The organism is Priestia sp. YIM B13486 (assembly GCF_042787865.1).
GTDB lineage: Bacteria > Bacillota > Bacilli > Bacillales > Bacillaceae_H > Priestia > Priestia megaterium.
The window spans coordinates 110041-166003 of record NZ_JBHZOZ010000009.1 but is presented as its reverse complement, the minus strand read 5'-3'; the positions used below and the strand labels follow the sequence as shown (position 1 = coordinate 166003).

53 protein-coding genes, 1 tRNA gene, 1 pseudogene and 1 riboswitch (1 of these 56 cut by a window edge) are annotated in these 55963 nt (G+C 39.3%); of the genes and pseudogenes, 35 read left to right on the top strand and 20 right to left on the bottom strand.

The features are described 5' to 3' along the window. Positions 1-98 precede the first annotated feature (98 nt). Positions 99-680 carry a YitT family protein gene (locus tag ACFX4G_RS21355; RefSeq protein WP_043978354.1) on the bottom strand — a complete coding sequence of 194 codons (582 nt, stop codon included), beginning with the start codon at positions 678-680 and terminating at the stop codon, positions 99-101. A gap of 200 nt (positions 681-880) precedes the next feature. Between ACFX4G_RS21355 and ACFX4G_RS21350 the strand changes: the two genes are divergently transcribed. Continuing rightward, positions 881-1378: a GNAT family N-acetyltransferase gene (locus tag ACFX4G_RS21350; RefSeq protein WP_043978356.1), complete on the top strand. Its 498-nt coding sequence runs from the start codon at positions 881-883 to the stop codon at positions 1376-1378. A 26-nt stretch (positions 1379-1404) separates the two neighbouring features. On the opposite strand, the gene ACFX4G_RS21345 is transcribed toward ACFX4G_RS21350, so the two are convergent. Together ACFX4G_RS21345 and ACFX4G_RS21340 are read right to left on the bottom strand one after the other, a co-directional pair. Further along, a complete protein-coding gene (locus ACFX4G_RS21345; protein WP_013058628.1) occupies positions 1405-2118 on the bottom strand; it encodes a YoaK family protein in 714 nt (237 codons plus the stop codon). Between the two features lie 123 nt (positions 2119-2241). Next, the gene (locus tag ACFX4G_RS21340) at positions 2242-4284 is read right to left on the bottom strand and encodes a catalase (protein WP_377576701.1); all 2043 of its coding nucleotides are present in this window, start codon (positions 4282-4284) and stop codon (positions 2242-2244) included. Positions 4285-4456: 172 nt separating this feature from the next. Between ACFX4G_RS21340 and ACFX4G_RS21335 the strand changes: the two genes are divergently transcribed. Beyond that, positions 4457-5428: an NAD(P)H-dependent flavin oxidoreductase gene (locus ACFX4G_RS21335; RefSeq protein ID WP_230184483.1), complete on the top strand. Its 972-nt coding sequence runs from the start codon at positions 4457-4459 to the stop codon at positions 5426-5428. A 70-nt stretch (positions 5429-5498) separates the two neighbouring features. Beyond that, on the top strand, positions 5499-5894 hold the full coding sequence (locus tag ACFX4G_RS21330; RefSeq protein ID WP_377576697.1) for a hypothetical protein: 396 nt from the start codon (positions 5499-5501) through the stop codon (positions 5892-5894). Between the two features lie 26 nt (positions 5895-5920). Here the strand turns inward: ACFX4G_RS21330 and ACFX4G_RS21325 are convergent, their stop codons facing one another. After that, positions 5921-7273: a cation:dicarboxylate symporter family transporter gene (locus ACFX4G_RS21325; RefSeq protein WP_377576694.1), complete on the bottom strand. Its 1353-nt coding sequence runs from the start codon at positions 7271-7273 to the stop codon at positions 5921-5923. Between the two features lie 233 nt (positions 7274-7506). Next, positions 7507-8271, bottom strand: coding sequence for a sulfite exporter TauE/SafE family protein (locus ACFX4G_RS21320; RefSeq protein WP_025750122.1), 765 nt, complete (start codon positions 8269-8271; stop codon positions 7507-7509). 271 nt (positions 8272-8542) lie between these two features. Between ACFX4G_RS21320 and ACFX4G_RS21315 the strand changes: the two genes are divergently transcribed. From ACFX4G_RS21315 to ACFX4G_RS21285, 7 genes are all read left to right on the top strand, one after another. Then, on the top strand, positions 8543-9817 hold the full coding sequence (locus tag ACFX4G_RS21315) for an ATP-binding protein (RefSeq protein ID WP_377576691.1): 1275 nt from the start codon (positions 8543-8545) through the stop codon (positions 9815-9817). 147 nt (positions 9818-9964) lie between these two features. Next, positions 9965-10981: a LacI family DNA-binding transcriptional regulator gene (locus ACFX4G_RS21310; RefSeq protein WP_377576688.1), complete on the top strand. Its 1017-nt coding sequence runs from the start codon at positions 9965-9967 to the stop codon at positions 10979-10981. Positions 10982-11066: 85 nt separating this feature from the next. Next, complete coding sequence (locus ACFX4G_RS21305) at positions 11067-13187, top strand: amylo-alpha-1,6-glucosidase (protein WP_377576685.1); 2121 nt, start codon at positions 11067-11069, stop codon at positions 13185-13187. A gap of 72 nt (positions 13188-13259) precedes the next feature. Beyond that, on the top strand, positions 13260-14501 hold the full coding sequence (locus tag ACFX4G_RS21300) for an ABC transporter substrate-binding protein (RefSeq protein ID WP_318330967.1): 1242 nt from the start codon (positions 13260-13262) through the stop codon (positions 14499-14501). 23 nt (positions 14502-14524) lie between these two features. Continuing rightward, on the top strand, positions 14525-15427 hold the full coding sequence (locus ACFX4G_RS21295) for a carbohydrate ABC transporter permease (RefSeq protein ID WP_097824402.1): 903 nt from the start codon (positions 14525-14527) through the stop codon (positions 15425-15427). Between the two features lie 15 nt (positions 15428-15442). Beyond that, on the top strand, positions 15443-16264 hold the full coding sequence (locus tag ACFX4G_RS21290; protein ID WP_013058617.1) for a carbohydrate ABC transporter permease: 822 nt from the start codon (positions 15443-15445) through the stop codon (positions 16262-16264). Between the two features lie 130 nt (positions 16265-16394). After that, a complete protein-coding gene (locus ACFX4G_RS21285; protein ID WP_255255781.1) occupies positions 16395-16526 on the top strand; it encodes a hypothetical protein in 132 nt (43 codons plus the stop codon). A 78-nt stretch (positions 16527-16604) separates the two neighbouring features. Here the strand turns inward: ACFX4G_RS21285 and ACFX4G_RS21280 are convergent, their stop codons facing one another. Then, the gene (locus ACFX4G_RS21280) at positions 16605-17507 is read right to left on the bottom strand and encodes a TetR/AcrR family transcriptional regulator (protein WP_377576681.1); all 903 of its coding nucleotides are present in this window, start codon (positions 17505-17507) and stop codon (positions 16605-16607) included. Between the two features lie 265 nt (positions 17508-17772). Here ACFX4G_RS21280 and ACFX4G_RS21275 point away from each other — a divergent pair, with 265 nt between their 5' ends. Beyond that, positions 17773-19296 carry a DHA2 family efflux MFS transporter permease subunit gene (locus tag ACFX4G_RS21275; protein WP_097824401.1) on the top strand — a complete coding sequence of 508 codons (1524 nt, stop codon included), beginning with the start codon at positions 17773-17775 and terminating at the stop codon, positions 19294-19296. A gap of 34 nt (positions 19297-19330) precedes the next feature. Here the strand turns inward: ACFX4G_RS21275 and ACFX4G_RS21270 are convergent, their stop codons facing one another. Next, positions 19331-20383, bottom strand: coding sequence for a Rieske 2Fe-2S domain-containing protein (locus ACFX4G_RS21270; RefSeq protein WP_377576677.1), 1053 nt, complete (start codon positions 20381-20383; stop codon positions 19331-19333). Between the two features lie 209 nt (positions 20384-20592). Between ACFX4G_RS21270 and ACFX4G_RS21265 the strand changes: the two genes are divergently transcribed. The 5 genes from ACFX4G_RS21265 (at position 20593) to ACFX4G_RS21245 (ending at position 25141) form a co-directional block, all read left to right on the top strand. Then, a tRNA-Thr gene (locus ACFX4G_RS21265) sits at positions 20593-20665 on the top strand. Between the two features lie 265 nt (positions 20666-20930). Then, positions 20931-21881: an ABC transporter ATP-binding protein gene (locus tag ACFX4G_RS21260; RefSeq protein WP_377576674.1), complete on the top strand. Its 951-nt coding sequence runs from the start codon at positions 20931-20933 to the stop codon at positions 21879-21881. Beyond that, positions 21881-23404, top strand: coding sequence for an ABC transporter permease/substrate-binding protein (locus ACFX4G_RS21255; protein WP_043978380.1), 1524 nt, complete (start codon positions 21881-21883; stop codon positions 23402-23404). The genes ACFX4G_RS21260 and ACFX4G_RS21255 overlap by 1 nt, the downstream gene beginning before the upstream one ends. Positions 23405-23735: 331 nt before the next feature. Beyond that, positions 23736-24482 (top strand): YwaF family protein, encoded by a 747-nt coding sequence (locus tag ACFX4G_RS21250; protein WP_377576671.1) that lies wholly within the window; start codon positions 23736-23738, stop codon positions 24480-24482. Between the two features lie 140 nt (positions 24483-24622). Beyond that, entirely contained in the window at positions 24623-25141 is a 519-nt protein-coding gene (locus ACFX4G_RS21245; protein ID WP_097824398.1) for an NAD(P)H-dependent oxidoreductase, read from the top strand. Between the two features lie 27 nt (positions 25142-25168). On the opposite strand, the gene ACFX4G_RS21240 is transcribed toward ACFX4G_RS21245, so the two are convergent. Together ACFX4G_RS21240 and ACFX4G_RS21235 are read right to left on the bottom strand one after the other, a co-directional pair. Further along, positions 25169-25534, bottom strand: coding sequence for a hypothetical protein (locus ACFX4G_RS21240; RefSeq protein ID WP_014458652.1), 366 nt, complete (start codon positions 25532-25534; stop codon positions 25169-25171). A gap of 213 nt (positions 25535-25747) precedes the next feature. After that, positions 25748-26479 carry an LCP family protein gene (locus ACFX4G_RS21235; protein ID WP_371400142.1) on the bottom strand — a complete coding sequence of 244 codons (732 nt, stop codon included), beginning with the start codon at positions 26477-26479 and terminating at the stop codon, positions 25748-25750. Between the two features lie 537 nt (positions 26480-27016). On the opposite strand from ACFX4G_RS21235, the gene ACFX4G_RS21230 reads away from it, so the two are divergent. The 3 genes from ACFX4G_RS21230 (at position 27017) to ACFX4G_RS21220 (ending at position 29669) form a co-directional block, all read left to right on the top strand. Next, positions 27017-27691: a hypothetical protein gene (locus ACFX4G_RS21230; RefSeq protein ID WP_097824397.1), complete on the top strand. Its 675-nt coding sequence runs from the start codon at positions 27017-27019 to the stop codon at positions 27689-27691. A 75-nt stretch (positions 27692-27766) separates the two neighbouring features. Then, positions 27767-28867 carry a M24 family metallopeptidase gene (locus tag ACFX4G_RS21225; protein WP_043978389.1) on the top strand — a complete coding sequence of 367 codons (1101 nt, stop codon included), beginning with the start codon at positions 27767-27769 and terminating at the stop codon, positions 28865-28867. Between the two features lie 223 nt (positions 28868-29090). Continuing rightward, on the top strand, positions 29091-29669 hold the full coding sequence (locus tag ACFX4G_RS21220; RefSeq protein ID WP_013084584.1) for a suppressor of fused domain protein: 579 nt from the start codon (positions 29091-29093) through the stop codon (positions 29667-29669). A 41-nt stretch (positions 29670-29710) separates the two neighbouring features. Here the strand turns inward: ACFX4G_RS21220 and ACFX4G_RS21215 are convergent, their stop codons facing one another. The 3 genes from ACFX4G_RS21215 to ACFX4G_RS21205 form a co-directional block, all read right to left on the bottom strand. Next, complete coding sequence (locus ACFX4G_RS21215) at positions 29711-30652, bottom strand: DMT family transporter (RefSeq protein ID WP_377576667.1); 942 nt, start codon at positions 30650-30652, stop codon at positions 29711-29713. Next, a complete protein-coding gene (locus ACFX4G_RS21210) occupies positions 30649-31329 on the bottom strand; it encodes a GntR family transcriptional regulator (protein ID WP_097824395.1) in 681 nt (226 codons plus the stop codon). The genes ACFX4G_RS21215 and ACFX4G_RS21210 overlap by 4 nt, the downstream gene beginning before the upstream one ends. Before the next feature lie 75 nt (positions 31330-31404). After that, positions 31405-31923 carry an acyl-CoA thioesterase gene (locus ACFX4G_RS21205; RefSeq protein WP_034649541.1) on the bottom strand — a complete coding sequence of 173 codons (519 nt, stop codon included), beginning with the start codon at positions 31921-31923 and terminating at the stop codon, positions 31405-31407. A 150-nt stretch (positions 31924-32073) separates the two neighbouring features. On the opposite strand from ACFX4G_RS21205, the gene cuyA reads away from it, so the two are divergent. Beyond that, a complete protein-coding gene (gene cuyA / locus ACFX4G_RS21200; protein WP_097824394.1) occupies positions 32074-33066 on the top strand; it encodes a D-cysteate sulfo-lyase in 993 nt (330 codons plus the stop codon). Positions 33067-33101: 35 nt separating this feature from the next. Here cuyA and ACFX4G_RS21195 read toward each other — a convergent pair whose 3' ends face one another. Together ACFX4G_RS21195 and ACFX4G_RS21190 are read right to left on the bottom strand one after the other, a co-directional pair. Further along, complete coding sequence (locus tag ACFX4G_RS21195) at positions 33102-34451, bottom strand: sensor histidine kinase (protein WP_097824393.1); 1350 nt, start codon at positions 34449-34451, stop codon at positions 33102-33104. Further along, positions 34448-35119, bottom strand: coding sequence for a response regulator transcription factor (locus tag ACFX4G_RS21190; protein ID WP_097824392.1), 672 nt, complete (start codon positions 35117-35119; stop codon positions 34448-34450). Before ACFX4G_RS21190 ends, ACFX4G_RS21195 begins: the two co-directional genes overlap by 4 nt. A gap of 222 nt (positions 35120-35341) precedes the next feature. Here ACFX4G_RS21190 and ACFX4G_RS21185 point away from each other — a divergent pair, with 222 nt between their 5' ends. Together ACFX4G_RS21185 and ACFX4G_RS21180 are read left to right on the top strand one after the other, a co-directional pair. Continuing rightward, complete coding sequence (locus ACFX4G_RS21185) at positions 35342-36616, top strand: S1C family serine protease (protein ID WP_013084577.1); 1275 nt, start codon at positions 35342-35344, stop codon at positions 36614-36616. Continuing rightward, the gene (locus ACFX4G_RS21180) at positions 36613-37515 is read left to right on the top strand and encodes a peptidyl-prolyl cis-trans isomerase (RefSeq protein WP_377576662.1); all 903 of its coding nucleotides are present in this window, start codon (positions 36613-36615) and stop codon (positions 37513-37515) included. The genes ACFX4G_RS21185 and ACFX4G_RS21180 overlap by 4 nt, the downstream gene beginning before the upstream one ends. A gap of 274 nt (positions 37516-37789) precedes the next feature. Here the strand turns inward: ACFX4G_RS21180 and ACFX4G_RS21175 are convergent, their stop codons facing one another. Continuing rightward, positions 37790-38245 (bottom strand): Lrp/AsnC family transcriptional regulator, encoded by a 456-nt coding sequence (locus ACFX4G_RS21175; protein ID WP_097824390.1) that lies wholly within the window; start codon positions 38243-38245, stop codon positions 37790-37792. A 120-nt stretch (positions 38246-38365) separates the two neighbouring features. Here ACFX4G_RS21175 and ACFX4G_RS21170 point away from each other — a divergent pair, with 120 nt between their 5' ends. The 4 genes from ACFX4G_RS21170 to ACFX4G_RS21155 all read left to right on the top strand — a co-directional run bounded on the left by ACFX4G_RS21170 (position 38366) and on the right by ACFX4G_RS21155 (position 41598). Continuing rightward, positions 38366-38824: a carboxymuconolactone decarboxylase family protein gene (locus tag ACFX4G_RS21170; RefSeq protein WP_097824389.1), complete on the top strand. Its 459-nt coding sequence runs from the start codon at positions 38366-38368 to the stop codon at positions 38822-38824. A gap of 115 nt (positions 38825-38939) precedes the next feature. Beyond that, positions 38940-39084: riboswitch (cyclic di-AMP (ydaO/yuaA leader) on the top strand. A gap of 124 nt (positions 39085-39208) precedes the next feature. Further along, positions 39209-39868, top strand: coding sequence for a potassium channel family protein (locus ACFX4G_RS21165; RefSeq protein ID WP_013058591.1), 660 nt, complete (start codon positions 39209-39211; stop codon positions 39866-39868). 3 nt (positions 39869-39871) lie between these two features. After that, the gene (locus ACFX4G_RS21160; RefSeq protein WP_043978418.1) at positions 39872-41191 is read left to right on the top strand and encodes a TrkH family potassium uptake protein; all 1320 of its coding nucleotides are present in this window, start codon (positions 39872-39874) and stop codon (positions 41189-41191) included. Positions 41192-41517: 326 nt separating this feature from the next. Then, entirely contained in the window at positions 41518-41598 is an 81-nt protein-coding gene (locus ACFX4G_RS21155; protein ID WP_016765202.1) for a YjcZ family sporulation protein, read from the top strand. A 187-nt stretch (positions 41599-41785) separates the two neighbouring features. Here the strand turns inward: ACFX4G_RS21155 and ACFX4G_RS21150 are convergent, their stop codons facing one another. Then, positions 41786-41872, bottom strand: coding sequence for a YjcZ family sporulation protein (locus ACFX4G_RS21150; RefSeq protein WP_016765201.1), 87 nt, complete (start codon positions 41870-41872; stop codon positions 41786-41788). Positions 41873-42046: 174 nt separating this feature from the next. Between ACFX4G_RS21150 and ACFX4G_RS21145 the strand changes: the two genes are divergently transcribed. The 4 genes from ACFX4G_RS21145 to ACFX4G_RS21130 all read left to right on the top strand — a co-directional run bounded on the left by ACFX4G_RS21145 (position 42047) and on the right by ACFX4G_RS21130 (position 48033). Continuing rightward, a complete protein-coding gene (locus ACFX4G_RS21145) occupies positions 42047-42544 on the top strand; it encodes a tetratricopeptide repeat protein (RefSeq protein ID WP_377576659.1) in 498 nt (165 codons plus the stop codon). 408 nt (positions 42545-42952) lie between these two features. Beyond that, a complete protein-coding gene (gene ggt / locus ACFX4G_RS21140; protein ID WP_377576656.1) occupies positions 42953-45031 on the top strand; it encodes a gamma-glutamyltransferase in 2079 nt (692 codons plus the stop codon). Positions 45032-45467: 436 nt separating this feature from the next. Continuing rightward, complete coding sequence (gene rocF, locus ACFX4G_RS21135; protein ID WP_097824387.1) at positions 45468-46367, top strand: arginase; 900 nt, start codon at positions 45468-45470, stop codon at positions 46365-46367. Positions 46368-46599: 232 nt separating this feature from the next. Continuing rightward, a complete protein-coding gene (locus tag ACFX4G_RS21130) occupies positions 46600-48033 on the top strand; it encodes an amino acid permease (protein ID WP_043978423.1) in 1434 nt (477 codons plus the stop codon). A gap of 51 nt (positions 48034-48084) precedes the next feature. On the opposite strand, the gene ACFX4G_RS21125 is transcribed toward ACFX4G_RS21130, so the two are convergent. Continuing rightward, positions 48085-49257, bottom strand: coding sequence for a hypothetical protein (locus ACFX4G_RS21125; RefSeq protein ID WP_377576653.1), 1173 nt, complete (start codon positions 49255-49257; stop codon positions 48085-48087). A 167-nt stretch (positions 49258-49424) separates the two neighbouring features. Then, entirely contained in the window at positions 49425-49658 is a 234-nt protein-coding gene (locus ACFX4G_RS21120) for a YczF family membrane protein (protein WP_028411001.1), read from the bottom strand. A gap of 313 nt (positions 49659-49971) precedes the next feature. Here ACFX4G_RS21120 and ACFX4G_RS21115 point away from each other — a divergent pair. Beyond that, a pseudogene (locus ACFX4G_RS21115) lies at positions 49972-50298 on the top strand (GerAB/ArcD/ProY family transporter); the annotation flags it as partial. Between the two features lie 28 nt (positions 50299-50326). Here the strand turns inward: ACFX4G_RS21115 and ACFX4G_RS21110 are convergent. After that, the gene (locus ACFX4G_RS21110) at positions 50327-51736 is read right to left on the bottom strand and encodes a polysaccharide deacetylase family protein (protein WP_377576650.1); all 1410 of its coding nucleotides are present in this window, start codon (positions 51734-51736) and stop codon (positions 50327-50329) included. A 158-nt stretch (positions 51737-51894) separates the two neighbouring features. Between ACFX4G_RS21110 and ACFX4G_RS21105 the strand changes: the two genes are divergently transcribed. The 3 genes from ACFX4G_RS21105 (at position 51895) to ACFX4G_RS21095 (ending at position 53985) form a co-directional block, all read left to right on the top strand. Next, complete coding sequence (locus tag ACFX4G_RS21105; protein ID WP_377576707.1) at positions 51895-52395, top strand: RNA polymerase sigma factor SigV; 501 nt, start codon at positions 51895-51897, stop codon at positions 52393-52395. Beyond that, a complete protein-coding gene (gene rsiV, locus ACFX4G_RS21100) occupies positions 52392-53255 on the top strand; it encodes an anti-sigma-V factor RsiV (RefSeq protein ID WP_043978433.1) in 864 nt (287 codons plus the stop codon). The genes ACFX4G_RS21105 and rsiV overlap by 4 nt, the downstream gene beginning before the upstream one ends. A 196-nt stretch (positions 53256-53451) precedes the next feature. Next, positions 53452-53985, top strand: a complete 534-nt coding sequence (locus tag ACFX4G_RS21095) for an HTH-type transcriptional regulator Hpr (RefSeq protein ID WP_013084563.1) — start codon at positions 53452-53454, stop codon at positions 53983-53985. A 40-nt stretch (positions 53986-54025) separates the two neighbouring features. Here ACFX4G_RS21095 and ACFX4G_RS21090 read toward each other — a convergent pair whose 3' ends face one another. Beyond that, positions 54026-55315 (bottom strand): protoglobin domain-containing protein, encoded by a 1290-nt coding sequence (locus tag ACFX4G_RS21090; protein ID WP_377576647.1) that lies wholly within the window; start codon positions 55313-55315, stop codon positions 54026-54028. A 185-nt stretch (positions 55316-55500) separates the two neighbouring features. On the opposite strand from ACFX4G_RS21090, the gene ACFX4G_RS21085 reads away from it, so the two are divergent. Beyond that, a protein-coding gene (locus ACFX4G_RS21085) for a C40 family peptidase (protein ID WP_043978437.1) crosses the window boundary here: on the top strand, positions 55501-55963 show its 5' portion. The gene runs 212 nt beyond the window's last position; 463 of the gene's 675 nt are visible here — the first part of the coding sequence; its start codon is at positions 55501-55503; its stop codon lies beyond the right edge, outside the window.

Genomic DNA, 55963 nt, shown 5'->3' with positions numbered 1-55963 from the left:
GTTATTGTTAGGTACTACATACCCGTTTTTTACTTAAAGGTGTTTTTTTATTTGTCTCACTCTATGGGGTCAGTCCCGAATGTCTCGAGGCTTTTTCCCTATACATAGACGATGATGCGTTTGAAAGATGTAATTAAACTGGTCACTATACCGGAGCATACAACAATGAATAATGAATAAATAGCTGTATCGTTTTGAAGCAGTAAAATACCTGAAATAATAATAGATGCGTCAATTACTAAAATAATGATGCCAGGATTTAAAGATAACCATTTCGCAAGTATCAGAGAAAATAAGTCGACCCCGCCTTGACTTGCGTGCTGCCGGAGCATGATGCCGGTTCCGATTCCGTTAAAAACACCTCCAAGGCAAGCGCTTAAGATAATGGGAAGGTGAAAAATCCCATGAAGCGGAAACAGCAAATCAATCATCACGGCTGAGAGAACCATGCCATAGATAGCATTTAAAAAATAAGAGCGGTTAAAACCTAGAGCGAGAAGGTAAATAGGGAAGTTTAAGCAAAAAATCATCACGCCTACTTTATAGCCAAGTAAATAATTAAGAATTAAGCTAATTCCCGTAATGCCTCCTGTTACAAGCTGAAGCGGAAGAATAAAAACGTTAATTCCAATACTAACAAACACACTGCCAATTCCAATTGCAATTAATTTTTTATACATGCTGTCTCATCCTTGTCTCTGAATCTCTTTATATGTATATGAAGACAAGCAGAGTTTCAGCACAAAGACCGCTTCAGAAACCATAATGAACGGATTAAATATATGCAAAGGAAGCTGTTTTAAAATGCAAATGTGTTGCATAAACATGTTTCACCATAGACAATAAGAACTAATGAAGAAGGTAAATGGAGGAGAAAAAATTGATCGTTCGAAAAGCTAGAGAAGAAGAAACATCATCTATTGAAACAGTGACGCTTGCTGCTTATGAGCAATATGCAGCTGTAAAATCAGAAGCACACTGGAAAAGATATCGAAAGGGAATTTTACATACCCTGAGTGAAGAAAAGAAATTTGAGTGCATTGTAGCTGAAATCGATGGAGAAATGGCAGGAAGCGTTTTGTTTTATCCGCCGAATACGGATGTATACGGAGGGTTGTTAAAGCCATTTCCATGGGCCGAAATTCGTCTGCTGGCAGTTGCTCCGACGCATCGCCGAAAAGGAGTCGCCAACGCGCTTCTTGAAGCGTGTGAAAAAAAATCTCGGGAGCTAGGGTGTTCTTATTTAGGTTTACATACAGATCATTCAATGGAACATGCCATTAAGCTGTACACTAAAAGAGGTTACGTTCGCTTTCCTGATAACGATTTTTATCCGGTAAAAGATTTGCATGTTATGGCATTTAGAAAATCAGTTTAATAAAAAAGCCTTTGAAATCAATGATTTCAAAGGCTTTTTTGAGATTCTGAATTTAAAATGACAAAAGCGAGAAAAAGAATAGCAGAAGCTAGCCAAACTGCTTTTGTCCCCAGGGTGAAAGTAGAAATAGAACCTAACAATGCCCCGCTCAAAAAAGAGAGGATAATGGCGGTAAAACGAAGGCACTGATAAGCAGCGTTTTCATCGCGTTTGAATATAGCATAGTATGCTGCTTGAGAAGCAGTACGAAGGTTTCCGGTCGTCATGGTTGTATTATATGACCATTTTATCAAAGTTCTAAATGAAGAAACTTGAAGAGCAGCAACAAATGAAATTGTTACTGTAACCAACATATTAGGAACACTAGACGGTAAAAAACCAACGATAATGAGTACGACAATTTCTAAAAGCAATACGATACGAGAAGTATCAGGGAGTACAGATACAAATCGCGGCTGCTTAAATGTTTCGGTTACAGCAACACCTAGGATAAAGGCTACAATAGGGGGAATATGAAGAAAAGCTTCTGTCCATTGACCTTGCGCTGCCTTTACACCTAATAAGACGATATTTCCACTTTGTGCATTTGCGAATACTCCGTTTCTGCTTATATACGTATAAGCATCAAGAAAACCTCCCACAATAGCTAACAAAATTCCAAGAATAACTGAATTTGCCGTTGCAGCTTTTTTGAATCGTTTCGTTAATTGTAAAAAGTAAGATGATTTATTTGTGAGCATGTCTTCTTTCTGCCTCCTGAAAATCTAAGGTGCATTATCTAGTATAAGCAAAAGAGAAACTTTTCTTCAATTACTGTGATTTCATAGAAAAAAGATAGGGGAGGTCCCTATCTTTTTTGTAAGTTATATAACGTGACGATTCCAGTGGCGGTGAGCTGAAATAGCTTCAATAAATTCATCTGTAAAGCGTGTAGTTTCTCCAGTTACGACACCGGGACTGCTATCTAAACCAGCAGCTTTTAGCCACTTAACACCTTCATCCGTCGCGCCAATTGGTTTAAAATGCTCGAATGCTTCTTGAGCAAATGTCAGTGCTTCTTTACGAAACTTCTCATCAGCCGACGCGCTTCCGACAACATAAACCGCATCGAATAAAACAGAATCACTTGTTAAGAACGTGTGCTGTACTTCAAGTTCTGACCCGTCTGTTCCTTTTACGTTTTTGAGGGTTGTGCTTACAATTTCAGGCTGAATGCCCTGTTGTTTTAAATTGTTTAACACCTGTGGTAGGTCACTGCTAAAGTCATTAGCTGCAATGACAGCTACTTTACGCGTATTCGGCTTTTTAATCGTCTGTTCCTGACTAAGAGCCGGAGATGACTTGGTCACTGGCGCCTCTTCTCCTGATGGAGACGTTGCACCAATCGCTTGTGCTACTTGTCTAGCTAGCACTGTACTGACGTTGGCAAACATATCAACGACCTGCTGCTGAACAGACTTGCTTTTCACTTTTCCAAGCTCAAAGCTGAAAGCACTGATAATATGCTCTTTTTCAGGATCGCTCATGCTATTCCAAAATAGCGTTGCCTGTGAAAAGTGGTCTTTAAAACTTTCGCTTCGGCTTCGAACTTTTCTTCCTTCCACTTTTTCTTGATAGTGAGCATAACCGCCCTCTGACTCTGGTACAGGAGCCGGGGTATTGGCTGCAAGAGAGTTTCTGTGATAGCTGACAGGCCCTTTGTTAATCGTTTGACGTCCGTAACCGTCTCGTTGATTGTTATGAAACGGGCATACTGGACGGTTGATTGGAAGTTCGTGAAAATTCGGACCGCCAAGACGAATAAGCTGGGTATCCGTGTATGAAAACAATCTTCCTTGTAAGAGAGGATCATTGGAAAAATCAATTCCCGGTACCACATGTCCCGGATGGAATGCGACTTGTTCCGTTTCGGCAAATACGTTGTCTACATTTCGATTTAAGGTCATTTTTCCAACCAATTTGACGGGAATGTCTTCTTCAGGCCAAAGCTTAGTTGGATCGAGAATGTCAAAGTCGAATTTAAATTCATCTTCCTCATCTATGATTTGAATACCTAGCTCATATTCAGGATAGTCTCCGTTTTCAATCGATTCCCATAAATCGCGGCGATGAAAATCCGGGTCTTTCCCAGAAATTGTTTGAGCCTCGTCCCAAACAAGGGAATGCGTTCCGAGCACAGGCTTCCAGTGAAATTTGACAAAATGAGCTTTTCCTTCTGCATTAACTAAGCGAAAAGTATGTACGCCGAAGCCTTCCATCATACGCAAACTGCGTGGAATTGCACGGTCTGACATTGACCACATGACCATGTGAGCAGACTCTTGGTTATTGGCGACAAAATCCCAAAACGTATCGTGTGCTGAAGCCGCCTGCGGCATTTCGTTGTGAGGCTCAGGCTTAACAGCGTGAATTAAATCCGGAAATTTAATCGCATCTTGGATAAAGAACACGGGAATGTTATTTCCAACTAAGTCATAGTTTCCTTCTTCTGTATAAAATTTTGTTGCAAAACCACGGGCGTCGCGCACCGTTTCAGCTGAACCTTTAGAACCTGCTACAGTAGAAAAACGGACAAATACAGGTGTTTTTACAGATGGATTCTGTAAAAATTTAGCTTTTGTATATTCACTGAGAGAGTCATACAGTTCAAATTCTCCGTGAGCAGCGAAGCCTCGTGCATGAACGATGCGTTCAGGAATGCGCTCGTGGTCAAAATGCGTCATTTTTTCACGGAAATGAAAGTCTTCCATAAGGGTTGGACCACGTTCACCTGCTTTTAAAGAAAATTCATCTTCGGAAAGCTTTAACCCTTGATTGGTTGTGAGCGCTTGGTTTCGATCATCTGTTTTAAACTGCTCGAGCTGTTCTTGCTTGCTTTTTTCATTTACAGAGTGCTTTTTTGTCATACCTGTCTTCCTCCTTGATCTTCAGTTAATAATCATTACAAAATGTGTACCCTATCAAAAGTTGAAGCAAACAGAAATGTTGGAATTTTTTCGTAGGAAATCCGTTATTTTCTTGTTATGATTATGAATAAGTATTCATAAATAAGAAAATAAAAGGAGAGGGGATACATAGATGAAAACACGGGTAACAGATTTATTAGGAATTCAATATCCAATTGTACAAGGAGGTCTGGCTTATTTAGCGTACGCAGAACTTGCTGCTGCTGTCTCAAATGCAGGAGGTCTTGGACAAATTACAGCTATGACGCTCCGAACACCTGAGAAACTTCGAGCTGAAATTAAGAAAGTACGTTCTTTAACTGAGCGTCCTTTTGGCGTTAATTTTGCTGTTGGAGGTCAAACAGAAGGTTCTTATAAAGAACTTCTCGACGTAGCAGTAGAAGAAGGTGTGCCGGTTGTTTCCATAACAGGAGCAAATCCCGCACCTATTTTTGAGAGATTAAAAGGAACAGGAATTAAAACGCTCGTGCTTGTAGCCAACGTGCGTCAAGCTCAAAAAGCTGAGAAGTTAGGAGCAGATGCTGTCATGGCAGTGGGGCAAGAAGCAGGAGGACATATCGGACGTGAGGATCTCGGCACAATGGTACTAATTCCTCGAGTAGCTGCGGCTGTGTCAATTCCGGTCCTGGCCAGCGGAGGGATTGGAAACGGCCAAGGATTATTGGCGGCGTTATCATTAGGCGCTGAAGGAATTGAAATGGGAACACGTTTTATCGCGACAAAAGAATGTGTAGATGCCCACGATGCGTATAAACAAGCTATTGTAGAAGCAAAAGAAACCGATACTGTGGTTATTAAACGTTCGTTCGGAGCACCTGGACGCGTATTGAAGTCCCACTACACTCTTGACATTATCGAGCGTGAGCAGCAAGGAGAGAGGTACGAAGAGTTAAAAGACGTCATTAGCGGAGTAGCAAACTGCCGGTATATTTATGAAAATAAAATCGATGAAGGCTATGGGTGGGCAGGTCAAGTCGTTGGACTGATTGATAGTATCCCAACGGTGCAAGAGCTTTTTGACAGTATGATAGAAGAAGCAGAAGCTAGTTCTAAACGACTGCTGAGTATAGTGGAAAAGAAGTAGAGATACAAGCCGTCATACTGCAGCAATTATTCGCATATTTATAATCTATATCTCTAAATGAGGTGAGAGAATGAAAAGGATGCGAGCATTTGCTATTATGACGTTTTTAGTAGTAGGTTCAGGGTATGCAGTTTTTACTAAAAAAGAAGAAGTTTCCAAGACTCAGCAAGCACAAGTGTACGAAGAAGCAAAGCCTGTTATTAAACAAATGGACAAACTGGATATTTGGCATAAAATCAGCAGCGGTTTAACTGAAGCGGGCTATGAATCAAGGGGCGTGAATTCTTCCCTTTACTCAAAAGACAGAGTAGAGCTGGATGTGTATATGGAGCCTTCCATTTCAGCTGATGCCAAAACGCAAGAAACGATTAAACAAATCGTATATAAAATACTCGAAGAAAATAAGTTTCAGCAAAAGGCCTTTCATGTAACAATTAAATTCCTGCCCGAAAAACAAGCAAAATAGACTTGTCTCGGCCAGGAAATTTTTTGTTAAAATGCTTTTTCATTGGCTGCTGGAATACTCTCTGGGAGAGAAATTTCAGCGTTTTTGGGCTGATATGCAATTTTTCCGTCCAGCACATCATTTGCTTTTTGTAGATCTAATAAATTTTCCCATCGTGCGATAATAAAAGCAGCTACCGCATAACCAATAATATTAACTGTGGTCCGGTAATTACCCATAAAGCGATCAGGAGCGAGCATCAGAGCCACGGCTGCTACCGGAATGGATCCGGTTGCTGCTGCGGTAGCCGAGAGAGCAACAAAAGCTGATCCTGGAATACCAGCCATTCCTTTAGACGTAAGAAGAAGAACACCAAGCATTAAAAGCTGATCAGTAAGGCTCAAATCCACGCCTGTTGCTTGTGCTAAAAAGACGAGGGCAAGAGACAAGTAAATGGAAGCACCGTCTAGATTAAACGAATAGCCCGTAGGCACAACAAGGCCCACGACTGCTTTGTTGCATCCTGCTTGTTCGAATTTATCCATGAGCTGCGGCATAACGGCTTCAGTGGAACCCGTAGCAAATGCCAGCATAATTTCTTCTCGTATATATAGAATGACTTTCCACAAACTTAATTTTAAATAGATTCGTAAAATAACAGCTAAAACAAGAACAAATGCTAGACAGGCAATTGTCATAGCGATAAATAGCTTTCCGAATGCAGCAAGTGTTCCAAGACCGTACTGACTAACTGCGAATGCCATGGCACTAAAGGTGGCAAAAGCCGTTAATTTCATAATGTATCCCATAATTTTAAACAACACATCATTTACTTTTTCCAATACATTTAAAAGTGTCTCTGCTGTTTTTCCACCTATATGAACAAGCGCGATGCCAAACAAACAAGAAATTAAAAGCACTTGAAGCATGGAGTTGCTTGAAAAAGCACCAACTGCACTGTCTGGAATCATATTAAGAAAAAAATCACCTTCACTCGGAAGTTCGGAGCCGTTTGTCTTCGCGTCCACTTCGCTTGTGCTTAAGCTTGAAGGATCAACATTCATACCGGTGCCGGGGTTCATTACGTTTGCTACTAATAGACCGATCAATAGAGCGAATGTTGTGACAATTTCGAAGTAAAGAATGGTTTTTCCGCCGATACGCCCAACTGTTTTAATGTTTCCAACCTTGGCAATTCCAACAACGACTACTCCAAAAATAAGAGGAGCAATCAGCATTTTGATAAGCTTAATAAAACCGTCTCCAATCGGTTTCACAGCATTTCCAAAGCTTGGCCATAGATATCCTATGGCTATGCCAAGTACAATTGCCATCATAATTTGAAAGAAAACACCTTTATAAAAAGGTTTTTGCTTACTTTTTGCTGCTGTTTGTGTCATGTGTTCTCCCTTCGTCATACAATTTTTTGGATATCACAACAGATGTTATGTTTTTTTACATTTTAACGTAAGGTTGTTTGAGGTGTCATTGGTCTCTTTGACTAAAATTCAATAAAAATATTAGTTGAAGTGTATAAGAAGGGAAGGGAAGTGGTTTAAAACATTATTATTTTTAATGTAGATCTTTAAAAAAACTAATAAAAAGCACATGCAAAGGCATGTGCTTTTATTTGTTAAATTAATTTAATTCCGCTAATTAGAATGATGGTTGCCATAATGGCTTGAAGCGGTCTTGAAGGCACTTTCGTTGATAAACGGCTTCCGATTAACACACCTGGAATAGATCCAGTTAATAGGTTAGCAGTCAACATGTAATCCACGCTTCCAAAGCTTGCATTTAAAATACCAGCCACCGTAACGAGAAGAAACGCATGTGCAATATCAGTTCCAACCAGCTCAGATGTTTTTAGCTTAAATAAGTACAGCATCGCAATCGCAAATAATGAGCCTGAGCCAATCGATGTTAGTCCGACAATGAATCCAAAGACTACGCCAATTCCGATTGTTAATCCTTTTTTCTGATTTAAGTCCATTTCCTGAAATCGGTTGGGACGAATTAATTTATCAAAAAAGACGCGAAAGATAATTGAAATGGCAACCAGCGTCATGACATATCCAAGAGCGTGCTTAATAATCGTTTCTTGATGCTCGTGAAAAGATGGAAATGCATGAAGTGTGACAATAGCCAGCACAGCGCTCGGAATACTTCCGAAGGCTAAATATTTTGCTAATTTAAAGTTAATGGTTCGCTGTTTGTAGTGCTGAGCGACTCCGAATAATTTTGTGATAGAATTGTAGACAAGATCTGTTCCTACGGCAATGGAAGGGTTAATGCCGAGTACAATCAGTAAAGGTGTTAATAAAGCGGCACCTCCAACCCCAGTTAAGCCTACAAGGGTTCCAACGAATAATCCCATTAAGGTAATTGATAGTTCCATATTTCGTCCTCCTACTCTCAAAACCAAGTACATTGATCTGATTATAGAGCATTGTAACTCATATGTAAATAAAATTCTGAATATTTTTAGTGAAGTTGAAAAGGTTTTCTTAGCCTTCACTATTTTAGGGAACGGACGATAAAGTCATAGGAAGTTATAAAAAAGTAAATAGAATACGTTTATTTATCTATGATTACGCTCTAATTTGTGTTACAAATGTAAATGCAATAAAAGAGTTTATTTTTATCTCATTTGAAAGACCGGTGAATGCATGAGTTTTGTCACGAAAGATTTGTTAATTAATTTTTTGTTTATTTTATTGGCGCTGTTTTTAGTGCAGATGTTTTATTTAATCAAGTATGCTAAAAAAATTCATTGGTGGAAAGATCGTTATATCGCGGTATTTCCGATTTTAGCTATTACCTTTTGCCTTTTGTTTCCGGTTAACGGAGCTTATGTCCCGGATGACTATCGGATGGATCTACGAAGAATTCCTTATATTTTAGGAACGTTATATGGAGGCTGGCCGCTAGGAAGCTTGCTTTTTGTCTTTATTTTACTGCTGCGCTTGCTAATTGGCGGGTACGATGTAGGCTTTTTATCAACACTAATTTCTCTTCCGATTTTATCCATTCCTTTATTTTTCATAACAAAATATTTTTTGCATTTCTCATTAAAAAATAGAATTATCGTGAGCACCTGTCTTAGTCTGATCGGTTCTTTATTAGCTATGCTTGTATCTATTTTTGTCTTGCACGTAACAAGCATTCCTATTAGCGTGTGGGTTCAATTCGCGATTTTAGATGTAGCAGGCATGTTTGTAATTACCATACTCTGGGAAGCGATACGGGCAAATTTACTAGTGCTGCAGCGCCTGATGAAAGCAGAGAAACTAGAAATTGTCAGTCATTTAGCTGCCAGCATCTCTCATGAGGTGCGAAATCCTCTAACGGCAAGCAGAGGATTTATGCAAATGCTGCAAGAAGATGAAAAAGAACCTGCTAAAAAACGCTACATTTCCATTGCGATTAATGAACTAGATCGTGCAAAAGAAATCATTGATGATTACTTGCTGTTTGCCAATTCTGCTCCGGAACGAAATGAAAAAATGAATATTTCAGAAGAGATTCATCATGTCACCCATATTATGACGCCTCTTGCCAATATGAATGGAGTCGCTATTGATTTTACATTTGATGAAGAAGTGAAGTTCTTCGTAATGGGAGAAAGAAGAAAGCTTCAGCAGTGCCTAATCAATTTATTTAAAAATAGTATTGAAGCCATGCAAAATGGAGGCACTTTAACCGTTAAAGTAACAAAAGAAGGCGAAGCTGTTATTGTGGATATTATCGATACAGGCTGCGGTATGACGCAAGAACAAATCACCCGGTTAGGCGAACCGTATTTTACAACAAAAGAAAAAGGTACGGGGCTTGGAACGATGGTATCTTTCAGCATTATTCATTATATGAAGGGAAAAGTGAGTGTGTCTAGCACAAAAGGAAAAGAAACGTGCTTTTCACTTCAATTTCCACTTTGTGAATAAAAAGCAGTCTTAGGGCTGCTTTTTTTATACGCAAAAGTTTTAGAGATAGATAAGAGTAAACTGATTATTAAAAAAAGTATTGAATTTAATAAATGAAAGCGTTACAATCTATTTAAAGTTATCCGAAACGTTTTGGAGGAATTTTGAGTGACAACGATTAAAGATATAGCGCGAGTTGCTGGCGTATCTGTAACAACGGTCTCTCGGGCTTTAAATGGTTATTCAGATGTAAATGAAAAAACACGGCAAAAGATTGCAGCCGTAGCAAGAGAGCTGAACTACAGCCCTAATACGTTAGCTCGAGGACTGGTTATGCAAAAGTCAAAGACTATTGGACTACTAGTTTCAGGCATCAGCAGAGAGAGCGTAAAAGATAATTTTACATTTGAAGTGCTGTGCGGTGTAAATGAGCGAGCATCTACTTTAGGGTATGATTTGATTTTATTCAATACAAACACGATGATGCAACGAGAAAAAACGTATACTCAGCTTTGTCGAGAGCGAAGGGTAGATGGGGCAATTATTCAAGGTATTAAAAAAGAAGATCCCTATTTAAAAGAAGTAGTAGAAAGTGATATTCCCTGTGTTTTAGTTGATATTCCAGTTCATTCTAATTCAGTGGGCTATGTCACCACTGATAATGCCTTGGGAGCTAAAAAAGCAGTTGAACACTTAGCGAGTCTTGGCCATACGCATATTGGGATGATTAACGGACATGAAGACGCATTTGTCAGCCAAGAACGTCTCAACGGATACAGAGAAGCGCTCAAAGAATGCGGTTTTTCTTTTCGTTCTGAGTGGGTTGTAAGCGGGAATTTTGAAGAAAAGAAAGCAGAGAAAGCTGCTCGGGAGCTTATAAATCGACATAAAGAGGTCACGGCTATTTTTTGTGCAAGTGATTTAATGGCACTTGGAGCACTAAAAGCATGCAAAGAACTTGGCCTTCATGTACCGAAAGAGATGTCGATTGTTGGATATGATAACATTGTCCTTGCCTCTTATTCGTCTCCAAATTTGACGACAGTAGGACAGGAAGTATATCAGATTGGCTATGAAGCTGCAGATTTACTAATTGAAATGCTAGAAGGAAAAGAAACAAATATGAAGCGATATCTTGATACAAATCTGATTATTCGAGAATCAACAGCTAAAAACCACAATTAGTGGTTTTTATATAATGTAAAACCGAAACGTTTCGGATATTATGCGCTTTTTCCAAAACGTTTCGGTAAAACTTAGGGGGATGGAAATGGATTACCGTGTTATTAAAGAAAATGACTTATTTTTACTGACTGATTCAGTAGGAAATATCAATGCAAACCATCAGTATGGTTTAGGGCTATATATGAGAGATACGCGTTTTCTGAGTGAATTTCGCTTGAAGATTAATGATGCAGATCCTGTATTATTGTCCTCAAGTGCAGAGGAGAACCTATTAGCTACAATTCTTCTTACTAATCCGCATATGGAAAAAGAAGGAGAGCTTGTACTATGGCGAGAGTCTATAGAAATAGAGAGAAAGCGCTTTATATATGGAGGAGTTTTCTATGAAAAAATAAAGTTAAAAAGCTATTTTCCTAAAAAAATTGCTTTTACATTAAGTATCCAAACAGATGTCGATTTTAACGATATGTTCATCGTAAGAGGTTTTCAAACTGGAAATGTCGGAAAACGAACGGGGGAAATAAAAGGGGAAAGCAGCCTAACATATACATACAAAGGAGCAGATGATATCAAGCGGGCGACACGGATTCTCTGGGATAAAGAAGCTTCATATGTGGATGAGCAAGGAGAGGTTACATTTTCTTTTGAACTCAATCATCAAGAAGAAGAAGAAATTACATTAATGGTTCAGCCGCAAATCGGAGAGGACACCAATGGGGATATTTTATCAGCCGGTGAAGCATTTAGTTTACTAAGCCAGTCATATAAAGAATGGGAAAAATCTTCTACAAAAGTAACAACTGATCATCCGACAATGCAGCGTCTTATTACAAGAGGACTTAACGACCTGCGCGTACTGCTAACGGATGTAGGATTCGGTGTCTTTCCAGTAGCAGGATTGCCTTGGTTTGGTGTACCGTTTGGAAGGGATAGTCTAATCGCAGCGTTTCAAATGCTGGCTTTTAATCCTGAAATAGCAAAAGGAACGCTGCGTACGATGGCAGCGTATCAAGGAACGGCACATGATCCATGGCGTGATGAACAGCCGGGTAAAATCATGCATGAAATACGTTACGGAGAACTTGCCAACACTAATCAAATCCCTTTTACGCCGTACTATGGAACAATTGACGCGACGCCATTGTTTTTAATTTTATTAGCGGAATACGTAAAGTGGACGGGAGACTTAGAGTTTGTACAAGAAATGCAAATGACTATTGATGGAGCTTTGAAATGGATCAACGAATATGGGGATCGAGACGGCGATTTATTTCTTGAATATCATCAAGAGTCAAGTAAAGGAATTGCTAATCAAGGCTGGAAAGACTCAGGAGATTCTGTTGTCCATCGCAGCGGTGAATATGCAAAAACCCCCATTGCTTTAGTGGAAGTACAAGGCTATGTATATCAAGCAAAAATGGGTATTGCTTCTGTATACGATAAGTTGAGCAAAACAAATCAAGCAAACAAGTTACGTGAAGAAGCAAAGCAGCTGCGTAAAAAATTTAATGAATCCTTTTGGATGGATGACGTATCATTCTACGCAATTGCACTCGATGAATGTAAGAATCAAGTAGGAACGATTACGTCAAATCCAGGTCATGTACTTTTAGCAGAGATAATGGATGAGGAGAAAATAAACAAAGTAACCGAAAGACTAGTGTCGGACTCTATGTTTTCGGGATACGGTATCCGCACAATGGCAGAAGGAGAAGCAGGCTATAACCCAATGAGCTACCATGACGGGAGCATTTGGCCGCACGATAATAGTTTAATTGTTCTCGGTTTGAGTAAAGCGAACAAGCAAACAGAAGCCAATAAAGTTATAAAAGGGCTGGTTGATGCAGCTAGGCATTTTGAGTACGACCGTCTTCCTGAATTATTCTGCGGCTATTCAAGTAAACTTGGCAAGCCTGTTAAATATCCCGTTGCCTGCTCACCTCAAGCTTGGGCAGCCGGTACGCCTTTAGCTTTCATACAGGCGATGCTGAGACTGTTTCCTGATAGTACAGCCGGTACAATCCAGATAAATCCTGTACTCATAGACGATATGAATGAACTCTCTGTAGAAAACCTTGCGATTGGCAGTGGGAAACTGTCATTAACGGTTAAAAAAGAAGGAAGCGAAACGATTATTCACGTAAAAGAAAATACGACAAAGTACGAGCTTCTATCTCAATGTAAAGTAAGAAATTATGTAGGTTAATATTAATTCGACTGCGGCTTATTAAGGGTCAATTAATAAGTCGCAGGTCAATGAAATGAAAGGAGACACCTAATGAAGAAGTGGATACTCGCTTTAAGCTTGCTTCTGGCAGTAGCCGGAGCAACTTTAACTGGATGTTCAAATGTACAAGAAGTTTCCGGGAAAAATGGTCAAGTCGAAATTGTATTAGCCGGCTGGGGAGGCAACCCAACAGAGACGAAGCTGCTTAATCAAACTATTCAAGACTTTGAAAAGCTCCATCCATCGATTCATGTGAAGCATGAAGTGATCACTGATCAATACATGGATATTTTAAAAACGCGTTTAATAGGTGGAAATGGTCCAGATGTTTTTTATCTTGATGCACTTGAAGCGCCTGGTCTGATTAATACAGGAGTTTTAGAACCTTTGAATTCTTATGTAAAGCCTGATTTTGATGTTAAAGATTTTGAGAAACCATTATTGAAAGCGTTTCAAAAAAATGGAGAGACATATGGTTTTCCGAAAGATTACTCCACGTTAGGCTTATTTTACAATAAAAAGCTGTTTAAAGAAGCGGGAGTAGAAGTACCAACAACATGGGATGAGTTTGAAGAAGTTTCAAAAGTATTTAAAAAGAAAGGGATTCAAGCGTTTGGTGTCACGCCGGAATTAGCACGTGTCTTTTATATGGCGCAGGCAAGCGGAGGAGACGTGGTAAAGAACAATAGGGCAAATTTTGCTACGAAAGAAGTCGTTGACGCTCTTCAGCCGCTCATCGATCAGCATTTAAAAGATAAAACGTCTGTACAACCCTCTGATGTAGGTGCAAACTCAGGTACGGACATGTTTGCACAACAAAAGGTGGCTATGGTAATTGAAGGAAATTGGATGATTCCGTTTTTACAAGAGTCCTTCCCAAAACTTGATTACGGTACAGCGGAAGTTCCGACAATAAACGGTCATAAAAATACAATGGCATTTACGGTCGCGTATGTAATGAATGCTGACTCAAAAAAGAAAAAAGCATCTTGGGAGCTCATTCAGTACTTAACTGGTAAAGAAGGAATGGAAACTTGGACAAGCAAGGGCTACGCATTGCCAACAAGAAAATCCGTAGCGGAGAAGCTTGGTTTTGCTGAAGACAAAAAACGAGGTCCATTAGTAAAAGGAGCTGCTTATGCTACTGTCTGGCAAGACGGCCCGTATTTACCTATTATCATGAATAACTTTAATAACCAGTTTTTAAGCGCCTTTTTAGGCCAAAGTGATTTGGAAACAGCTTTGAAAAAAGCACAAAAGCAGGCAAATCAAGAGATTAGCATTTATGAATAAGGCTTGGCGGGGGAGTGGAGGAAATGAAAAAAGGAAAAATACGAACGTACAAACCTCGTGATGTAGGGCAAGGGTATGCTTTTATGACACCTACACTGTTTGTACTGTTGCTGTTTGTGATTGCACCTATTTTTTATGCCATCTTTTTATCTTTACATAAAGTTCAATTGTTGGGAGGGACTGAGTTCCACTTTCGAGGGCTTGAGAACTATATGAAAGTTCTTGAAGATGACAAAGCTAAAATTGCTCTTTGGAATACGGTGAAGTATGTAGTAATTGTTGTACCGGTACAAACCGCATTGGCACTTATACTGGCTGCCACATTAAATGCAGGGTTAAAAGCAGAAAAAGTTTTTCGTATTATTTATTTTTTACCTACACTTACATCATCGGCTGTATTAACGCTTATTTTTATGTGGATGTACAATCAAAATGGAATTGTGAACGAATTTTTAAAGTTTGTTGGCCTTCCGACTTATAATTGGCTTGGAGATCCGCAGGTCGCTTTGATTGCCATTATGATTATGAACATTTGGGCAACAGCTCCATTTTTTATGGTTATTTATTTGGCAGCTTTGCAGGACGTACCCGATTCGCTGTATGAAGCAGCTCAGTTAGACGGTGCTAATGTGTTTCAACGATTTTGGCATATTACAGTTCCGAATCTGCGTCCGGTTACATCTTTCGTGGTGATCATGGGACTAATTGGTACGTTTCAGCTGTTTGATCAATCGTTTATTTTTTCAGGAGGTTCAGGGGGACCTAATAACTCGACTCTAACTGTTGTTCTTCTTATTTATCAATATGCATTTAAAAATTTAGGAACCATGGGATATGCTGCAGCACTAGCCTTTATGTTGGCGCTCGTGATTTTGGTGGCAACGGTTATTCAGCGAAAGTTTTCAAAAGAAGAAAGTATGTACTAAGGGGGGAAGAAAAAGATGAAGAAAAAAACGGGGGTCCTCATTTTATATGCTATTTTAAGCATATACGCACTGATTACGCTAATTCCATTTATTTGGGCGCTGTCAGCTTCTTTTAAAACGCTTGAAGAAATTGTGTCAGGTACGGTGAACTTTATTCCAAAACACTTCACGCTAGACAACTATAAACAAATTTTTGTGGAACAAAAGCTGTTCCCGCGCTGGATGTTTAATAGCTTATTTATTGCTGTAGTAGGAACAGCACTGAATTTGCTATTTAACTCAATGGCTGGTTATGCCCTTGCACGCCTCAGTTTCCCGGGAAAGAAAAGTTTGTTTATTATTATTTTAGCTGTGCTTATGATTCCTGGACAAGTAACCATGATCCCTAATTTTTTAATTTTGAAAGAGTTAGGCTGGTTAAATACCTATCAGGGAATGATTGTACCCGGAATGGTGAATGCGACATTTATATTTATGATGCGTCAATTTTTTATTAATTTCCCAAAAGAGCTTGAAGAAGCAGCGGAGTTGGATGGGTTATCAAAGTTTGGAACATTCTTTAAAATAGTCCTTCCACTTGCAAAACCTGCCCTAGCAGCACAAACGATTTTTGTATTTATGGGATTTTGGAATGATTTTATGAAGCCTTTAATTGTGATGTCTGATGAAAATATGTTTACATTAACTTTAGGGCTCAACACATTTAAAGGTCAGTACATCAGTTATTGGAACTATATTATGGCAGCTTCCATGGTTTTTACACTTCCCATTTTACTCATTTATGCGTTTTTTAATAAATATTTTATTAAAGGAATCTCGTTTACTGGAGGAAAATAAAAAAGAGGCTGGGATAAAAATATTTTAGTTAGAATTATAAACGAACGATTAATTTAAAAATATTAATCGTTCGTTTTTTTGGTATTATGATGAACGTGAATTTCATAAGTTTAGTCGCTTTTAGCGGTTGATGAAAAGGCAAGGCGAAGACTCCTGCGGGAAAAGCGGCACAGGTGAGAGCCCTCAGGAGTGTACGCGACGAGGAGGCTCACCGGCCGCCCGCGGAAAGCGAAGTCTTGTACGGAAATCAACAGCGGTGTAACAAGTAACTTATACTAACTCCTTTATTCAATTTATTCGTCTGTAAATTGTATGGATTTAGTTATGTTTTAACCTCTTTTTAATGACGTTCACTCACATACTGATCAATCATCGTTTGCAGTTCCTCTAGGGTCGTTTTACCGTTGTTAACAGACAGCTGCTTTAACGATTGAAGGGCACTATCTACAACAAACTTCCGGGGATTTGACTGTTTAAACAGCTCTTCTTCAATAAAACTAATAAGCTCTGTGCATTTTTGACGTTCGAATTCATCAGTAAATTGTTTGTGAACCTGTTTTTTTAAATCGATAAGTGCTGCAGAAATGTCCTGTTCTATTTGATTTTTAGTATTTGGGCAAGATGGAAGCCATTCTTTAATCCTTTGCGGATCGAGCAAAATGTCTCCTGAATTTGCTACTTCGTCTACAAGAGGAAGCAGGCGCTTGACACTGTAGCTTATGATCTCATGGGGGTCAGTATTTGTGCCGTTAACCATAAAATTATAGTGAAAGTTGCGATGAAGCATGCCAAGAAACATAATTGCACAATCTAGCAGGTACGGTTTCTTTTCTTGTCCAAATAAATCAATGAACCGCTTGTAAACCCAGTTTACTTCAACAAACTGGGTTTTTTTTATGTATGCTTTTAAATCAGGATCATTGGAAACAAATACTTCTTCAAGTAATGTGAAAAATTTATGTTTATGATGGTTTTTCATCTGTGCATCAATCTGTTTAACAAATACATCTACATCGGTCAGGCTTTTACCAACCAGCAGCTGATTTCGCTCTTGTTCAATTGTTGTATGAAGCCAGGTAAAAACAGCGATTAATAATTCATTTTTTGAAGAAAAATAGTTGTAGAATGTTCCTTTTGAAATGCCGCTATAATCAATGATGTCTTGAATAGATGTAGCTTGAAATCCTTTTTCAACGAAGAGATGGTGTGCATTTTTTACAACTTGCTGTTTTCGGTTATTCATTATTATCACCTAAATATAAAATTAGACTCATGGTCCAACTTTATGATACATGATTTAAAGCGTTTACACAAATGTTCTTTTCAAAAAAATAGACGATATCACGACAATGCATTGATATAAAAGGATTATAGGATTGAAAAAGTCGATAAAATAAAGAACATGAACGCAAGATTTTTCACTTGCATAAATTGAACTCACAGTATAATATACTCTATGTAGAACATGTGTCTAAAAAAATGAACTTAAAGTATAAGGAGGTACAATAATGAGTGAATCGATAAATCAAATTGAAAAGCCCCCTTATGGCATAATTGCTATTTTGTTAATTGGCGCTTTTATCTCATTGTTGAATGAAACGTTATTAAATGTGGCGCTTCCGTCTATTATGAAAGACTTAGATGTGACAACGTCAACTGTCCAGTGGCTTTCTACTGGTTATATGTTAGTGAATGGTATTATGATTCCAACTACCGCTTTTTTAATTCAGCGCTATTCTGTCAGAGGCTTATTTTTAACGGCTATGACTTTATTTACAGCGGGAACAATACTTGCGGGTGCTTCGCCCGTATTTTCGGTCTTGTTAACCGCTCGTATTATTCAAGCATCAGGCGCAGCCATTATGATGCCGCTTTTAATGAACGTATTGCTCACAAGTTTTCCGTTAGAAAAACGCGGAGCTGCGATGGGAATTTTCGGTTTAGTTATGATTTTTGCTCCGGCAATTGGTCCTACCTTATCAGGATGGCTAATTGAACACTATGAGTGGAGAATGCTGTTCCACCTTGTTACGCCAATCGCGGCAATTGTATTAATAGGCGCTTTCTTCCTATTAAAAGACAAAAAAGAAAAAGTGGAAATCAATTTGGATTTCCTATCGCTTGTGTTATCTACAATTGGATTTGGGGGACTTCTATACGGATTTAGCTCAGCAGGGGATAAAGGCTGGGATTCTGTGGAAGTATACGGCACCATTATCGTAGGAGCCGTGGCGCTGATTTTATTTATTACGCGTCAGTTCAAGCTTAAAACACCTATGCTTGAATTCCGCATTTTTAAATATCCAATGTTTGCTTTATCATCAACGATTTCAATGGTGATTACAATGGCATTATTCTCAGCCATGCTGCTAATGCCAATTTATGTTCAAACAGTACGAGGCATTTCTCCGCTTCACTCAGGATTACTAATGCTTCCGGGTGCGCTACTCATGGGTGTAATGTCTCCGATTACCGGAAAATTATTTGATAAATTCGGAGCGCGTGCACTGGCTGTAACGGGTCTAACGATTACAGCCGTTACGACGTATTTCTTCAGTAACTTAGAGCTTGATACGACATATACAACGCTCATTACGCTTTACACGCTTCGCATGTTCGGAATGTCTATGGTGATGATGCCGGTTATGACAAACGGATTAAATCAGCTGCCGCAACGCTTTAATCCGCATGGTACTGCGATGAATAACACGCTTCAACAAGTATCGGGAGCTATTGGTTCGGCTCTTTTAGTAACGGTAATGTCAAATCGTACAGCTACGCATGCAAAAGAGCTTGCTCAAGATGCAATGAGCGGAGCAGGAGCAGCGAATGCAACGGCAGCCGGGGCAGCTCAAATGAAAGAACAAATTGGGATGCAGGCAATGGTACAAGGAATTAACGATGCGTTTGCCGTCTCAGTAGTACTAGTGGTGGTTGCTTTAATTCTTTCATTGTTTATGAAACGCGCCACGCCGGCAAGTGAAGATGAAGTGATAAAGGAAAAAGCAGGACGCGAGCAGTTTGCTAAATAAAAAAGAAATCCCCGCTGTTTCAGCGGGGATTTCTTTAGCTTGTATATCTAAAGCTTAAGCCCATTTTCTTTAATAATTTCCGGTAGCCGATGGACGTTTGATCAGCCATAATATGCGCTTCCATCTGCAGGTCTAAAGGCAAGTCTTCAGGCTTTTGGTTTTCAACCATTTCACGGTCTTCGTCAAAGACGCGAAGGTTAAAGTCATACACACCTTCAACGGGAGAATCTTTGTCAAAGTTTCGAGCGATTGGTGCGAATAAACGTGTTTCGCGGGCTGAAATAGGAGAGACTGCATTCATAATCCACAGTTCTGCGCCTTCTGGGAAGTATACTTTTAGCGTAGCTGTAAACGGCGGATAAACATCAAAGACGCGAAGCCATTTAAAATCAGATGGATTTAAATGCTGCTGTTCTTTGGAATAATTGCTCACGGTGCTCGTATATTCTACATGAAGCCCATACTCTGTATCGCTTACTTTATATTTAGGCACAAAGGCGTTGTTTCGATCACCAAATGTGTCCGTGTGAACCCAAGCAAAATGAGCTACGTCTAAAAAGCCTTCCATTTGACGACCGGCCGAACCCATGATATCAAAGCTCGGACAAACAATTTGCTGAAAATCAGGGTCCTCCCACGCATCGAAGTAAGGCAGGTTATCTTGTTCTCCTGTCAGGGAAGTCCACACTAATCCAAATCGTTCAATAACTGGATAGACGGCCATACACAAGCGGGGAGAAATATTGGCATCAGGGTGAGCTGGAATCGACGTGCATGCACCGTCCGTTGCATAGCGGAAGCCGTGGTAAGGACAGACAATTTCATCATCTTCCACCCAGCCCATGCTAAGAGGGGTGCCTCGGTGAACGCATAAATCACGAGCCGCCACTACTTTGTGTGTGGTACGGTATAGAACTAGATTTACATCTAGCAGTTTTACGGACGTTGGTTTCTCTGTTACATCACTGCAGCGTGCGACGGGGTACCAATACTTAGCGAGCGTCGTCCAATCTTCCAGGCTGAACGTGCAGTCTCTTGGGTAGGGAGTTGCCGTTTTTGATTTGGTCATGGTTGGTTGTTGTTCCATCTATTTTCTTCCCTTCTTTTGTAAGCTCTTTTACTAAGGGTAATATAAAAAAAGAAAATTCACACAATTTATGTAAGGAGTTCTAACATAAAATATGGAACTTTGTAAAAAGTGCGAATTTCAGAAGACGTAAATTAGAGAATATACCAATAAAAAATTTAAAAAAGCGCTTCCTAAATGAATTTAAACGTGATATAATTTTCCAAGACGCTGGTGTAGCTCAGTAGGTAGAGCACTTGCATGGTAAGCAAGAGGTCGCAGGTTCGATCCCTGTCGCTAGCATACTAAAAAACCTTCTTTCTTGTTGAAAGAAGGTTTTTTTATTTGTGTCGGCTTTAAAATTATTCTCCGAATTATTCTTTCCCTTCTTGTGAAAACTTTAACAGTTTGATAGCCTTATTAGGAGGTTTTGAGAAAATATGTGTATCTTTTCCCCTGTGTCTTATGAATCATATTTAGAAATATTCTTAAAAGAATGTTTATTGCCTCTAAATATTGGGTACACAAAACTAGGGGTTAAATTTCAACAGGGAGTGTGAACGATAATTTGATTACGTTTAAGAATGTGTCAAAGCAATATCCAGACGGTACGACCGCCGTGAAAAATATTAATCTAGAAATTAAAGAAGGAGAGTTTTTCGTTTTAATTGGTCCGAGTGGGTGTGGGAAAACAACCACCTTAAAAATGATTAACCGTCTTCATGATATTACCGAAGGAGAACTATACATAAAAGATAAGCTCGTATCGGACCACAACATACATGAGCTACGCTGGAACATTGGTTATGTTCTGCAGCAGATTGCTCTTTTTCCTCATATGACCATCGCTGAAAATATAGCCATTGTACCCGAGATGAAGCATTGGAAGAAAAACAAAATCAAAACGCGCATTGATGAACTGCTTACCTTGGTAGGACTAGACCCAAAGCAGTATCGGAACCGAAAGCCGTCTGAGCTCTCAGGTGGCCAGCAGCAACGTGTAGGTGTAGCACGTGCCCTCGCAGCTGATCCCCCCGTTATTTTAATGGACGAACCCTTTAGTGCCCTCGATCCGTTAAGCCGCGAACAGCTTCAGCAAGATGTTATTAGCTTAAAAGAAAAAATCAAAAAAACATTTGTGTTTGTTACGCACGATATGAGCGAAGCGATGACGCTTGGAAATCGTATCTGCCTGATGAAAGATGGGGAAATTGTTCAAGTTGGAACCCCGGAGGAATTCATCCAAAAGCCTAAAAATGAATTTGTAAAAACATTTATTGGAAATCAAGGCAATGCTTTATTTGAGACATTGGATATGTTTGTCAAAGAAAGTGAACAGCCAGACGTAGAACCTACTGAAGAGTTAGCTTCAACCGCCACTGTTCAGCAGGCAATGGACGCCCTTTACGACCATGAAGCAATAGCCGTGAAAAAAGGGAGCAAACGTATTGGCGTTGTAACGCGCAAAACTCTATTAGCGTTTCTTTCTGATAAAACGAAAGAAGGAGGAACGCTGTAATGAATGCACTAAGCACATTATTAGATCAACGAGGAGATGCACTGTTTCAAGCTCTTCTTGAACACATTCAAATTTCAGTGCTGGCTCTTGTTATCGCCGTATTAATTTCAGTGCCGCTCGGACTGTACTTAACGAGGCATGACCGCATTGCTGAACCAATCATTGGCGTAACAGCCGTACTGCAAACCATTCCTTCACTCGCTTTATTAGGATTACTGATTCCTCTTGTCGGAATTGGAACCTTTCCCGCGGTTATTGCACTGTTTTTATATTCGCTTCTTCCTATTGTACGAAATACATATACCGGAATTAAAGAAGTGGACCCATCTTTAATTGAAGCATCCAAAGCCATGGGGATGAACTCGTGGAGACGATTAATTAAAGTAGAACTTCCTCTAGCACTTCCTGTCATTATGGCCGGAATTCGCACAGCGATGGTACTCATTATTGGCACAGCGACAATCGTGGCTCTTATCGGAGCGGGCGGACTCGGAAGCTTAATTTTGCTTGGTATTGACCGAAGCGATAATAGTTTGATTTTATTAGGAGCCATTCCAGCAGCATTATTAGCGCTTATTTTTGATGGAATTCTGCGAACGATTGAACACTCAGCTAAAAAAGGGTCCAAAAAACGCTCGTTTATTATGATCATCGTATTAATACTTATTCTTGTTTCTCCGTTTGCAGCGATGAGCGCAACAAAACCAGACCTTGTTATCGGAGGGAAAATTGGTGCAGAACAAGACATTTTAATTAATATGTACAAAGAATTAATTGAAGATCAAACCGATATGAAAGTAAATCTTCGTTCGTCGCTTGGGAAAACGGTATTTGTATTTGAGGCTCTGCGTAACAAGGAAATTGATTTGTACCCTGAATATACGGGTACAGCCATTGTGACGCATCTAAAGGAACAGCCGGACAGCAAAGATGAAACAGAGGTGTACAAGCAGGCAAAAGAAGGATTTCAAAAGAAATTCGGCCTTGTCTATTTAGATCCAATGAAGTTTAATAATACGTACACATTAACCGTAACAAAGGAATTTGCCAAAGAAAATAATCTAACAACTATTTCAGATTTGGCAAATGCAACAGATAAAGTAAAAGCAGGGTTTACGCTTGAGTTTAAAGATCGTGAAGACGGCTATGTAGGCGTTCAAAAAGAATATGGTCTTACCTTCCCGAATATTAAAACGATGGAGCCGAAGCTTCGCTATCGCGCTGTAGAAAAAGGCGATATTAACATGCTTGATGCTTACGCAACGGACCCTGAAATCAAACAGTTTGGTTTGAAAGTCTTAAAAGACGATCAGCAGTTCTTCCCTCCGTATCAAGGAGCGCCTGTGCTTCGTGAAGATACGCTAAAAGAGCACCCTGAACTGAAAAAAATCTTAAATCAACTGGGCGGTAAAATCAGTGATGACGAAATGCGTGAAATGAACTATCAAGTAAATGCGAAAGGAAAAACAGCTGAAGAAGTTGCTCATCAATTCTTAGTGAAAAAAGGATTAATTAAAGAGTAAAAACGAAGAAAAAAGCTAGGACAACAGTATGTTAGTTGAAAGAAGATCCGAATGATGAATCGTTCGGATCTTTTTATTTTAGTTGTTTCTAGCAGTTGATTGGAGGGCAACGCGAAGACTCCCGCGGAAAGAGAAGTCTTGCATGGAAATCAACTGAGGTGCAAGAAGTGATTCATACTCGATTATTTACTCCATTCGTCCATCTTTGGATTGGCGTGATTTCGTTATGTCTCAATCTCTTTTTAATGTGAGAGAAGCATTAATGAAAATGAGGTCTTATGAACAAGCTAAAGGTACCGAATTTGTTTTCTGATGGAAGGAAGGCGCTTTTATGAATTCATTTTTTACGTGTCATCCTGTACAACATTCCTTTCAGCTTTTTTCAGTTGAACATCTTGTAACTTTAGCTATTATCGTGATCATAGGAGCATTTATTTTTTTGTGTCGAAAGCATCTGGGAAAAAAGAGGTTTGTGTTCATTTTGCTTTCACTCATTCTAATTGCTTCAGAAACAGCCTACCAGGCTTGGGAAATCGGATGTCATCAGTGGTCTGCTGAAACTTCCTTGCCTCTTCAGCTCAGTGATATAGTCGTGCTGCTGGCTGCTGTTATGCTGATAACCAAAAGCAGGTTTCTTTTTTATTTTGTGTACTTCGCAGGAATCAGCAGCTCTGTTCAAGCGATGATTACCCCAGACCTTGGGGGCTATACGTATGCCCAGTTTCGCTATGTGCAGTTTTATGTATCGCATGGCGGTGTGGTACTTGCTTGCTGTATGCTAATTGCTGCCTGCAGATATGAGCCGACGTTTCGTTCTTTGTGGGTAAGCGTAGTATTTGTTAATCTGTACGGGGGTTTTATCTATGTCATGAATCGTTTACTCCATGCGAATTATTTATACATGATGAAAAAGCCAGAGCACGCTTCCTTGCTGGATGTTCTTGGACCTCATCCTTGGTATTTAGTATGGATTGAAGGAATCATGATTCTTAGCTTTCTTGTCCTTTATCTGCCGTTTTGGGTACATAAAAAAATTAAAGGTGATAAAAGCAAAGTCAATTTTGTTGAAGCAAAATGATAATACTGGTAGTTTATAAGTGTAAACTAACTCGGATTTCCTAAAGGAAAAGGAAAGAATGACTGAACGAGCCGTGAGAGGCAAGCATAAAAAATAGAAAAGAAAAAAGCAAGCACAGACATCAGAAGGAGAGTATCAAAATGAAAACACTGGTTATTTTAGCACATCCAAACTTAACATCTTCTCGTATTAATAAAGCCTGGGCAGAGCGAGTAAAAAAAGAAGAGAATGTGTACGTTCATGATTTATACGCAAACTATCCCGATTTCAAAATTGATGTAGAAAAAGAGCAGGAGTTAGCTGTTCAATTCGATCGTATTGTTTTTCAATTTCCATTTTACTGGTACAGCTCACCAGCACTCTTAAAAGAGTGGCAAGATGTTGTCTTAACATACGGATGGGCTTATGGAAGCAAAGGTACTAAACTTCAGGGAAAAGAGTTTGTCGTAGCTACTTCAACAGGAGGCCCTGCAGAAGCTTATCAAGAAGGGGGATACAACCGTTACCCAATGAATCATCTGCTTCTTCCGTTTCAAGCTACGGCAAATTTAACAGGCATGAAGTTCCAAACGCCATTTTTATTTCAAGGAGCAGGCGGTGAGCTGAGCGACAAAGTCATTCAAGATAGTGCTGAAAGCTACGCTCAATTACTAAGGTAAATTAAAAAGCCGCGTTAACGCGGCTTTTTAATTTACATTTGTTCGTGAAAAAGAAGTAAGCAGCTTTTGAGGAGCGATATCTAATCCTTCAATGAGTAATCCTGTCATAGCAGTTAGACTCCCGACTTCAAATGATTCCCCCGCTCTCCAAAATGCGGATTCACCTTGTTTGATATAAATTTTCAGTCCGTTATCGCCAGCTACCCAGCCTTCCCCGTGAACGACTAATAGAAGCTGTGGAATCGTAGCTTCTTGACGGGGAGTATAATCATTTTCTTGAAAAGATAAAAAGCTAATTTTGACATCTCCAGTATGAGAAAGCAATGGATTTACTTTATAGGTAGAATGAAGAAAGGAACGCTCTTCTTCAGATTGAAAACCATATAATTTCATACGTTCATCTCCTTGAATCAAAAATATAAAAAAGAAGTCCTTCTCCTTTCATATACGCATGTAGTAGAAAAAATAGAACTTCAAAGAAATAGCTGTTTTCTGGAAAATGGCTTCATTTTTGTCGAAACTCAAATTTTTTTGAGAGATAGGGAGGAAAAACAGAAGTTTTTTTGAATAGTATAAAAAAAGGTGTCCGCTAATGGACACCTTTTCCTAATTTAAAAATGACTGTAACGCTTGTTTGTTTTCTTCAAGGTCGATGCTTAAAACAGCACCAATACCGGATACTCGTTCATTTGAATAGGAACCTTCGACCGGTAAACGAAGAGATTTTAAATCTGGCTGATTCCCAACTAAGAAATCTTTTCCTATCACGATAAATGTTTTTGGAGGAATATTTGTATCCACATATGGATCAATGACGCCCCATAGCTTAGGAGCTTTTGCCAGCGTCTTTACTTGAAGAGCTTCATCCATTAATTTACCGATCACTTCTTGTTGACGCTTCACGCGCCCGAAATCACTTTGGCTATCATGTCGGAATCGCACGTATCCTAGTAATTTATCTCCGTGAAGAGTTTGTTTTCCAGGTTTTAGCGTCATGCCAATTCCTGATGACATTTCGTGCGGCACGGTAACCGTAATTCCCTCAGGGGCAATTGTATCGGCAACTTTAGAAAAACCTTTAAAATCAACAACGGCATAATAGTTTACATCTACGCCGAAATTTTCTTTAATTGTCTTACGCATTAATTCGGGCCCGCCAAATGCATAGGCTGAATTTAATTTGTTTTTGCCATGTCCAGGAATATCCACATATGAATCACGCATCAAAGAAATAATTTTAGGCTGATTGCTGTCTTTGTCATAATGAGCAATCATGATTGTATCGGCACGCGAATGTTCTTCACCTCGAGAGTCAATTCCAAGAAGCAGCACATTCATGCTATCTAAATTGGCACTTGCACCATTAAAATCAAATTGTCCATCTTTCCCAAAAGCTCCGTCTGCTTCTGCTAACCCTTGTTGGTATTGATAATACACATACGCACCAGCGGCGATTACAAGAATGAGAAAGAAAAGAAGTAGCTTTCTAAAGCGTTTCTTTTTTCTTTGCTTTTTTCTTTTATGTTGTTTACGTTCTGTACGTTCTTCCAAATGTCTCACCATCGCATTCAAAAATATTAATACTTTTTTGTTTGAAACCAATTATGCAAAAAATTATAAAACGACATAATAAAATTAACACTAAGGAATTAGATTAGCAAGTACGTTCACTAGTAAATCTGCGAAGACAGCTAAAATAAGAGAAGTGTACAAATAGAAGAAAGAGGAAATAAAGGTTATTTTTTTCAAGGATCTTTGTTATAATCTATCATAGTTAGGGGAAAAGTTCTGTCTTTTAAGAATGGAATAAGAGGAAAGTCTCTATTTGGGGAGAATCAAATATAGGTCTAAATGTAGAAAAAAGGAGTGAAGCGAATGAGTATATATGTGTCATCTTCGAACCTTGTGCTGATTCCAGAAGCGACGTTAAGTCATTGGAAACCTTATGGCGCGGGGGAATTGACCGGAGCTATTATTTCAGGTAAAGATAGTGCTGAAATAATTAAAGAGCTTAATCAATCGTCTATTCTGCCTTTTACAAGTTTTTTCTATCGAAAGCATTTTGTTATTCTGTTTGATAAAGAACAAGTGAAAAATCATTTTGAACAGCTGCTTTTATTATATAAATCTCAGGGATATATTTTTTATTCTTCTACTTTATACGATGATCACTGGTCCCAGGTCCTTGAAGGAACGAAGCAGCTGCTAACGGTAAATGGACAAGTGGTGCCAGTGCTTGAGCTTGAACAAAACGGTGAATTTGATGTTGTGCGTGATGAAGGCGGTCTGCACATAGTGATAGATGATGACGAAGACGAAGAGAAGCAGCTAGAAAAAAAAGTTCATGAGCTTCCGCTTGAAGAAGGTACCTATTTTATTGGCGATCCGGGATTTGTTGAAAACCGGGACATGCTGGTGAAAGAATATTTTCCTAAAGGTACGTACGAATTTATTTATAGATACGGAGAAAATGGCTGGCTGATGAAAGTAAGTATTCAGCGAAAAGCGATTAAAGAGCAGCTTACTACTCTTCACGCGGCTTTGTCTTAACCTCTATTCATTGTACAATATTGCTAAATAACTATGTTATAATAGTAATATTGTACAATGAAAGGGGTTTTTTTAATGGAAGCACGTTTACAAAAAGTCGTATCGTGGCTAAAAGAAAAGAATGTAGAAGCAGCCTTTATTTCGTCAACCGAAAACGTATTTTATTTAACTGGATTTCACACGGATCCGCATGAGCGTTTGCTTGGCTTATTTGTGTTTAACGAAGCGGAGCCGATGCTTGTTTGCCCATCAATGGAAGTGGGACAAGCAAAAGAAGCGGGCTGGAAGTTTGATGTGATTGGATATGAAGATCATCAAAATCCTTGGAAGCTTATTAAAGAAGCTTTACATAAACGAAACGTAATAGATGTGAAAAAGGTTGCTGTAGAGAAAGAGCAGCTGCTGTATGCGAGAGCTGAAGAACTGCTTAGCCTATATCCAAACGCTGAGCTAGTCGGAGCAGAAGAGAAGTTAAATCAGCTGCGTTTAATTAAAGATGAGCGTGAAGTTGAGATTCTTCAAAAGGCAGCTGCCTTAGCTGATTTTGGTGTAGAAGTAGGTGTAGCTGCTTTAAAAGAAGGCGTTACGGAAATGGATGTTCTGGCTAAAATTGAATACGAGCTAAAGCGAAAAGGAATTCGTGAGATGTCGTTTTCAACGATGGTTTTATTTGGTGAAAAAACGGGAGAAGCGCATGGGAACCCAGGTCTTCGCACGTTAAAGCCAGGAGATATGGTTCTGTTCGATTTAGGTGTAGTGCTAGACGGATACTGTTCAGATATTACACGTACAGTCGCTTACAAGTCTATTAATGATAAGCAAAAAGAAATCTATGAAACGGTACAGCGCGCTGAGCAGGCAGCACTTGAAGCTTCCAAGCCCGGAACTCGCATTGGCGACTTGGACATGGTAGCACGCAATATTATTACAGAAGCAGGATATGGAGAGTATTTCTTGCATCGTCTTGGTCATGGTCTTGGCATCAGCGTGCATGAGTTTCCTTCAATGAGCCGCAACAATGACGATGTGCTTCAAGAAGGCATGGTATATACAATTGAACCGGGTATCTATATTCCAGGACTCGGAGGCGTGCGTATCGAAGATGATGTAATCATTACAAAAGATGGATACGAAACGTTAACGAAGTACCCAAAAGAATTACAAATTATTTCATAATAATGTCATAAAAAATAGAGGCTGCCATGGTGCAGGCTCTATTTTTTATGGGAAAAGAAAAAATTGGTTAAGGTTTCTCGTTTGCTTCTTGATACAATTTCATAGTATGTTACGAAACGATAACATTTCTATCACATTTTCTAAAAACTATATCGTAAGCGAGTGCAGTAGTATATGCTGTACAGTAGGGAGCTTTTTAAGGTCGCAAGCAAGGAGGTTTTTTATGAGTAATTTTACAAAAGATGAAGAATTAATTATACATAAAGCAATAGATGTATTTGGTCAAAAGGATCGAATTGAAGATTATTCAGATGAAAGAAAAAAGCATGGTATTCACGTTGTGGCGTGTGAAAACCATCCGCGTCAAGACGTAACCGCGTATGCAACGCTCGGTGGACATCAATGTCCGACAGGCTATACAGTTGGAGGAATCCCGCTTCGAATTGAAATCGTTGGGGCTTGTCATGAGGAATTCGGTATTTATTCTGCTATTTTAGCAAACTGTATTTTCCATATGATGAAATCTCATGTGTCCATCTTCCCAGGAGCTATTTATAAAGACGTTATTGCAGTGCTTGATGACAGCTTTCATATGCAGCACATTTTGCTGATTCCGCCGTTTTTATGGGATAATTTTTCAACGATTGAACTATCTGATAAAAAAGTAACGTTCCTGCAGGCCGTTCCGATTTCAGAGAATGAACGTGCTTTTGCACTTGAGTACGGAGTAGATTCGTTGCTAAGCCGCTTTGATGCTGAGCAGGTGAATGTCTTCAATTTAGAAAGAAGATCTGTTGTATAAACAAAAAGAGCGCCGACTAAGACGCTCTTTTTTGTTATTAATTAGTAGGTCAATTCTTTTTGCGGTATAGCTTTTTTATGACTTGTTTGGTAGCTGTGAAGGACCATGCCTGCTATGATAACTCCCATTCCAACCCAAGAAAGAATCGATGGCAAAGGACTTGATAGAAGGGAGACCTCTCCTAGCAGGGCAAATAAAACTTCCATCGATTGTGTAGCTTCAACTGCACCTAGCTTTTGAGAATCTTTTTTAACAAGGTCGGTTGCTGCAAAAAATAGAACTGTTGCACATACTCCTGAAAGTAAAGCAACTAAACTGCTTTGATAAATCTGAGTTGTTTTTGGTAGTCCATCGGTCACGCAGGCATAGACAGAAAGAATAATCCAAAACGGCAGGCTTGAAAGCGTCATTCCAAGCACGCGCTGAAACGTATTAAGTGACGACACTTCCATCATTTTACGGTTGCCAAGCGGGTACGCAAAAGAGGCAATTAAAATGGGAATGGTACAAAGCAAGGCAGTAACGGCTGACAGTTCAGTCGCATGCTCAAGCTGCATGAGCACAACTCCTATTAAAATAATAAACGAAAAACCTAGCTGCTTGAAGGGAATGCCTCCTCGCTTCTTTCCTTCCTTGTAAAACAAAGGAGCTAGGAGAGACCCCGATAAAATTGTGATTTGCCAAGTTCCTGCAATAAGCCAGCCGGGACCGTAGGCTGAAGCAAAACAAAGAGGAGCGTAAAATAACCCAAATCCAACCGTGCTCCAAAGCAGCCATTTTTGAGGCTGGGCTTTTATTTCTGCCACCACAGGTTTAATACCACCCCAAAAATAAACGAGCACAAGTAAAAGAGGTACCATAAAAAAATAGCGCAGCGACGCGCTCCACGCCCAGCTGCCTCCGGATAAATCCATCGCTCGATTTAAAACGAATGTAAAAGCAAAAAAGAATGAGGCAGCAATGCCTAATAAAAGAGGCTTCACTTGGATTCCTCCTCACTTGTCAGCGCTTCACCTAGCGTCAGCCAGTTCGTTTCGACAAGCTGCGATGTCAGTGCGGCATCTTTTTGACCGCAAGCGTTCATGATTTCTTTGTGCTGATCAACCGAAGCAAGGCTAGCAAGAGACGAAAAACGAGCGATTTCCAGACGCTGAATTTTGGCGCTTGTTTGTTTTACAACACGTTCTAGCTCTATATTGTTCGCCCGTTTTAAAAAGACGGAATGAAATGCTTCATCCGCTTCGATCGCTTTAAGGACATTTCTTGTTTTGATTGCATGTTCTAGAGATTGATTGTGTTTGATTAGTTCGCCCATATCTTCTTCTTGTAACGAAGTACAAGCCAGCTTAGCAGCAAGTGCATGAAGAGCTGCGACGACAATAAAAGATTGTTTTGCCTCCTCAAGGTTTAATGGAGCCACTTTTGTAGAAGAGCCAGGTGTCGTTTGGACAAGGCCTTCATCTTCAAGCCTTTTTAATGCTTCTCGAACAGGAGTGCGGCTAACTCCAAACTGCTCAGCCAGTTCTTTATCCTGAAGCTTTTGTTCGGGCTGAAATTCAAGCATGACAATATTGTGTTTAAGTGTTTGATAGACTTCTTCCCTTAAAGAAAGTCGTTTGAGAGGTTGAATGTTATTTTTCATAAAACCAATATATCGCATATTACATTAAATAACAATGTGAAAACTAAAAAAACTTCGTCTAAAAAGCAGACAGCTGCTTTTTAGATGAAGAGCTTAATTACTGCTGCGCAAAGATTTAGATAAAATGCTCGCAATCGCTTTGCTGTGCTCAACCTGCGTTTTTTTGGATTCTTTTCGTTCAAGAGCTACTTTTTGAAGGCTTTTTTCTTCTTCAGTTTGAGCAATAACTTGAGGAACGGAGGCAGGTTTTCCGTTTTCTAATGCAACAAAGGTGAGAAAAGAAGTAGCTGCGATACGCTTAATGCCCGTTAATAAATTTTCGGCAATCACTTTAACAAAAATAATCATGGAGCTTTTTCCTGTAACAACAACGAATGCTTCATATGAAATAAAATCTTCTTCGGTGACGGGTTCGATAAAATCAACGTGATCAATGGAAGCCGTAACACACGTCTTTCGTGAATGTTTAGCTGCTGAAAGAGAAGCCGTCATGTCCATGTCAGCGACAATTTTTCCTCCAAAAAGGGTGTGGTGATTGTTTAGGTCATTTGGAAAAATGTGCTGTGATTTGACTACTCGTGAGACGCTGCAAAGTACTGCTTTTTCACTCATTGAAAACACTCCTTCAAACTGTTCATATGGTTTAATGTATGTTGACTACTTGTTCTTATGTATACAAGTTATAGAGAGCCCTTTCGTAAAAAGCTCTTCAAAAGCTTCTATATGGTAAAATAGAACAAATATGAAAGAGAGGATGAGAGCATGAACTTAACTCAATTTTCTAGAAGAAAATATACAGATTCCCCTACACCTTTAGAGAAGCTATCGGTTTTATCTCAGCAGTTAAATGGACCTTCAATTTATATGAAGCGAGATGATATGCTTGGACTGACAGGTGGCGGAAATAAGACACGCAAGCTTGAATATTTAGTAGCTGATGCAAAGGCGCAAGGAGCAGACGTGCTTGTAACGTGCGGTGCGATACAATCCAATCACTGTCGTTTGACGCTCGCTGCGGCTGTAAAAGAACAAATGAAATGCGTGCTCGTATTGGAAGAAGGCGAAAATAAAGCAAGTGATCAGCCCACAGGAAACTATTTTCTTTATCATTTATTAGGCGCTCATGACATGCGGTTTGTCGCTGAAGGTTCTGATTTGACAGCCGAAATGAAAACAGTAGAGCGAGAGCTAATTGAAAAAGGTCATAAACCGTATTTAATTCCAGTAGGAGGTTCGAATGTTATCGGTGCAACCGGATACGCTGCCTGTGCACAAGAGCTGCTTATGCAAAGCTATGAGCAGCAAATAAAGCTTAGCCATGTGGTTTGCACAAGCGGAAGCGGAGGCATGCATGCAGGATTAGTGGCAGGATTTCAAGGTCTTCAAAGTGACGTATCTGTTATTGGAATGAATGTCAGTCGTGCTAAAGAAGAGCAAGAAGTAAAAGTTGCCAAACTGACTAGTGAACTTTATGATCATTTACATAGTAAAACGCCTTTTAAAAAAGAAGAGATTGTATGTATGGATGAATACGTAGGTCCAGGGTATGCTGTTCCGACAGAAGAGATGGTGGAAGCAGTTAAACTTGTGGCCAGTACGGAAGGGATTTTATTGGATCCTGTGTATACGGGAAAAGCGATGGCTGGTCTAATTGATTTAATTCGAAAAGGTTATTTTAATAAGGATGAAAATGTGGTGTTTGTCCACTCAGGCGGTTCACCGGCTCTTTATGCCTATACATCAATTTTTTCATAAAAAAGCAAGGGATTCGAATCCCTTGCTTTTTTAGTTTATATAGGGATAGTAAGTGAAAACGTTACTCCGGTGTTCGTGTTTTCAGCCGTAATGGCTGCATCGTGCATCGTAACAATACGCTTTACGATACTTAAGCCAATACCGAATTCACCGTTTGCTCCTTTTTTAAACGGTTCAAACAAGTGTTGAAGTACGCTTTGATCAATCGGCGGACCATCGTTGCTGATTGTACATTGAACGTTCGTTGGGTGTTTAGCAAGTGAAAGTGAAACCTTCGTCTCGGCATAGCGCAGCTGATTGTCGAGGACATTTTCAAGAACTTTTGTCCATAGTTCTTTATCTCCTTTAATCGTTGCGTTTGCGTCGTCAAATTCCCACTGTATTTCAGGGCGCCTCCACCGCAAGCGATCCACTACTTCATGAAGAAGTGCAGTAAAATCAAAGTCATCTTGTGCAAGCTGATGAGTGGACATATAGTCAAGCTTGGTTAAGTAAAGCAAATCGCGGATTTTTTTCTCAAGATTTTTGGATTCATCTTCAATAACTTTTACCGTTTGCGATAAATCACCTTTTGGATAAATGCCGTCTTGAATTGACTGAGCGTAGCTTTGAATCACCATAACCGGTGTTTTTAAATCGTGTGAAATATTTTGAAGCAGCGTTTGCTGTGCTTCATCTTTAGATACGAGCCTTTTGCGCATTTGCTCGATGGAGGCGCCTAGCTTGCCAATTTCATCGGAACGGTTGACTGTAACGGGCTCATGCCAATTTTGTTCGGCAATTTTTTTCACATCTTTTTCAAGTGATACAAGCGGCTTGCTTAAATATCTTGATAGCCAAATAGATGGAAGCCAGCTGAATAGAAATACAATTGAAATTACAAGAAGCAGCTGTTTAAACAGAGTAGAAGTGAGCGCGTTGCGATACGTATCCCACGAAAATGAAAGTAAAAAAGCAGGCTGTCCGTTTACGCTTACTTTTCGAATTACATAAAAAAGCGTCCGGTTGCCAAGATCTTTTTCATAGCGAGCGACGATTTTTCGCTGACTGATTGCATCTTCCTGTGCTTTTCTCAAAAAGTCTTGAGGCAACACCCGTGATGAAAAATACGAGATATCCGCATGTTCAGGCAATAAAATATGATCCACGGTTCGATTTCCAAGTGTTGGTTCACTGTCTTCGTTGCTAAAGTAGTATTCACCTGAGCGGCTTGGCAGTCCGTATTCTTTTAAAATATGCTGTTCATTTTCAATAGTGGTATAAATTTCATTCGTGAAGAACTGCCTGAGCGTCGTTGGGAATAAAATAGCGAGCAAAATTGAAATAAGCAGTAAAATACCGGAGATGACGAGCCAAATTTGAAATGCAAGCGACTTGTTTTTCATGCTTTCATCATCCGGTATCCATATCCATAAATCGTTTCAATTCGTGCTTGCGGCATTTTTTTACGCACGCGCCTTACTAAATCATCCACCACTCGGTCTGTGCCAAAATAATCTTCTCCCCAAATGAGATTCAGCAGCTGCTCCCGTGAAAAAGCCTGTCCAAGGTCTTTTGAGATAGTGACAAGAAAATCAAATTCTTTAGACGTTAAATCAATCGGCTTTCCATCTTCACTGACTGTACGAGTATGTAAATCGATTTCATAAGGAGTCAGCATAATGGTATCGGTTTTCTTTTGATTGGAACCATATACGCGGTTTAGCAGTTTGTTTGCTCGAATAACTAGTTCACGAGGCAAAAAAGGCTTTGATAAATAGTCGTCGCTGCCCATTTCAAGCCCAAGAACCCGGTCAATATCGGCATCGCGGGCTGAAATGAAAATAACAGGCACATGCGGCGTTTGCTGCTTGATTTCCCGAATGAGCTGATACCCGTCAATATCAGGCAGCATAATATCTAAAATCCACAGATGCGGAGGGGTTGCAATCATTTCTTTGGCGTCCGTGCCGTTAAAAAATGAGCGAACGTCCCAGCCTTCTTTTTGAAGGTAAAGGGTTAAAACTTCGTTTAAATTTTGTTCATCCTCTACTAAATATAGTGTAAAGCTCAAATTTGACACCTTCCTCTGAATATATGAAAATTAAGGTAAATAAAGCATATTAAGCCATATGTGCGCATTTCTTTAAAGGTCTATGTACCCGCTATTATACTACGTGTTTGCTGTTATAAAGAAATTTTTCACAATTTCACACATTGTTTTGATACTTATCCCAAACTTTTATTTTATAGTATAGATAACATAAAATTTGCTACGTTAAAAGGAGTGTTTTTCATGGATCCACGTGATTATGAAAGAGAGCAAGAACGAAAAGAAGAATATGAAAACCGCCAGCAGCGCTACGATCAGTATCAGCCTGCGTCATCATCACAGCCTCCAAGAAGACGCTTATTTCCAGTGATTGCGTCTTCTATCGCCGGAGCAGTGCTAGGTGGAGGAATTGTGCTATACGGTGCTCCCCAGCTGGGGTTAATGGATTCAGCTGATACGCAAACAGCGAATCAAACAACGCAGACTCAAACCGCAACAACAACGAGCACAACGCCTCGAACAGTAAGCACAACCGTGAATCAGTCAGATCTTGTTTCAGTTGTAAATAAAGTATCAGCTGCTGTTGTAGGCGTGAACAATATTCAACAGCAAACAAATCCATTTTCTGGAGATACCCAAACGCAAGAAGCAGGAACGGGTTCCGGTGTTATTTTCAAAAAAGAAAATGGAAAAGCCTACGTTGTGACCAATAACCACGTTATTGACGGCGCAAGCGAAGTAGAAGTGTCACTTTCAAACGGACAAAAAGAAAAAGCTAAAATTGTCGGAGCTGACGCGCTAACGGATTTAGCGGTGCTTGAAATGTCTGACAAAAATGTTGAACAAGTGGCGAAGTTCGGAAAATCATCGGATTTAGTAGCGGGTGAAACGGTGCTTGCAATCGGAAATCCTCTTGGTGAACAGTTTTCTCGTACTGTCACACAAGGTATCGTGAGCGCAGCAAAACGCTCTGTCCCTATTTCAGAAAATTGGAACGTAGATGCAATTCAAACGGATGCGGCGATTAATCCAGGAAACAGCGGCGGTGCACTTATCAATTCTTCCGGTGAAGTAGTCGGCATCAACAGTATGAAAATTTCAGAAGACAATGTAGAAGGCATCGGCTTTGCTCTTCCAAGTGATGAAGTGCAGCCGACGATTGAACAGCTGATGAAAAATGGGAAAATAACGCGTCCATATATGGGGGTAGGTCTTCAAGATGTAGGTCAGCTTTCAGCTGCAACAAAACAAAACCAGCTAGGCCTAACAAGCGATACGTCTGAAGGAGTTGTCGTAACGACGGTTGAACCATTCTCTTCTGCTTCTGATGCAGGTTTACAATCAAAAGACGTGATTGTTGCCATCGATGGAAACGAAGTCAAAACATCCAGTGATTTACGTCAATATCTATACACAAAACGTAAAGTAGGAGACACGGTAAAATTAGACGTGTACCGAAATGGAAAAAAACAAACTATTTCTCTGAAGCTTTCAGAACAGCAGGATAACAATGGATGAGTTCAACACCGTTAAAGCTGCTGCTAGCAGTATTAACAGCGTTCGGATTTTTAACCGGCTGCGGAGGGAAGCATTCAAACACGATGTTTCCTTCTGTAGAAATTAGTCAGCTATCTTCTACCAAAGAACTGGCAGCGTATGAGGGAGGCAAGGTGACAGGAGCTGAATTCAACCGTTTTTTAGCCGTTGAAGGGTTCTTAAATCCAGATGCTCCGCTAAATGATACAAGCTACCGCAAAGAGTTATTGCGGCAGCTTGTTATGCAAAAAATCTTAATTTCACATCTAAAGACAAGCGATAAAGTACAAAAACAAGTCGAGGATATGTGGAAGCAAATTAAACGCTCATATGACGAGGATACAAGAAAACAAGGTTATGAAGTGTTAAATATTCGTTCCAGTGATGTAACCAACCAGCTAACGAATCAGTTTAAATTAGAAGAATATTTCCGCAAACAAATTACGTCTGATGAACTAACTGCTTACTATAAACGTATTGAAAACGATCTAACGCGCGTATCTTTTACGCAGCTGGCTTTTTCCACTTTACATGATGCCGACGCCGCTGCGGCTGAACTGCAAAAGGGAACATCTCTTCAGGACGTTCAAAAAAAATATGCTGAATTCCAGACAGTCAGCAAAATAGAGAATGCTGATAATCTAAAGCTTTCAAGTCTATCTCCTTCTTTTATAGATGTTTTAAAAAAACAGCACATCGGAGAGAGTAGTGAGCCCATTAAAATGGGTAAAGTCTATTATATTCTTATTTTAAAACAAAAAGATAAAAAAACGGAATCAGAAGTCAAAGAAGAAATGATGAAAGAACTTGTTTTGAATCATAACAACCGGTATATCCAGGATCAACTGCCAAGGTTTCACGTGACTTTTAACCTTAGGTAGTTTCCTTTTATATAGATTGATTGTTTTCAAAAAACAAGCAGGTAAAAGAGCTTTCTATTAATAGAGAGCTCTTTTACATTTTTAAGTAGACAGAAATGTCGGCACCTGATAAAATGAAGTTGTAAAACTTTCATTATTCGGAAAATTTATACCCTCCAGCTTTGGAGGGTTATTTTTTATGCTGTTGGACGAATAAAAGAGGCTGGGACAAAAGTAGTTTAATGGAAAGAAGATCCGAACGATGATTCGTTCGGATTTTTTCGTTACGTTTCAATCACTTTTCATCTTTTAAATGACTCAATAATGCAGGAGCCATCTTCACATGAGAAAGGGCGATGTGTGAAATCGTTTTGGCATAAGGTGTAATTTCGTTAATAAATTGTTCGAGTATGTGCAGGTGAGGAAGCTGAAGCTTTGTAATAAAGCAGGCTTGCCCGGCGATGCGTTCACAGAATAAAGCGTAGGGATACTGAGAAATAAATCGTTTAAAACGCTCGTGCTCTCCGTTTTTCATCGTTACTTCAATAAAACACGACACGGGCAAATGCAGCTTTTCATAATCAATATCAATCGTATACCCTTTTATAACGCCAAAGCTCTCTAGCTGCCTTACTCGCTCTGCCACCGAAGGAGGAGACAAATTAATTTGTTTTCCTAGCTCTCGTAAGGAAAGGCGGCTGTTTTGCTGCAGCGCCTGCAAAATCGATAAATCAATTTCATCAATTTTCAATTGAAAACCTTCTTTCTCATTAACGTTTCATTTGATTAGTAATAGTAGATAAAATGTTTTATATGTAATCTGAAATTTCCATTTTTCTTACTATAATAATTAAAAAGGAGTGAGTGAAAAATGGCAAGAGTTTTATTAGCAAACGAAGAGGGAACAAATTTTGAAAAAGCATTGAATTTAATTCCGCATGTAAAAAGATTGTACGATGAGCTTTACGAAACGCTTTGGAACAGCGGTATAGTAGAAAAAGAGACTAAGGAAAAAATGAGGCTTTACCTAGCAGGTGTTAACGGCTGTGAGACATGTATGAGCATGTCATATGTAGGCGATGAGACGCTTAATCAAAAAGTGTTAAGAGAAAAAGAGCTGGAAGAAAAAGATCGACTGCTGTTTCGATTTATTGATGTATACCGGGTGCGTCCAAGGGAGTTGACGGATGCTGATATGGATCAATTAAAGAAATTTTACAGTGATACGCAGCTGTTAGAGCTTTTAGCTGTTATTAATTTATTTGATCAATTTCACAAAATGATTGTCAGTTTAGATTTATATGATTTTTGCAGCTTGCAGGGCAAGTGAGGTCTTCCCTAAAAATATCTTGACAGACAAAATCCACAGGAGTAAGATAGCTTTCGTGAAGTGAAATGTATCATGAATCGAATCGATTATTCTAAAAAATAGATCATAGACATTTGAATAAAAATCGCTTAATCCATTACGGAGCGGAGGACCCATTATTTACGCACATATTGTGCTCCGGGGTGAATCCTTAAAAAGGTAGGGTTACTCTTAAAACCCGAACCCGACAGCTAACTTCGCAAGCGTTTTGAGGGGGAAGAGTGTGAAAAAACACAGGAGCCTTCCTGTGTTTTTTTGCGCTTTTTTTAAGAAAAAGATGTAATTTTTTAGAAAAAGTATAAGCTAAGAGAACACACAGCAGTTGAAGAAAGGAATAAATACATTATGAAAAAACAGTTTGCTGTATTGGGATTAGGTCGTTTTGGAGGCAGTTTGGTTGAAGAGTTTGCTAATCTGGATGTGGATGTGCTCGCTATTGACCGCAATCAGGAGGTAGTAAATAAATTTAGCAACTCAGCTACATATGTTGTGCAGGCGAATGCAATTGATGAAGCTAGCTTAAAGGGGCTAGGTATTCGCAATGTTGATCATGCTCTTATTTCGTTTGGGGATGATATCGAAGCGAGCGTGCTCGCAACGATGCTTTTAAAAGATATGGGCGTTAAGCAAGTATGGGTAAAAGCAGTGAATATGTATCATCAAAAGGTGCTGGAGAAAATAGGAGCGGACAAAGTCATTCATCCTGAGCGCGATATTGCTAAGCGTATTGCTCATCACGTGGTGTCAGAAAAGATCATTGATTACATTGAACTGTCAAAGGATTATAGTATTGTCGAAATTGTCGCCTCTAAGAAACTTCATAATAAAACGCTGTTTGATTTGAACATTCGTGCCAAGTACGGCTGCAACATTATCGGCTTTCAGCGAAAAGACGGGGAAATGGTGATTTCGCCTACCGCGCATGAAATAATTGAACAAGGAGATATGCTGATTGTTATCGGACATAATCGCGATTTGAACCGTTTTGAAGAAGAAGGAGTTTAACTTATGAAAAAACAAATCATTAAACTCACCCCTCCGCAGCTGCTTGTCTCCATTTTTGGCGGAGGAATTATTATAGGTGCTCTTCTATTGATGATGCCTGTTTCTACTACTGAGCCCATCCGGTGGGTAGACGCCCTTTTTACGTCTACTTCCGCGATGACAGTAACCGGCTTAGCCGTCGTAGATACAGGTACACGTTTTACCGTCATTGGTCAAACGATTATTATGCTGTTAATTCAAATAGGCGGTCTTGGCATTATGTCATTTGCCGTGTTGATTTTTATGATGCTAGGTAAAAAAATTGGATTTAAAGAGCGTATGCTCGTTCAGCAGGCATTAAATCAAACGAGCATCGGCGGAGTTGTCCTGCTAGTTAAAAGACTGTTTATCTTTTCATTTTTAATTGAGTTTGTTGCACTTATCTTTCTAGCGATACGCTGGGTTCCGGAGTTCGGATGGTCTAAGGGGCTGTTCTTTAGCTTGTTTCATTCGATTTCGGCTTTTAATAACGCAGGGTTCGGACTATTATCTGACAGCCTGGTTCAGTATGTAGGAGATCCCATTATTAACATAACGATTTCTTTTTTGTTCATTATCGGTGGATTAGGGTTTACCGTCCTTGCAGATATGTGGGTAAAAAAATCCTATAAAAAGCTAACGCTGCATTCGAAAATTATGATCATCAGCACGTTTGCGATTAACGTGGTTGCCATGCTTTTTATTTTTTTCTTGGAGTACAGCAATCCACATACGCTCGGAAGTTTGTCATTAGGAGACAAAGTGTGGGCATCTTATTTTCAAGCTGTAACGACACGTACAGCAGGTTTTAATAGTATCGATATAGGAAGTTTGCATGATTCCACTATATTTTTAATGGTTATGTTAATGTTTATTGGTGCAGGAAGTGCTTCAACAGGAGGCGGTATCAAACTCACGACGTTTGTGGTGATTATTTTTTCTGTATGGGCATTTTTACGAAGCCGGGAAGATATTGTGCTATTAAAGAGACGACTTCTTCCTCTTCACGTGTTTAAGGCACTAGCCATCACGATGATTTCAATTATGTTTGTATTTGGGGCCATTTTCCTGTTAAATATTTCGGAAAACCTGCCGTTTGTAAAAATTATGTTTGAAGTTGTTTCTGCATTTGGAACAGTAGGTTTATCGATGGGAGCAACTCCTGAACTTTCGTACTTTGGACGCGTGATTATTATCTTTATCATGTTTTTAGGAAAAGTGGGGCCATTAACGCTTGCGTTTTCATTATCTAAGCAAAAGCGTGAAGCCGTTCGTTATCCAAATGAAGATATAATGCTGGGGTAGAAAAATCGCCTTCGATGAGGCGATTTTTTTATATTATTTATACGTTCAAGACATATAAGAGGTTACGCACAAAACAGTTGCGATGAATAAAAAGAAGGCAAAGACAAGAACAATGGGCAATTTAGAATGTCGGCGCATTAAAGGCCCCCCTTTTTTATAGTAAAAAAATCTCTTACTATATATAACGAAAGAAACAAAAATATGATTCACTTTTTTGACGAAATTTGAAGGTTTTTCTCGTTAAAAAAATCCGCACCCCTGTCCTAAACATTTTGCCAAGCTGTTGCATACACTAAAAGCAGATAACAGGAAGTGAGGGATGGTACGTGGGAAAACAAAATTTTGCGTTAATCGTTGTGTTATTTGTTTTACTTGTTATTGTAGGTGCGTCTGGCTTTCGCTTTTAAACGTTAACTTTATTTGCGCATAGCCCCCGTCAAAAAGGGCATACTAGGCGGAAGTAAAAACCAAAAATTTCTTCAATATTGCCGAACAATGAGTTCCTCTACTCATTCATCTAATCGGTATGTAGCCATGCGAAAGCATGGTTTTTTTTGAAATAAGAGGATGAATGATGTTCATCCCCTCTAAAAATTAGTAGTAGCAAGAACATCCTACGATTACTAATAGAATAAATAAAACAACGATAAATGAAAAACCAAAACCGCCTTTTGCGCCCATATGTGTAACCTCCTTTAATAAAATTCTCTATATCCTATGTACTAATTGGGTTAACTGATTGAGAAATTTGCCTATTTTTTAACGGTAACGATCTTTTGAGAAAAATGAAGAACACTTACTTTTTTCATTTGTGCAGAAATCCTTTATGATAAAGAGGAAAAGGAGGGCAAAGTGGTGGGAATACATGTAGAATACGTCATGAATCAGCTAGAAGAGGGTAAGTGGAAAGAGATCAAACGTGAAATTCAACAAGAAATGAAGAAAAAACCTCAAGCATCTGATTTGTACTGTTACTTAGCGGTTTGTTTAGCAAAGCAAATCGAAGAATCAATTATTTTTGAAAAAATGGTATTAAATTTAGAAATGGACAGAGCTCTTCATCAGGCACTAACATTAAATCCATCTTCAAGCTTGGCGCACTTCGTTCGAGGAATAAAATACCGGGAAACTCCGCTTATGTTTGGAGGGAATTACGAAAAATCGCTGTCTTACTTGCAGCGGGCACAAGATCTTGGTTTTGAAGGGGTTATGCTGCCGCTCGAACTCGCAAAAACCTATATTCAATTAAAAGAAATGGAAAAAGCGAAAGAACAAATTGCTTATGCCCGGGAAATCAATCCTACTCACGGGGATATTAAAAAAGTCGAAAACATGCTGCAAACAGGACGGTGAATCAAAAGTCCTGTTTTATTTTTGGTTTTTAGGAAACATATGCTGATTTTCATAAAGAATTGCTTTTTATATAACAATAAGAATATTTATAGAAATTTTAAGAAGTGCATGTAAGTCCAACGACTTCTTAACTGCTAGATTTTCTACATTATTAGAGCGTTCAGTCTACATAATTCCAAAAATAGTAAGAAACTATCAGCCTATGGATAAATTGTTAGAAAATATAGATAATTGTAAATGAATAGAGAAAAGTTAAACATGCGACTAACTAAAAAAAGCAAAGGTCTGATTTACTTTGCTTTTTATTTATACACATATGTAAAAAATATCATAATAAACCAATTTATTCTTTGTGAAATCCATCGTTTCAGACGATGTGAAATAATGTATTTGAAGGAGGAGACCCAGGTGAAGGTTATGAAGATGTTGGTTATTGCATTATTTAGTTTAAGTTTAGTTGTCACACCAGCTGCTGCTGAAGTTCCGGGTGTCGACCATTCAATGAAACGAGGTGCTACACAAGGAATTGTAGCGGCATCTCACCCGCTGGCTGCTGAAGCGGGCAGGAAAGTTTTAGCTGAAGGCGGAAATGCTGTGGACGCGGCAGCTGCTATTCAATTATCTCTCAACGTTGTGGAACCGATGATGTCAGGTATCGGCGGCGGCGGCTTTATGATGATTTATGAAAAAAAGAAAGATAAAATTACGATGCTAGACAGCCGTGAAATGGCACCAGCTGATGTCACGCCTAAGCTGTTTTTAGATTCAAAAGGAAAAGTCATCCCTTTCAGTAAGCGTCACATAACAGGAAAAGCAGTTGGAGTTCCTGGTACGCTAAAAGGAGTAGAAACAGCCCTTAAAGATTATGGAACAATGGACTTATCAGATGTTATTAAACCAGCTATTGCTCAAGCAGAACAAGGAATCAAAGTAAATTGGTCGATGGCTCAGTACATTGATGAAAATGTGGACAAGCTTGAAAGATACCAAACGGCCGGTAATGTATTCGTGCCGAATGGCAAGCCGTTAAAAGAAGGAGATAAGCTTGTTCAGCCGGATCTTGCTAAAACATTAAAGCTTATTCAAAAAGAAGGATCAGACGCTCTTTATAAAGGAGAAATTGGAAAAGCGCTTGTTAAAGAAGTTCAAAAACGCGATGGAAGCATGACCATGGATGATTTGAAAAATTACGTTGTAAAAGAACGTGAGCCGGTTAAAACAACTTACCGGGGCTACGATGTGGTTAGTGCGGCTCCTCCTAGCTCCGGCGGATTAACCGTTCAGCAGATTTTAAAGCTAATGGAAGGTTATGATGTAGAAAAAATGGGTTCCAATACGCCTCAGTATTTGCAGCATTTAACGGAAGCGATGCACTTAGCTTTCGCGGATCGCGCGGCGTATATGGCAGATGAAGACTTTTACGAAGTGCCGAAAAAAGGACTGTTAGATGAAGATTATATTAAAGAACGTCGTAAATTAATTAATCCAAACAAAGCAACGCCTAATGTCAAAGAAGGAGACCCTTGGAAATATGAAGGAAAAGAAAATCCAAATAAAGCAACAGTAAAGGAAGAAAATCCAATCGGCCAAACGACTCATTTCTCTGTTGTAGACAAATGGGGAAACATGGTTTCTTACACGACTACCATTGAACAAGTTTTTGGTTCAGGAATTATGGTTCCTGACTACGGATTTATGCTCAACAATGAAATGACGGATTTTGATGCCACTCCGGGAGGCGTGAACCAGGTTGAGCCTAAAAAACGTCCTCGAAGCAGCATGTCTCCAACTATGCTGTTAAAAGACGGAAAGCCGTTCATGGCAATTGGCTCACCGGGAGGCCCAACCATTATTGCGTCTGTAGCAGAAACGATTATGAATGTTATTGACCATAAGATGCCGATTCAAAAAGCGATTTTAACACCTCGTATTTATTCAGGCGGCTATCCAACCGTAAGATGGGAACCTGGCTTTAGCCAAGATACAATTCTTGAAATGATGGCTAAAGGACATGCGTTTGAAGAAAAGCCTGAGCATATTGGAAACGTTCAAGCGGTTATCTATGACTATGAAACGGGGAAAATGTACGGAGGCGCTGATAATACGCGCCAAGGCACGGTATTAGGAGTAGACGCAATTAAATATGTATCCAAACAGCCAAAACCAATTAAAGAAGAGAAAAAAGGAGAGTTTACAGTTGAAGTCAACCGTGCCGTTTATCCATTTACTGATAAGCAAGTGAAGCTGATTGATGGAAAGCCTTACGTTCAATCCGATCGCCTGCTGTTAGGCTTAGGCGTCATTGATTCGAGTGACTTAAAGCTGTATAAACCAAATCATCACTCTTATTTATCAGTTATCAAAGTAGCCAAATCACTTGGCTACAAAGTGAAATGGGATGACAAAAAGAAAGTGGTCTCATTAGAAAAAGATCCTGGTGAAGACGATACAGGCGATGATGAAGACGGAGACGTTATTACAAATTAAAAGAGAGACTGGGACAAAAGTATTTTAGGTGAAGAAAAATCCGAACGATGAATTGAGATTCTTGATGAAGAATCCAACTCGTTCGGATTTTTTTATGGGTATGACAAATGTAGGTTTTCTGTGTGTAGTTACTTCTAGCTGTTGAATGGAATTTATTATGTCGCATCTCTTTTTTATGAAAGCAAATAAAATTGGCGATTTTAAACCAAACGACAAAAAAATTGGCGTGGTTTGCCAAAAAGTTGTAGAAATCGACAGTTTTTTTGGCGTATGTAAGAAAACCCGTGATAAAAAGACTGATAGAATGCTACAAACAAAGTTGGCATCATTTTTGCATAAGAAATAGATGAGGGGCTGTATCAATGAAAAAAATACATAGTTAAATAAACACCTATGTTTACTTCACACAAAATAAAATGCAACGGAGGTATAGAAAATGAAAAAAGACATTTCAATTATCGGTGTACCCATGGATTACGGACAAACAAGAAGGGGTGTAGACATGGGGCCGAGCGCGATTCGCTATGCAGGCATGAATACACGCTTAGAAGCTCTTGGCTATACCGTACACGATGAAGGCGATATTAAAGTAGAAATTAAAGAGCGGGCAGACGTAGATAAAAATACGAATTTGAAAAACTTAGCGGCTGTAGCCAGCGGAAATGAACAGCTTGCTGCACGAGTTGGAGAAGTGAGAGAGCAAGACCGCTTTCCGTTAATATTAGGCGGAGACCACAGCATTGCAATTGGAACGCTTGCAGGAGTCGCGAAAGGTTCAGAAAATTTAGGCGTTATTTGGTATGATGCTCATGGTGATTTAAACACCGCTGAAACATCTCCATCAGGCAATATTCACGGCATGCCGTTAGCGGTGAGCCTTGGTATTGGACATCCTGTACTTTTAAATATTGGAGGGTATACCCCAAAAATTAAACCTGAAAATCTAGTTATTATCGGTGCACGCTCATTGGATGATGGTGAAAAAGAGTTAATTAAAGAAAAAGGAATTAAAGTGTATACCATGCATGAAATTGATCGTTTAGGTATGACGCAAGTGATGAAAGAAACGATTGATTATTTAAGCGGTACAGACGGCGTGCACCTGTCGCTGGACTTAGACGGCTTAGATCCGGATGATGCACCAGGCGTAGGTACACCTGTAAAAGGCGGCATCAGCTACCGAGAAAGTCATTTAGCAATGGAAATGCTAGCGGAAGCAGACATGGTTACATCTGCTGAATTTGTAGAAGTGAACCCCATTTTAGATCAGCATAACAAAACTGCAGAAGTAGCGGTTGCGTTAATGAGTTCATTGTTTGGCGATAAGCTTTTATAAGAAAGAGCTACTTAATAGGTATCGTGTAGAAGAAAATCTGTTATGATCTAATAAACGTTCATGCAGGGCTAAGCGGCTGCCATCCTCGCTACGGGGCTGGCGCCATTTGAAAAACATCCGGCATTAATGGACTTCAGCCATGAAGAGCTACCTAGTAAGCGGCTATAAAAACAAAATAAACCTAAAAAAATGAAAGCGATTTCATTTTTATGCAGCAAAGGGAGGAAATGGGATGAATATTCCACAGGGACAGCCAGGAGAATTAAAAAGAACGATGAAAACAAGGCATCTTTTTATGATATCACTAGGGGGATGTATTGGTACCGGTTTTTTCCTTGGTTCAGGTTATACCATCAATGAAGCAGGTCCGATGGGAGCAATGATTTCCTACTTAGTAGGAGGGATCATTATGTATCTAACGATGCTGTGTCTTGGAGAATTATCCGTTGCTATGCCAGTTGCAGGATCGTTTCAAACGTACTCCACTAAATTTATCGGCCCTGCAACCGGTTTTGCGATTGGATGGCTGTACTGGCTAGGATGGGCAGTAACGGTGGCGCTTGAGTTCTTAGCCGCCGGACAATTAATGCAAAGATGGTTCCCAGACTCGCCCGTTTGGTTATGGTGCGCCATTTTTGGAGCGTTAATTTTTTCACTAAATGCACTTTCAGCTAAAGCATTTGGTGAAACAGAATTTTGGTTTTCAAGCGTTAAAATTTTCGCCATCATTATGTTTATTGTTGTAGGCGGAGCGGCAATGTTTGGACTCATTGATATGAAAAGCGGACAGGAAGCACCGCTTCTATCAAACTTCTTTGCCGAAGGGCTGTTTCCAAATGGCGTAACGGCTTTGCTGATTACAATGATTACGGTGAACTTTTCGTTCCAAGGAACAGAATTGATTGGAATTGCGGCAGGGGAAAGTGAAAATCCAGAAAAAACAATTCCAAAAGCGATTAAGCAAACGGTTTGGCGTACGCTTTTCTTTTTCGTCTTATCCGTGTTTGTCCTAGCAAGCATGATTCCTCGTGAAAAAGCAGGCGTCGTAGAAAGCCCATTTGTTGTTGTGTTAGACAGTGTAGGTGTACCTTACGCGGCGGATATTATGAACTTTATCATTTTAACAGCTCTTCTTTCAGTCGCAAACTCTGGATTTTACGCGGCTACACGTATGCTTTATTCTCTTTCAAGAGAAGGAATGGCAAGTCCTGCGCTTGGAAAAGTTAACAAAAGAGGAGTTCCGTTTAATGCACTATTAATTACGCTTGTGATTTCATGTTTTTCGCTGCTTTCAAGCGTAGTGGCAGCTAAAACCGTTTTTGTATGGCTGATTTCACTCGCTGGACTCGGTGCTCAAATTGGCTGGATTGCGATTACCGCTTCACTGCTTGCATTTCGTCGTGCTTACGTGGCTAAAGGTGGAAAAGTGGAAGATCTGAAATTTAGAACACCTCTTTATCCGGTTCTTCCTATCGTAGCGCTTATTACGAACTGTATCGTTATGATCAGTCTTGCGTTTGATCCCGAGCAGCGAATGGCGTTATACTGCGGAGGTATTTTCTTTATAGGCTGCTATGTTTATTATTATTTGAAAATTCGAAAACAAAATCAGTCAAAACAAGAGCAAGAAGTTCAGCTTGCGGAAAATAAACGAATGATTATTTAACATAAAAAACCCGGAAAATCACGATTTTCCGGGTTTTTTATGTACTCGTTTTTAGCTATCTAGTGTTGTGTCTTCATTTTTACGTCGGCGGAGCCTCCATAGTGTGATAAGAGCAACCAGTGTAAGAACAATACCGCTGCCGAGCAGGATATGACTCACTGTTTTATCCTGCTTTTTTTGGCCTTGCTCAAAATATTTCTTGTACATTGCCACCGCAGCTTTATTTTGCTTGTATTTTCTGGGAACGCTCACTTCTTTTCCAAGTTTCCAGCCGTCTTTATAAGCTTTTTTCTGTAAAGATTTCACATCTTTATTCGAATAAAAACCTGCTTTGTACCATTTTTCTAGCTCGGGCTTGTCCTGAAGACTTTTAGGCGCTCTATAGGTCTGATAAGTGAAAGCTGAGTCGTATCCGTCTGCTTTTACGTCTTTTTGCTTTTGTTTCTGTCCTTTTTCATATCCTTGCTCAAAGGCTGTTTGCAATTCGCCTTCTGCTTCTGCAGGTACTTCTAATGAAAGGACGTGATAGCCTTGTACGTAGCCCTGCTTTTCAAACTGCTTTTTTTGCTGCTTCAGCACTTCGGCTTGAGCGGTTTCAAAGCCTTCTGTAAAAGCCTGACGTGTGACATCCTCATCATCATACATGCTCGGAACACTCATTGAATCATTTTCAAGACCTCGGTCATAGCCTTCTTTTTTTGCTTTAACAGATAAGTCCATTAAAGAAATAGCTTTTTTGTAGCCTTGAACATACCCTTTATTCCAGTCGGATGACTTAGAAGGAAAAGGGTCGATTTCTGACTGAATAGTAGCATGTTTGTAATCAAGGACGCCTTGCTGATAGCCTTCCTCTTCGCCGGCAGCCATTTCATTTTCTTGTTCAGTCTTGAGTTCTTCCTCTTTTTGCTGCTGTCCTTTTTTATATCCTACCGTATACCCCATCATAAACCACGTGAATTCTTCAGAAGATTTGTCCAGTCCTGTTGTTTGATCAAACTGTTCGAATTTTTTCTGTGCGTATCCATCTTCTTCTCCAAGCGAATAGCCTTCTTGATAGAGGGAGTCAAAAATTGCTTTTACATCTTCAGTTGTATCCACGTCTGTTGACTGGTCCAAAACGTCGGAAGAGGAGTCCGGGGAATCGGGAGTAGCATAAGAAGGGATGGGATCACTTGCAAGAATAAGTAAGCAAGCTGTACTAATAACGGCTAATTTTTTTTTCATCATTTCTTCACCTTTTAGTTCAAAGTCAATGTTTATTTTGTAGTTTAAGCGTACAGCTTTCCATGTAGAAAGGCGTGTAAAAGTTTTTCCAATTATGAAAATTATAACATTTAAATGAGAAGGAGAATAGGTGGTAAAAAGGAGAAATATGTGTTTTTTACAGAGTTTTATTTTTGTCGCTGTTTTGCTTTTTTCACTTTAAATGAACGATAAAATACTTCAGCTACAAAACAGAACAAAAGGAAAAAAAGGACAAATAGTTCAGCGAACTCCATAACCCGAAACGGACTATAGGCATTTTGCAAGGCCATGGAAAAACTAAATCCTTGTATCATATCCACTCCGATAGAAAATCCCATTAAGCATCCTAACAGCAAAGCTGATATCCAAACGATTTTCATACGTCTCACTCTCCGTTTTTGTTTTTTTTCTTGAAAACATTCTACCGATAGTTTTTGTTATTTTTTTTGTCTTACGCTTTGATTGCTCTATTAAAAATTGCATACAAAGCATTTATTTGGAAAAAGCTAAAAAAAGAAAAGAAAGGTGTTTTTAATCGTGCCTTCTTTATTTAAAAATAAAAAAAGCAAAGACAATACAAAGGAAACAGAAGGTTCGGCGTCAGAGGAACAAGCGACAGTCCTTTATTTGTAATGAATGTGATGCTGATGCTGTTAATTATTTATACGGTGCACAAAGGATTTGAAGTAATAGCTAGAACGGCTGGACGTGTTTTTTATGATTGCATTAGTCATCGGAGGATTTGTTAAAATCAGCGTCTTTTTTTACGCCGTGATTGTTGGACTTTCCACACTGTTTAAGGTGAAACGACCTTCTGCGCTGACATATCCTGTGGGCACGGTGATTTTATTTTTTTCTTTGACGATTGCAAGTAATTTTCAAGAGCATTTAAAAGAAGGGCTAACGATTATGCCGGTGTTGCTTTTTATCCCTTTTCACGTAGTGATTCCGTTTACGCTGCTCTGTATAGCATTTATTAAACATCGCATGAAAAAAACAAACGCGCTGCAGCCATCCTAATGGCTGCAGCGCGTTCGTCTGCTATCTGCTACTGCACATGCAGCTGCTCCCGCTCTTTTTTTACTTGTTCTAGCTGTGAAATCGTAACAAGCTGATACCCTTGTGCGTGAAGCTGCTTCATAATTTCAACCGCTGCTTCGGCGCTTGTTTGGTAAATATCATGCATTAAAATAACTTTTCCGTCTCCGACTTGGCTCATAACCGCTTGAACGGAGTGAGGAACGTTTCTATATTTCCAGTCTTCGGGATCGATATCCCATAGAGTCACGCCAACATTTCCGATATAACGTCTTACATTTGCGTTGACGGCTCCATAAGGAGGGCGTACGTGCAGTGGTTCATAGCCGCTCACTTGTTTAATGAGCGCTTGGGTATCGCCTATTTGGTGTTTGACCTGGGCTTCGTTCAAACGTGTGAGCTGAGGATGATCCCAAGAGTGATTTCCAACTTCGTTGCCTTCCTTGACCATACGTTCGATTATTTCAGGATAATATTGAACGCGGCTTCCTAACACAAAAAAGGTAGCGTGCCCGTTCACTTCTTTTAATCCATCTAAAATCACATTGGTAGATGCAGGGTTAGGTCCGTCATCAAAGGTCATCGCAACGACTTTTTTAGTTGGATCAATAGGCGCTCCTTGCTGCGGCATTTCGTTAACGATATGTTTTGGAGGCGTTTCCTTGACTTTATTTTTATTTGCTGCTTCGTCTTTGTAAGCATCGCTCAGCACGTCTTTAAATAAATCTTTTTGGATAGCGATTGTTTTGGTTTTTGTTTGTTCAGCACCTAGCTGATAAGGCTTAAAATAGATCACAATACTGTTTTCAAGCAGCGCAAACTGACTGAAATTTTGATTAGCTGCCTGAGTTCCTTTTTGAAGGTCCGGGTCAAAATCAGCTGTTTTCATTTGTTTTTTTAATTCAGCATATGAAATAGCCGAAAGGCGATCTAAATAGTTTGCATTTTTTTTAAATAAATTCTTTAACGTCATTTGTTTTTGAGCAGGCAGGTCAAAGGTAAAGGTTTTGAGAGAAGACGTTCCTTTCTCTCCATTTACAGATTCATATTCATCAAAGACAACGCTTAGCGTTTGCTTGCTGTAATGGACGATTTTATATGTAATCGTTAATTCAGATTTTTTCTTTTTTGACTGCTTCTTTAGCTTTTTTTCATAGTGTGCCACTTGATCTGTTACGTAAGCTTGAATAGATTGATCGATTTCTTTTTTACCAAAGGAAGGGTAGCTAATAGCATAGCCTCCGTCGGTAAGGTCTTTCACTAGCGTTTGAATTTCAACGTTTGGATAGGTTTGATCTGTTTGAATACTTGCCGTTTTTTTCTCTGTACTGTTTGCTTTGACGATATACCCTGCTGTACCAAGAAACAAAATACAGCATCCAAGCAGTGTCAAAATACGTTTGTAGCCCATGGTTTTCATGTGGTAATATTCCCCTTTTTATATAAATCTACCTAATAGACGCATGAGACCATCATTTAGTTTTACTTTTTTTAAAAAAAACCAAACTATTTTTCTACTCATTCCGTCTACCTTATAGATGTACTTCAGCAAGAGAAAATAGAAGGGTATGAAAGATGATGAAAAAACATGATGCACATCAGATGCTCGTAGCGTGCATAACCGAGCATAAAGAGGATTTTTACCGGCTTGCTTTCAGCTATGTAAAAAATCAAGAAGATGCGCTTGATATTATGCAAGAATCGATTAAAAAAGCACTCATTTCAATAGACACTATCAAGGATACTCAATCGATTAAAAGCTGGCTTTATAAAATTGTTGTACGAACAGCAATCGATTTCCTGCGCAAGCATAAACGTTTAACGCTTATGGACGATGAAGCGCTTGAGTACTTGAGCAGCGGACGTGAAGACCAGTATGAAGATATCGATTTAAAGCAAGCAATGGATCACCTGCCGGTTAAATATAAAACCATTATTATTCTGCGGTTTTTCGAAGATTTAAAAATGGACGAAATTGCGGAAATCATTGAGGAAAATGTAAACACGGTAAAGACAAGGCTCTATAGAGGGTTGAACCTGTTGCGGATTAAGATGACGGAGGAGGACTTAGAACAATGAATGAAAAAATAGAAAAGTTAAAGAAGCAGTATCATGACATTCCTATTCCTGAGGAATTAGATGATGTTGTTGCAAAGGCACTTTCTTCACATCCTCGTAAAAAGAAATCCTATATTTGGCCGAGCGCAATTGCCGCAGCAGCGGTTATTTTTATCACAACGGTGAATGTGAGTCCAGACGCGGCAAATGCAATGGCGAAAATTCCTGTAATTGGAAAAGTGGTAGAAGTGATCACATTTGATGAACTAAAGCAAGAAGAAAAGCATTCTCGTATTGACGTGAAAACACCATCGATTTCAGGCTTGGAAAACAAAGGTCTTCAAACAAGCTTGAATGAAAAGTATATAAAAGAAAACGAGCAGCTGTATGAACAGTTTAAAAAAGAGATGAAAACATTACAAAAAGGAGAGAAAGGAAACGTGGCTGTCAGCAGCGGCTATGATATTATGACGGATACCGATGATTTGCTTGTGGTTCATCGATATGTGGAAGAATCGAGAGCTTCAACGTCGAGCGTCAATCAGTACGACACGATTGATAAAAAACATGAAGTGCTCGTCACGCTTCCAAGTTTGTTCAAAGATAAAAGCTATATAAAGGTCATTAGTGAAAATATTAAACAGCAAATGAAAGATCAAATGAAACATGAAGAAGGCAAAATCTACTGGCTGACTGAAGAAGATATGGATCCTTTTAAAGAGATTGCTGAGAATCAAAGCTTCTACATTACGAAAGATCACAAGCTTAGAATTGTATTTGATAAATATAAAGTCGCCCCAGGATATATGGGAAACGTTGAGTTTGAAATTCCAACGGACGTTATTTCAAACCTTCTGGTTGGTAAACGGTATATTCATTAAAAAACAGGTGTGAACGCTGAACGTTCACGCCTGTTTTTTTACATAAAGAAACGTTTAAATTTATTTTTATGCAAAATAAGTTGAAATATATAAGCAATCATGTATAATATTTTGTATATATTTTCATTCTTTTTGTTTATAAAGTCTTACGGGAAAATGATGTGAACGGTTGCATTTCTAGAGAGGAAGTGAAGAGGTGAAACGCACGTTAAATCAAGATACGATTAAAGATGCCATGCTGTTTAATCAGCTTGTGATGCAAGTAAGCAAAGCTCTTTGGAAGTCTACTGAAAAGGATTGGGAGCAGTGGGTTAAGCCGTACGATCTGAGCATTAATGAGCATCACATTTTGGGGATTGCTTATCAGCTGGAAATTGCATCGATGACTGACATTTCAAAGCTAGGCGTCATGCATTTATCCACAGCTTTTAACTTTGCAAAAAAATTGCACTTGCGGGGCTATCTTACCCTTTCTAAAAATGAGAAAGATAAGCGGAATACATACGTACAGCTCACAGAAGAAGGAAAAAAGATGTTTTTAAAAACGCTCGAGGATTATAATCCTCTTGAAAATCCTTTGTTTCAAGGAGCAATGCCGCTTCGAGATGTTTACGGAGAGCTGCCTGACTTTGTTGAGCTGACGGCTCTGATTCGAAGCATATACGGAGAAGATTTTGTCCAGTTTATCGAACGTTCTTCTCAAGAGCCCGCTGCTAGCTTGAAAAAATAAAAAAGCCTTCTTGTGCAAGCTGAGAAGGCTTTTTTGCATATCAACTTTTTTCAGTTAACCGTTCAAGTTCTTCTGAGGAATGGGCCATCTTCTCAATTCGCAGAGACAGTTGCTTCATTACATCCGCTATTTTTTCAAGCTCTTTTTTGGTTAGCACGGTTTGCTGTTTGTTCTCGGTTGTTATGCTAAGAACGTTCGTGAAAAAAGAAGTAATGTTGTTCATATTGTCAGCCGTATCTTTTGTTAATGTAGCGACTTCTCCGCCTAGCGCCGAGACGCTTTCGATTTGTTTTTGAATGTCTCCGATAAAAGTGGAAATATTAGCAATAGATTTCTTCGTTTCTTCTGCAAGCTTCCGTACTTCCTGTGCCACCACTGCAAATCCTTTTCCATGCTCGCCCGCTCGAGCAGACTCAATCGAAGCGTTTAATGCTAATAAATTCGTTTGCTCCGCAATAGAAGTAACAATCGAAACGATTTGATGAATTTGCTGTGATGTATGTTCGAGCGTTTTCATTTTGTTTTGAATGAGCGACGTATTTTTTTGTATGCTTCCCAGCATGTTTTGTTCTTCTTTTAATTTTGCTTGACTCGTAACGGATTCTTTCTCAATGACTTCTGCTAGTTCAGAGCTTTTGTTTGCATAAGAAACGACGTCAGAGGACTGGTTGTGCATTTGATTCATAAATGTCTTCGTTTCTTCAGATAGCGAAGAAAAGATAGATGATGTACGAGAGATTTCTAGCTGAATTTTCTCTTTTTGAGTCTGAAGTCCAGCGCGCTGCTCGTCATATTCAAGCTCATAGGCTTTTAACACAATTTGCTGTTCTAGACTAATAAGCTTTGTCATACTTGCAATAAAAGCCAGACATTCTTCTTTTGATTCCATCCTACGTTCACATACTGAAAGAAGCGACGTAAATAAATTTTGAAATGCGCACAAATACCAGTTTGGCTCAAGTCCAATTTTAACGTGCATCTTGGAAATTTTTTGACGTTTTACCACAAAAGCATCATCTATTTGTCCATCAAACATTTCTAAAATATGCCGCTTTAACGTTTGTTTTAATGCATGGACGCTGCTGTTCTTTTCGATAATCGCAACCAAATGGGCCTGTTCACCAATAGCTTTGTAAAAATCGTTCACGATCTCTTCGATGGCATTCAGCGCGTGAACTTGAAATCTGGCAATCCGTTCGAGATCCTCTGCTGTTAAGGAAATCATGTTAATCTGCTTTTTTATCATCGGGTCCGATACATGAAGCTTTACAGTGATGGATTCGACAGCGGCTGCTTCGGCGTGCGCTTTGTTTCGTTTAAACCAATTCATGTTTATCACCTTTATTTGCTAGAATAGTTGTTTTTCTCTTCTTCTTATATTTCGGCGTTTTACATCCAAGAGTTGAGGCTGTTTAAGAAGATTGTTATCAAATTGTTATCTTCTATTAATTGAATTGTTATCCGCAGATGGTATGGTTGTACGGTGCTTAAAACATGATTCGGGGAGGAAACGAAATGAAAAAAATGCTATCGGCGCTTCTTGTAGGAGGAGCTTTATTTGCAAGTCCGGCAATGGGACACGCTGCGTTTGGCGACACGGTTTTAAAACAAGGGATGACAAATGATGATGTTGAACAAGTTAAAACGGTGTTAAAAGATAAAGGATTTTTAAAAGGCGAAGTATCGCGTTATTTTAATTATGAAACGAAAAAAGCGGTTATGGCTTTTCAAGAGAAACATAACCTAGAAGCAGATGGAGTTGTTGGAGAGAATACATACAATGCATTAGGTAAAGGCGGCGTTGTAGAAGGCGAATCGGAAGTGAATACGGATAAAGTAATCAGCAAAGCAAAATCCTTAATGGGCACGCCGTACAAATGGGGCGGCACTACACCTTCAGGATTTGACTGCAGCGGATATCTTCAGTATGTATATAAAGAAAGCGTAGGCGTTGATATTCCCAGAACGGTTGAAGATA

Excerpts from the sequence above, each read along its gene's own strand:
- ACFX4G_RS21355 (WP_043978354.1), bottom strand. The coding sequence starts at position 680 with ATGTATAAAAAATTAATTGCAATTGGAATTGGCAGTGTGTTTGTTAGT.
- ACFX4G_RS21345 (WP_013058628.1), bottom strand. The coding sequence starts at position 2,118 with ATGCTCACAAATAAATCATCTTACTTTTTACAATTAACGAAACGATTC.
- ACFX4G_RS21340 (WP_377576701.1), bottom strand. The coding sequence starts at position 4,284 with ATGACAAAAAAGCACTCTGTAAATGAAAAAAGCAAGCAAGAACAGCTC.
- ACFX4G_RS21335 (WP_230184483.1), top strand. The coding sequence starts at position 4,457 with ATGAAAACACGGGTAACAGATTTATTAGGAATTCAATATCCAATTGTA.
- ACFX4G_RS21330 (WP_377576697.1), top strand. The coding sequence starts at position 5,499 with ATGAAAAGGATGCGAGCATTTGCTATTATGACGTTTTTAGTAGTAGGT.
- ACFX4G_RS21325 (WP_377576694.1), bottom strand. The coding sequence starts at position 7,273 with ATGACACAAACAGCAGCAAAAAGTAAGCAAAAACCTTTTTATAAAGGT.
- ACFX4G_RS21320 (WP_025750122.1), bottom strand. The coding sequence starts at position 8,271 with ATGGAACTATCAATTACCTTAATGGGATTATTCGTTGGAACCCTTGTA.
- ACFX4G_RS21315 (WP_377576691.1), top strand. The coding sequence starts at position 8,543 with ATGAGTTTTGTCACGAAAGATTTGTTAATTAATTTTTTGTTTATTTTA.
- ACFX4G_RS21305 (WP_377576685.1), top strand. The coding sequence starts at position 11,067 with ATGGATTACCGTGTTATTAAAGAAAATGACTTATTTTTACTGACTGAT.
- ACFX4G_RS21300 (WP_318330967.1), top strand. The coding sequence starts at position 13,260 with ATGAAGAAGTGGATACTCGCTTTAAGCTTGCTTCTGGCAGTAGCCGGA.
- ACFX4G_RS21295 (WP_097824402.1), top strand. The coding sequence starts at position 14,525 with ATGAAAAAAGGAAAAATACGAACGTACAAACCTCGTGATGTAGGGCAA.
- ACFX4G_RS21290 (WP_013058617.1), top strand. The coding sequence starts at position 15,443 with ATGAAGAAAAAAACGGGGGTCCTCATTTTATATGCTATTTTAAGCATA.
- ACFX4G_RS21285 (WP_255255781.1), top strand. The coding sequence starts at position 16,395 with ATGAAAAGGCAAGGCGAAGACTCCTGCGGGAAAAGCGGCACAGGTGAG.
- ACFX4G_RS21280 (WP_377576681.1), bottom strand. The coding sequence starts at position 17,507 with ATGAATAACCGAAAACAGCAAGTTGTAAAAAATGCACACCATCTCTTC.
- ACFX4G_RS21275 (WP_097824401.1), top strand. The coding sequence starts at position 17,773 with ATGAGTGAATCGATAAATCAAATTGAAAAGCCCCCTTATGGCATAATT.
- ACFX4G_RS21270 (WP_377576677.1), bottom strand. The coding sequence starts at position 20,383 with ATGGAACAACAACCAACCATGACCAAATCAAAAACGGCAACTCCCTAC.
- ACFX4G_RS21255 (WP_043978380.1), top strand. The coding sequence starts at position 21,881 with ATGAATGCACTAAGCACATTATTAGATCAACGAGGAGATGCACTGTTT.
- ACFX4G_RS21250 (WP_377576671.1), top strand. The coding sequence starts at position 23,736 with ATGAATTCATTTTTTACGTGTCATCCTGTACAACATTCCTTTCAGCTT.
- ACFX4G_RS21245 (WP_097824398.1), top strand. The coding sequence starts at position 24,623 with ATGAAAACACTGGTTATTTTAGCACATCCAAACTTAACATCTTCTCGT.
- ACFX4G_RS21240 (WP_014458652.1), bottom strand. The coding sequence starts at position 25,534 with ATGAAATTATATGGTTTTCAATCTGAAGAAGAGCGTTCCTTTCTTCAT.
- ACFX4G_RS21235 (WP_371400142.1), bottom strand. The coding sequence starts at position 26,479 with ATGAATGTGCTGCTTCTTGGAATTGACTCTCGAGGTGAAGAACATTCG.
- ACFX4G_RS21230 (WP_097824397.1), top strand. The coding sequence starts at position 27,017 with ATGAGTATATATGTGTCATCTTCGAACCTTGTGCTGATTCCAGAAGCG.
- ACFX4G_RS21225 (WP_043978389.1), top strand. The coding sequence starts at position 27,767 with ATGGAAGCACGTTTACAAAAAGTCGTATCGTGGCTAAAAGAAAAGAAT.
- ACFX4G_RS21220 (WP_013084584.1), top strand. The coding sequence starts at position 29,091 with ATGAGTAATTTTACAAAAGATGAAGAATTAATTATACATAAAGCAATA.
- ACFX4G_RS21210 (WP_097824395.1), bottom strand. The coding sequence starts at position 31,329 with ATGCGATATATTGGTTTTATGAAAAATAACATTCAACCTCTCAAACGA.
- ACFX4G_RS21205 (WP_034649541.1), bottom strand. The coding sequence starts at position 31,923 with ATGAGTGAAAAAGCAGTACTTTGCAGCGTCTCACGAGTAGTCAAATCA.
- cuyA (WP_097824394.1), top strand. The coding sequence starts at position 32,074 with ATGAACTTAACTCAATTTTCTAGAAGAAAATATACAGATTCCCCTACA.
- ACFX4G_RS21195 (WP_097824393.1), bottom strand. The coding sequence starts at position 34,451 with ATGAAAAACAAGTCGCTTGCATTTCAAATTTGGCTCGTCATCTCCGGT.
- ACFX4G_RS21185 (WP_013084577.1), top strand. The coding sequence starts at position 35,342 with ATGGATCCACGTGATTATGAAAGAGAGCAAGAACGAAAAGAAGAATAT.
- ACFX4G_RS21180 (WP_377576662.1), top strand. The coding sequence starts at position 36,613 with ATGAGTTCAACACCGTTAAAGCTGCTGCTAGCAGTATTAACAGCGTTC.
- ACFX4G_RS21170 (WP_097824389.1), top strand. The coding sequence starts at position 38,366 with ATGGCAAGAGTTTTATTAGCAAACGAAGAGGGAACAAATTTTGAAAAA.
- ACFX4G_RS21165 (WP_013058591.1), top strand. The coding sequence starts at position 39,209 with ATGAAAAAACAGTTTGCTGTATTGGGATTAGGTCGTTTTGGAGGCAGT.
- ACFX4G_RS21160 (WP_043978418.1), top strand. The coding sequence starts at position 39,872 with ATGAAAAAACAAATCATTAAACTCACCCCTCCGCAGCTGCTTGTCTCC.
- ACFX4G_RS21150 (WP_016765201.1), bottom strand. The coding sequence starts at position 41,872 with ATGGGCGCAAAAGGCGGTTTTGGTTTTTCATTTATCGTTGTTTTATTT.
- rocF (WP_097824387.1), top strand. The coding sequence starts at position 45,468 with ATGAAAAAAGACATTTCAATTATCGGTGTACCCATGGATTACGGACAA.
- ACFX4G_RS21130 (WP_043978423.1), top strand. The coding sequence starts at position 46,600 with ATGAATATTCCACAGGGACAGCCAGGAGAATTAAAAAGAACGATGAAA.
- ACFX4G_RS21125 (WP_377576653.1), bottom strand. The coding sequence starts at position 49,257 with ATGAAAAAAAAATTAGCCGTTATTAGTACAGCTTGCTTACTTATTCTT.
- ACFX4G_RS21120 (WP_028411001.1), bottom strand. The coding sequence starts at position 49,658 with ATGAAAATCGTTTGGATATCAGCTTTGCTGTTAGGATGCTTAATGGGA.
- ACFX4G_RS21110 (WP_377576650.1), bottom strand. The coding sequence starts at position 51,736 with ATGAAAACCATGGGCTACAAACGTATTTTGACACTGCTTGGATGCTGT.
- ACFX4G_RS21105 (WP_377576707.1), top strand. The coding sequence starts at position 51,895 with ATGAAAAAACATGATGCACATCAGATGCTCGTAGCGTGCATAACCGAG.
- rsiV (WP_043978433.1), top strand. The coding sequence starts at position 52,392 with ATGAATGAAAAAATAGAAAAGTTAAAGAAGCAGTATCATGACATTCCT.
- ACFX4G_RS21090 (WP_377576647.1), bottom strand. The coding sequence starts at position 55,315 with ATGAATTGGTTTAAACGAAACAAAGCGCACGCCGAAGCAGCCGCTGTC.